This window comes from Bacillus sp. F2HM, assembly GCF_019266135.1.
Taxonomy (GTDB): domain Bacteria; phylum Bacillota; class Bacilli; order Bacillales; family Bacillaceae; genus Bacillus; species Bacillus safensis.
Genome location: NZ_LRMO01000030.1, coordinates 1 through 41,231, shown reverse-complemented (window position 1 = coordinate 41,231; position 41,231 = coordinate 1). Strand labels below are relative to the sequence as shown.

The following is a 41,231-nucleotide window of genomic DNA, read 5'->3' as shown; positions in this document are numbered from 1 at the left end:
GTTTGTCTACACGCTGAAAGGACTGATTTCTCAGTCCTTTGATTATTTTTGCATATATAGTTGAAATAATTTCGTTTCTTCATCAATGGAACGCGCTCGATCAAATGCCGCTCTCACTGTCTTTGTATTGTTCATGAGCTCGTACATCATGGTCAGCACAAAGATAAAAGCTGCATTCCCATCAATGTAATCGTCCGGCGCCGAATAAGATGTAGCTCCTGCCTCTAAAAAAGCATCTGCTAGATTTTTCTCTCCTAGTGTGCAGCCTGTAGATATGACATGAACTCCTTCTAAGGAAGCATACCGCTTGATTTCATCCGCTCCAAAAGCAGTATCCCTAGGCTCTTCATCTTCGTATACATCTTCCCCTAATTCAGGCATGATAAATGCTCCTTCTTCACCATGAAACGATAAAAGAAGGTAATCTATTTCTCCTCTATTTCTACCAGATAACACATGAATCAGGTCATTTGGTCTTCCGATCCAATGCATATCGACTTTCGCACCGAAGTTTTCAAGTGCTGCACGCAGTGCAAAAGATTCCAGCTCACTATTGGGTCCTGCTGCTAACGTAATGCGCATGGCCTGTTGATTCACTTCTATCTCCTCCAGTCTATGATAAAAATAAAACCATTTTTTCCTCATCTGCATATGTATCAGCCCATTTTAACGCTTTTTCTTCGACAGCGTACGACTCAAATCCAACGGAGCGATAGAGGCGCTTTGCTGAGTGATTAGTTGTCACCACTGATAAATACACTTGCTCGATGTCCTGCTGTTCTTGCGCAAAGGAAAGAGCTTTCGTCATTAAAGCATTGCCTACTCCCATTCCGCGGGCATCAGCTGTTACATACATCGCAGTCAAATTCGCTTGGTGCTTTAACTTCTGCAAGGTTTCTTGGATGAGCGTGACTGCTCCCACAAGCTGCCCTTGATGAAAAGCGCCAAAAGTCCACATAGATTGAGTCGAAGCAAAACGCGCTTTATATTTGTCCTTTGTATTGATTTGCTCTTCCTCATAGCTCATCGCAAAACCTTCTGGATTTAATCGCAGCGCTTCTAGTCTGAGTGCTGCATATTCTTCAGCATCATCTGGGGTTAATAATCGAGTATTCAGAAAATCGCCTCCAAAGAATGATGGATAATTCCAATTTTATCTTGAATGGAGATTTTGATCAAAGAATATTGGGCTCTCTGAATCGCTTCCCCACCTGTAAAACAAGGTATTTCCGATCATCTTTACGTGTTTTATTCTAGCAAAAACGATTCTTTTTTCACTTATCTTCTCACTTTTTTTATATTAATCTATAACTAATTCATGAAAAAAATGAAAAAAAAGGATTGCGATGAACTAAAAGATACCTTAAGATATAATAGTAATAAAAATACAAAAAAGGGAGGAATTTGATATGACGGAAACAAAAAACGAAATCAAACTACATGTTCTTTTTGGTGCTTTAGCAGTAGGATTCCTTATGCTAGCTCTTTTTTCCTTCTCGCTACAAATGCTGCCCGTTGCTGATCTAGCAAAAGAATTTGGTATTCCGGGCAGTGTTGCAGCTGTTGTTCTGAACGTGGTTGAAGCGGGCGGTGCTGTTACAACAATTGTCTCCATTTTAACTGCTGTTGGATCGGGTGGTCTTTCTCTCATTGCAGCGGCTGGTAAAGAGACAATTCGTCAGTACCTTAAAAACGAAATTAAGAAAAAAGGCCGTAAAGCTGTTATTGCTTGGTAATTCAATTTTATGACCCAATAGAAGGAGACTTTGTTCTCCTTCTATTTAAATTTTTATGCAGGTGAGAAGATGTTATATCCATTATTATCACTACTTCTATCAATTAGAATGAAACAACAATATTCAAATCTAGCTCAGTTTATCATACGCAGGGTTCCATTTTTCAAATCGTTTTCTTCTACACAATACATATTATTTTCTTGCATTCTTGATACTTTATTAGGATGCCTGATTGTATTCGTTATTTCTTCATATCTTTACTCCCCGGTCTATCAAATAGAATGGGAAAGTGCTTTTGTGATATTTTTGTTCCTTTTCTCTATTGTCAAAGGAATTGAATCTTATAGAAGAACGCATATTCTTCCTTTTGAAGAGTTGATACAGCTTGCACCTGTTTCCGCAAGACACCTTTTTCAAACGCTTTTGTTTTCTGAGTTGGTATGGCTTCTATTTACGAGCTTGAGCACTTATTTGATCTATTTTCTCTTTCAATATTTCATTGCTCAAACACATGACTGGATATTCTGGTTGAAGCATCTCAATGTTATATTGACAGGCTTCTTACTTTTTATGGTCAGCAATAAGATATTTGGTGCTTACATCTATAACATTGTCGTAAAAAAAATTGGGATCATTCGTGTTCTTTTTTTCGCAAGCATCTCTTTACTTTCCTTCTTATTTGGAAGAGTTCTAATATCGAACATCATTTTCCCTTTTTATCACACCTTCCGACAACTTTTTCAATCAATTTCTTCGCTTGCAGAAGATGCGTTTTGGATTACACTTTCAAACAACTTGATGTCTTTATATCAGAATAATCTTCAGCAAATCCATCATGCTTTATTTTCACAGGATTCGGTATTTCTACAATTTCTAGCGCTTTTTACTTCACCTGTCACATTTTTCGTGGTGATATTAGCGGCAACACTCGTCATGAAGACCCCTGTTCGCTGGATTCCGACTGGAAAAGAGCATGATCAAAGCTCAAAACATTTTAGAGATTTATTTTATTGGTACTTTCAAGCACTTGATAAAATTCAAGGCTCGCTGTTTCAAAAGAATATGTTGATTCAAAAAGATCTTAAGGTGCTAAAAGAAAAAAGATGGCTGCTGTCTAAAGAGTTTTTTAATTATATGTTCATGTCATATGAAGCCTTCTTCTATGTCGGGGTTATGACCGCTTTGATCTCGATTATTGATCATCATACCTTGCAAGTTCAGCTATTATTCACATTAAATGTGATGATTTTAGCTAATCAAACATATGAAATGAGAATGCTGACCCCTTCTATATTTTCTTTAAGTGCTGAAAAAAAGAATATTTGGCTTTATGGACTTTCTCAAACATCTCTTATGCAGTTTTTCTTATCAAAAATCCAGTTATTTTATTGTTTATTTTCCATACCATCACTCTTTCTATTGTTCATTAATCTAACAATCATTAGTGTATATCAACTTTTTGATGTTCAGATGCTTATTCAATTGGTGGCATTGGGAGTTGGCTTTTTCATTTTTCCATTGATTCAGCTGTATTTGTTTCCATTCATAACAAAATTTAATTTTATTCACGAGCATGAAATAGGGACAACCAATGAAGAAATAGATGTTATTGATAAAGGACAGGCCTTTGCTAGGAATTTTCTCGTGTTGCCTTTCATGTACTATATGATTTTGACCTCTTTTCTACCTATTTTGCAGCATTCTACAAGTCTCGTTAGCGTTCTGTTTGCTTTATATTTTGTGATCGTTTCAGTGATTTGCTGGGTGTTATGCCGCAAGACCATCTATAAAGGGATTGAATATGTTGAAAAAAATAAAATATTTTTTATCGGAGAATAGACTGATTCTACGCCTCGGTTACCTCTACGCTGCTATCTTTATTGCAGCAGTGCTAATTGGAAGCCTTCTTCCTTATGATCAGATTCCTTATCTTAAAAAGGATGAAGAGATGTTTTTTCTATCTATTTTCTTAAACAATTTACAAGTTGGAATGGCGATATTAGGCATCGGAGCTTTTACAGGTGGGATCATGTCTGCAGGCATTCTTTTTTACAACGGCTACATTATTGGCAAACTCGTTCAGTATCTGATTGTCAATCACGAAGCGCAGCAGCTATTCACAGGACTCCTGCCTCATGCTTTTGTAGAAGTTCTTGGATTAATTCTGTTTTCAATCGTCAGCTCTTTTCCTTTTATTTATCTTTATCGATTTATAAAAGGAGAAGCAATTGAATTAAAAAAACTGATCCTAACTGTGCTTCAATTGATTTTTGCAGCAGCCGTTCTTTTATTCATAGCATCTCTTTTAGAGCAATACGTTAGCCATGTACATCTACCATAGAAGAAAGGGGAATGTGGTTCCATGGAGCTACTTCTACGACCTAAGCAATTTTTCAATCAGAATCAATCGATTAAAACCATTATAGGTCTTGTCTTACTATCATTATTTGTGTCGACTGTCTTTTTAACATTTTTTATTATTGATTTGTTAGTAGATGAACCTTTATCCACTGGGAAACAACTTGCCAGCATTGTTTTTATCTTTTTACTGACAATTCCGCTTTATTTCATTTTAAATTTTCTCAGTACTGTTCTAACTTCTATTTATATGTATTTTTTTCATAAAGCTTTTATTTTACGCAAAATGTATCTTGTTATTTTGGTTTATAATGCATTTCTTTTATTAGTGAATAGTGCAGCGATCTATTGTGTGATGGTGTTACAATTAGATCACTATTTTCTCTTGATTCAAATAGTTTCCTTCTTATTCAACTTATATCTTTTACGCATCCTTTATGATGGAATTATTTACTATGCTGAAGGATCAAAAAAAGCTGCCTTAGCAACTGTGATCTTGTATATGCTGGTGACGACTGCGTTTGTTATTGGAGGATTCATCAATGGCTAATCTTCAAGTGTCTCAGCTATCTTTTCACTATGAAACAACAGAAAAGACTTCTCCCCTTCTCGATCATGTGTCATTTGATCTGAAAGAAAGTGATCGAGCTTGTATTATTGGAAAGAACGGCAGCGGTAAATCGACACTTTTAAAGATCATCGCAGGTCTGCTTCCTTCAGCATCCGAAACGATTTTACTTAACGGGCAGCATCACCCTGGAACCGCTCAATATAAAAGTCTGGTAGCGTACATTCCAGATAAACCTTTAGTCTATGATGCGCTCACTGGTTTGGAGCATATGGAGCTTATCCAGTCTTTATGGAATATGAAAAAGTCGGAAAAGGTTTTATACAAAGAGACCTTTCTATCGCTTTGTGATGCATTTGATTTAACTCATGCCCTAAAAATGCCTGTCAAACAGTATTCATTGGGCATGAGATATAAACTTTTTTTTAATAGTATGGTGGCAAGATCACCAGAGCTGATTATTCTTGATGAGCCTTTTACCTCTCTTGATGAAGCCTCTCAAATACAATCGATTTCTTTATTAAAAAAAGAATTCTCACATCGATGTGTTTTATTTACAAGTCATCAGCGCTACCTTTATTCAGAATTAGGAAATCGTTTCTTCCAGCTCGATCAAGGACAATTAAATGAAATGGAACGTTAGACATACAAAAGGCATCCCATAAAAGGATGCCCCTTCATTACCACTTACAGCGCTTCACCGGACGGCAGCAAGGGTTTTTGATATCACTGCCGCAATCGTATTCTTCTACAATATACTCGTTGTGAGTCGATTCAGTGACAGGATAGTAGTTTTCTATTCTTTTAATGTTTTTATTGACGTTTGTGATATGCGTTGGATGAATTTTTCTGATCGTTTGTTCATTCGTTCTTGTGTTGACAATTTGACGTGTAGGGAAAACAACCGTTTCTTCTCGGCGAGGTCCAAAGAAGAAATCATCTAATCGATTTCGGCTCATCTTAACACCCCTTCAAGTTGTCTTTCACTTACACTCTATCGTATGTTAGAGTTATCTTTCGTGATTAGATGCATGTCTATTCTTAAAGAAATCCACTTTCTATCTAGTTTTCTCTTTATTTACAAAAGGACAATTTTAACATATTATACAAATGATATATTGAGAAGATAGGACATCCATGAAAACAAAACATCAGCTCTTTTTATTCAATGCATTTTTTCCACTCATTATCAAATAAGAGGTGAACGATATGATCAACACGACACAGCCATTCGAACGAAACAAGCTAGACATTGCACTTGAACTAACTCAATTGCATCTGAATCAATATCAAACAAATCATCCTGATCAGCTGAGTGAAATCTATGCGAAATATTACGCGCTGCTTGAAGTGCTGGATTTGTCTTCCTATGATCAATTGATTGATTTACTGCCAAATGAGCTCAAACAGACGCTTGAGTAAAAAAACCATCTACCCACATGGGATAGATGGTTTTCTTTATTTATACACGTGCAGCCATATCGGTTTCGATTTGCTCTAAGCTTCTTCCCTTTGTCTCGACTAGCACAAATCGGGTGAATAACAGCCCGATTAAGCAGATGACTCCGAATGAGGAGAAAATGACCCCAAAGCTGAATTGATCAGCCAGAATAGGGAAAACGAGTCCAACTGCTAACGATCCGGTCCAGTTAAAGGCAGAAGAGATACCTGCTCCGATACCTCTGACAGAAAGCGGGAAGATTTCGCCGATGATGATCCAGGTGATCGGTGCCCACGAGAAGGCATAGCACAAAATAAAGCAGCAAAGTGAAATCAATGTTACCCAGTTTAAAATTCCTTCACTGACGCCAAGTGCCCCTAATGCGGCGGGAGCAAAGAAAGAAAGGGCCATGCCCGATCCTCCTACGGTGAGAATCGTTCGGCGGTCGAAGCGGTCAACAAATTGTAAAAAGATCACGGTCGTGACGACAAAAATGACACCGACAATGACGGTAAAGCCTGCGGCGACCTGCGGCGCAAGGCCTACATTCCGAGCGATACTCGTTGCATAATAGACAATGGAGTTTGCGCCTTGAATTTGCTGAAGGGTTGCCATTCCAACCCCAATGAAAAGAGCCATTCTGAATTTCTTTTGAAACAATTCACGAATACCCGAGCGTTCTTCTTTGGCGACTTCTAAAATTTCCTGCATTTCTGATTCGATTTCTTCACGAGAAGAACGCAGTGATCCTAATACTTCCCGTGCTTTATGAGCCATTCCGTGTTTAATCAAATATCTCGGAGATTCAGGAAGCTTCAGCATACCAATATAAAGCACGATCGCAAATAAAGCGGCACTTCCCAGCATCCAGCGCCAGCTGTCCGGGATGGGCTCAAACACAAACGCGACAATATAGCTGAGCAATAGTCCAGTTACAATCATGAGCTGATTGAGCCCAGATAATTTCCCGCGGATTTTAGCAGGAGCGATTTCAGACATGTAAGCCGGAACCAAAGATGAAGCTGTTCCTACTGCTGTCCCTAAAAAGATTCGAGCGATGGTGAGTGAAATCTCTTCTGGTGCGACAGCTGATCCGATCGCCCCGACAAAAAAGATCACGGATGAGACCAAAATGAGTTTTCTGCGGCCAAATTTATCCCCTAAGAGACCGCTTAAGATGGAGCCAATAATGGCCCCTCCCATTAATGAAGAGACAACGATTCCAAGCCATAATGGGCTGAGCTGAAATTCTTCCTGAATATGTCCTTCTGCCCCTGCAATAATACCAATATCATATCCAAATAAGATGCCTGCAAAGGACCCGAAAAAGAAGATAAATTTGCTTGACACTTTTTTCTCCAAGTGGATGACCCCCTCACTTAATTAACCGCTTTCATTTCACCCAGTGCTTCTACTGTTGTAACCAGTAGAAGACCTTTCCCCATTCTATAAAACCACATATTCTGCATCGACAAGCTTTGCAAAATGAACAATTTGATCAACCGTTAAATTGAGAGACACGACTGTATGATGCCCCCCGCCTTCTTTAATCCATGCTTTGACGCCATCCTGAAAATTCGGTTTGATTTTCCACAATACACGCGCAACTGGTAAATGAGGTGCTGCTTCCTTTGGCTCAAAGGCTTCGACTTCTTGTATCAGCCATTTGAAATGAGTTCCAAAATCTGCTATGGAGACAACGACACCATCGCCTGCTTTTCCATCGAACACAAGACGCGCTGGATCTTCCCGGTTTCCGATCCCAAGTGGAGACACGACAATGACAGGTTTTGTATGGGCGAGCGCTGGATCTACTTCCAGCATATGAGATTGCAGCACTGCTTCCTCTCCAGACGTCATTTCATACGTGTAGTCCTCCATAAATCCAGTGGATTGATGATGACTCATCACCTTTAATAAGCGGTCCAGTGCGGCCGTTTTCCAATCACCTTCCCCAGCAAAGCCGTATCCCTTTGCCATCAGCCGCTGTACCGCAAGTCCAGGCAGCTGCTTCATCCCATGTAAGTCTTCAAAGTTTGTTGTAAAGGCATTATAGCCGCCTTCATCTAAGAAACGTTTGATGGCGATCTCATATCGCGCCTGCACCTTGACACTTTTTTCCCACTCTTCAACTGAATACGTTCCATAATTCACATCATATTGCGTTAAATACTCAGCAAATAATGCATCTACCTCTTCGTCTTCTACTGCATTTACATATTCGACGAGATCGCCTATTCCAAAGTAGTCAACGGTCCATCCTAATTGAATCTGCGCTTCGATTTTATCGCCTTCTGTCACAGCCACATGCCGCATGTTGTCACCAAACCGGGCTACTTTGATGTGAAAGCTCTCATGATAGGCAGCCGCAACGTCCATCCAATCAGCAATTTGCTGCTGCACTTCCGGCTTAGACCAATGACCGGTCACAATTTGGTTTTGTTTATTTAAACGTGCATTGATATAGCCATATTCTCTGTCTCCATGTGCGGATTGATGGAGATTCATATAGTCCATGTCGATCGTGTCCCACGGAATCTTTTCATAATATTGTGTAACAAGATGCAAAAGAGGCTTTTGCAAAAGACTAGTGCCGCGTATCCACATTTTTGCTGGAGAAAATGTATGCATCCACGTCATCACACCGACAACTTCATCGCGATAATTGACCTCTTTCATAAGCTTTGTGATTTGATCGGCACTGACAGCCAGTTTCTGCAAGATCACTGGATAAGGAAGCAAACCGCTCTCATTTAAAGCATCCGTCATCTTTTGTGCATCTGCTTTTACTTTTTTCAGTGCTTCATCACCATATAAATGTTGTGACCCAACGATAAACCAAAACTCTTTTTTCAGGCTTGTTAACATAGATATCCCTCGTTTCTTTATGTTGAAGGTTTTTGTCCGTAATACGCATGCTTTCCATGTTTTCTTAAGTAATGTTTATCTAAAATTCGCTGCGGCAATGGCTCAGCAAATTCGTTCAATTGCTTGGCAAAAAGGTTCATTTTGGCAACTTCATCTAAAATCACACTGTTTGTGACCGCACTTTTTGCATCCTTCCCCCATGTAAACGGACCATGCCCTTGAAGCAATACACCCGGCACCGCCATGACATCTAGGTTTCTTTTCTCAAACGTTTCGATGATCAGCCGGCCGGTCTCTACCTCATAACCGCGATTGACTTCTTCTTCTGTAAGAAAACGAGCGCACGGAACGGCGCCGTAAAATGTATCGGCATGTGTTGTGCCCATTGCTGGTAAATCAAGACCTGCCTGCGCCCAAACGGTTGCCCACATAGAATGGCTATGTGAAATGCCCCCTATTTCCTCAAAGTGTTTGTAAAGAACTGCATGTGTAGCTGTATCTGACGAAGGACTGAATTCTCCTTCCACCACTTCACCGTCAAAGTTCACCACGACCATATCTTTTGCTGATAGCTGGTCATACGCTATGCCGCTCGGCTTAATCACAAACAAACCACTGTCACGATCACATGCACTGACATTGCCCCATGTAAATTTCACAAGTCCGTATTTTGGCAAATCTAAATTTGCTTGATACACTTCTTCTTTTAAGCGATCTAGCATACCGTCGTCACTCCTTTCTTTGGCAGCAGATGCGCTACTGCCGCTTCTTCAATCGGAAGCCCCTTTTGATAGCGCTTTAAAAATTCATCAAAGCCTTTGACATCGAGTGGATCGGGCTCCATGAGTTCTTCTGATGTATGGGCAAATACTCGTTGGGTAAGAAATTCAGCCAATGTTTGCTGCTGATGATGGACCATATATGAAGCAAGGACCGCCATCCCAAACGCACCACCTTCTCCCGCTGTTGAAACGACTGATACAGGTGTATTTAGCGCTGCGGCAACCATTTTTTGTCCAACGAGCGGTGTTTTAAATAATCCCCCATGTCCTAGTAAGCGGTCAATCACTACATGTTCCTGTTCCTTTAACCGGTCCATGCCTATTTTCATAGCACCAAAAGCGGAGAACAAATGGGTGCGCATGAAATTAGCGAGGTTAAAGCGGCTTTCAGGAGACCTGACAAAAAGAGGTCTTCCTTCTGGCAGTCTCGTAATATTTTCACCAGAGTAATAGCCATAGCTTAAGAGACCGCCGCCATCTCGATCTGCTTCTAAAGATTGCTGCAATAACGATTCGTATAACCTTTCTGACTCCACTTGCATGCCTAGTGCTTCAAATGCCTCTCTGAATATATTCATCCAAGCGTTTAGGTCACTTGTACAGTTATTCGCATGAACCATGGCAACTGGCAGTCCATCCGGTGTCGTGACAAGATCCACTTCTGGATACATACCTTTTAGATCCTGCTCCAGGACAATCATGGCAAAAACCGATGTCCCAACAGAAATATTCCCGGTCCGTCTTTCTACACTGTTTGTTGCCACCATTCCCGTTCCAGCGTCACCTTCCGGCGGGCAAAATGGAATGCCTGGCTGCAAATGTTTTCCTTGATCCAAAATGGCTGCTCCTGCTGCCGTTAACACGCCAGCTTCTTCGCCTGCTAAATAGACACGCGGCAGAAGGTGGCGAAGCTTCCACGGATAGCCTTTTTCTGCAATCAATGTTTCAAATTGCTGGAGCATTTCTTCATTGTAGTCCTTCGTTTGTTCATCAATCGGAAACATCCCTGACGCATCGCCAATACCAATGGCCTGCTTACCGGTTAACAGCCAGTGAATATATCCAGACAAAGTGGTCATATATTCTAATCGGGATAGATGTTTTTCATCTTCTAATACCGCTTGATACAAATGGGCAATGCTCCATCTTTCTGGAATATGAAATTGAAATACGTCTGTCAGCTTTTGACTCGCCTCGATGGTCGTTCCGTTCCGCCATGTTCGGAACGGAACGAGAACCTCTCCTGTATAATCACATGCTACATAGCCATGCATCATCGCTGATACCCCGATTGAGCCTATCGTTTGAATGGTCACATCATACTTTTGCTCGGCCTGTTCTTTCATCTCTCGATAAGCCACTTGCAGACCTGTAATGATATCAATTAAGTTGTACGTCCATATTCCATCCTGGAGAAAACTTTCCCATTCATATGCACCTTGTGCAATTGGCTGAAATTCCTCATCTATTAAAATCGCTTTAATTCGTGTTGAACCAAATTCAATGCCTAAAGATGTCCGTCCTTCTTTCAAGGCTTTAGCCGTCTCTTTGTGATTCACTCTACGTTCACCCCCATTTTTGATAGCGGTTTCAATTTTCTTTTTCGAGATTCATTGATTCTCTGGTACAATCACAATATAATATTTGTACGTACATATGTCAATAATAAATATAGTTGTACATACACAAAGCGACAAAAATCTTCATTTTTCTGAAGGGGTCATGACAGAAAAGGAAAGCGCCTGTTTTTGATCCGACAACCATGTTAAAATATGTCCATACAATTTCTTCTCAATCCGAGTAGATGATCAACTGAGAAAGAAGTGAAACGATGAAAAAGAAGTACCAGATCATTATTGATGATATAAAAAGCAAAATACTCACAGGGGATTATCGGATCGGGGAGCGTATTCCAACCGAATCAAGCCTGCAAGACATGTATCAAGTAAGCAGACATACAGTTCGAAAAGCCATTTTGGAATTGTCCAGCGAAGGATTTTTGCGCAGCGAAAAAGGTTCAGGCACATTTGTGACCAATCAATATCAAACAAAACCTGCGGGACATGCACATATGAAAACAATTGGGGTCATTACAACATACATATCCGATTACATTTTTCCTTCTATCATTCGAGGCATTGAAAGCCGATTAAACGAAGAGAACTATTCCTTGTTACTGGCAAGTACAAATAACGATGTTGAGCAGGAGAAAAAAGCGCTGGAAATGATGCTGTCGTTTGGTGTGGACGGACTTATTGTCGAGCCGACGAAAAGCAATTTATATAATCCAAACATTTCGTACTACTTATCCTTTAAAGAACAGGATGTACCGCTCATTATGATCAATGCCTATTATGAGCAGCTAGAGGTTCCTTTTCTCTGTTTAGATGATGTGAAGTCCAGCTATTTAGCCACAAAAGAGCTGATCACCTCGGGCCATCAACAAATTGGACTTATTTCAAAAACAGATGATTTACAAGGAAAATATCGGATGAAGGGCTATATTCAAGCGCTAGGTGAAGCTAAACTTAATTTCCTGCCTGAGCATGTGCTCTTTTTCGATACAGAATCGAAGCAGCATTTGGGGGAGCAAATTCACACATTCCTGATGGCGCACCAGCATGAGCTGACGGCCCTTGTTTGCTATAACGATGAGGTGGGTTTAGAAGTAGCCAATGTATGCAGCGAAATCGGGCTGTCCATTCCAGATGATCTCTCGATTATTGGACAGGATAATTCGTATATCGCCCAGAAAAATGCCCATGTGAAGCTGACAACACTGACCCATCCTCAGGAGCAAATGGGCCGTGATGCAGCAGACTGGATGATTAAAAAAGCACAAGGGAAAAAGAATCTCCCTGATCAAACGTTTTACGAGCCTGAATTGGTTCCAGGTGAAACGATCAAACGATTAAAATGAGCCCCTACTCCATGTGGCTCATTTTATTTTAGATTCCAGCATAAGGCGTGAATGGGTCGGATCGCTGAAATGAAAGACATGTCCTCATCCTTAAACAATAAAAAATCCCCATCTTATAAAAAGATAGGGAACATATCTATTATGCCTCTTCTTTAGGGGAAGGCACCGCACATACGCCATCTGCACATGCTGCTTCAAATGAATTGGCAGACGCTTTCTCTGCTTGAGCTGCTTCCTCTGTCCAAGCTGTTTCAAGTGCGCGCAGGAACGTATCGGCTGGCTGCGCACCTGCAACTGAATACTTGTCATTGATCAAGAAAAACGGAACAGCATTGATACCAAGCTGTCTCGCTTCTTGTTCGTCTTTTCGGACATGATCGGCAAATGCTTCGCCGCCCAAAACTTGCTGTACTTCCTTTTCATCAAGACCTGCTTTTTCTGCAATTTGTAAAAGGGTTTGACGATCACCAACATGCTTTCCATCTGTAAAATATGCTTGAAACAGCTCTCCCATAACGAAATCGCCTTTCCCCATTTGACCAGCATATTGCGCCAATCGATGGGCATCAAAGGTGTTTGTCAACACGAGCGGATCGAATTGAAAATCGATTCCTTTCTCTTTACCAGCCTGCTTCACCTGCTCATTCATTGCCATGGCCTGGCTGCGGCTCATGCCATATTTTTTGACGAGCATATCGTGAACGTCATGATCGACATCAACAGGTGCATGTGGATCAAGCTCAAAGCTTTTAAACTCTATCTCTACCTGTTCCTTCTCTGGGAATTGTTCTAGCGCTGTTTCCAGCTGTTTTTTTCCTATATAACAAAAAGGACAGGCGATATCTGACCAAATTTGTACTTTCATGTTCATCTTCCTTCCGTGCTTGCACTTTTTCTTTAACGATGTAACAATTATAGTTACATCAAATAGATGATGTCAAGATTCTGATCTTGTTTTAAATGAAAAAGCCTCTCCTTTTAAGAAAGGAAAGGCTTTGAAAATACCTATTCTAAATTTGCATGGTGACCGTACATTGTATGTGTGTCGAGCTCTTTTATTTCCATTAACCTTAAAATGACCGCATCGTATGTCAGAAGAAGCGACTGCTCAAATAGTGAGCCCATTGGCTGAATGGTATGATGGTTTCCTTCCTGTTGATCCTTCGGTGCACCTGACAATAAGATGACTTCATCCGATAGATCAGCTAAAGGTGACTCAGCAGAAAGCGTGAACGCTGCCACTTTTCCGCCAATTGCTTTTGCCTTTTTTGCAAGGACAAGCAAAGACTCTGTGCGGCCAGAGCCGCTCCCGACAATCAATAGATCCTCTTCTGTAAAGGAAGGCGTATTCGTTTCTCCAATTACATATGCCTTGACGCCAATATGCGTAAGTCTCATCGCAAACGATTTTCCCATCAAGCCAGACCTGCCTGCACCTGTCACAAAGACTTTTTGTGCGGATAAAATACTTGTAACCAGATGCTCTGCTTGTTCGTCTTGAATGTCTGACGAATGCTCAGAAAGTTCATTTAAAATGACTTTCACATAGTCGCTGGTCTTCATGATTGTGCGATCAGCTGCTTCATTTGTGCAGCCACTTCTGCTTTATTGTCCTGACTTGCGATACCGCCGCCGACAATGATTAAATCAGGGTTTAATTTCACGACTTCAGGTAACGTATCAAGCTTAATTCCTCCTGCAATCGCTGTTTTCGCCTGTTTGACAACTTGTTTAATCGTCATAAGGTCAGCAAATGAGTTTTGACCAACCGCTTGCAGATCATAGCCTGTATGCACACAAATATAATCGACCCCAAGCGCATCCAGCTCTTTTGCACGGGCTTCAATATCTTTGATACCAATCATATCAACTAGAATTTGTTTTCCTCTTGCTTTCGCTTCTTTCACCGCTCCTTGAATAGACATATCTTCTGCCGCTGCAAGAATGGTGACGATATCTGCTCCTGCTTCGGAGGCCTGCTGCACTTCATAGCCGGCAGCATCCATAATTTTCAGATCAGCGAGTACACGTAAATTCGGAAAAGCCTGCTTGACTTCTTTTACAGCACGAAGCCCTTCGTTAATTACAACAGGTGTCCCGATTTCGACCACATCAATGGATGCTTCTACTTCTTTGATCAGTTCAATCGCTTCTGGTATATTCACTAAATCTAATGCTAATTGTAATTTCATCAACTTTCACTCCCGTTTTTCATTTCATCTTCAAGAGCTCCGCGGTTGATGCATCTTGAACGATGAAATGAGTATAACAACAGGGTGGACGCAATCCAAGTACGCACTTTTTTTTTACATACTATACTTTTTCGCATATGGTTACAAAAAAGATACTGTCCTTTGGCCAGTATGTCAGTGTGATTGAAAAGAAGACAAAGGGCTAAAATAAAGTAATTTTAGCCCTTTGTCTACAATCGGTGATATGACTATTTATCGTCCTTTAAAAAATTGCTGTCGAGATATTGTTTTCCCCAATCATACATCGCCTCTAAAATCGGCATTAAGCTTTCTCCTAATTCTGTGAGAGAATACTCAACCTTTGGCGGAACGACAGGATAAACCTCCCGGTGCACAATGTGATCTTCCTCTAATTCTCTTAGCTGATTGACGAGCATTCTTTGCGTAATCCCAGGCATTAACGACTTTAACTCACCAAAACGTTTTGTCCCTTCTCTGCCAAGGTGCCATAAAATCAGCATTTTCCACTTACCGCCGATAATATTCAGCGTCAGCTCTTTTTCGCAGTTGAACACTTTATTTTCCATTCGTGATGACAACAACATACACTCCTTTAATATCAAACCACTTTATCATTATACTGCGGCAAAAAGAATTGCCCGAGCATACGGTCTTCGTTATTGATTTTGTTTTTTGACAAAAGCCATCACAGCCTCTGTCATTTTTTGTGCTTCTTTTGGCGCTCTGTCTGATCCAAACCATTTGTTCAGGTCACTATGGCTTAGCGTATGAACCCGAAAAACAAACCGAGAGCCTTTATCATGATTTAGTTTTTCTGCAAATCGGTACACCTCAGGATTTTCCCAGCCCGTCACCAAATAGACAGGCGGTACATTCGCTTGATTCATATAAGTGACAGGTGATGCCTTTGTCCAGTTCTTCTCTTGTTTGCCAAAGACTTTTTTGTACGATGGGATGGCTTGTATAAATTGATTGAGGTTTAACGGCCCATCTAAAATCACGATGGAATTGATCGCTTTTGGCGACAGCCCCACACGTTTTAAGTAGGTCGAATCTGTGGCAACCAGCGCCGTCAAATGACCGCCCGCTGAGTGACCCATGACATTGATTTTTGATGAATCGATTTGATATTCATCCGCATGATCCTTCACCCATTTAATGGCATTTGCCGTATCATCTGCCATCTGCTCGTAGTTAGCATCAGGGTGAAGCCTGTAATTCATCGAAACAAACACATACCCTTGACCTGTAAAATAATCAGCCTTTGAAGCGACTCTATTCTTATCGCCGCCTGTCCAGCCTCCGCCATGGAGATAGATCATGACTGGATGCTTTTTCTTTTTGTCTTCACCTTTGCCCTTTGGCATGTACATATCGAGTGTTTGCTGTTTGTTTTGTGTGTCTGCATAATGGATATTGGTAGTCGGCTTAGGCTGGTTGAAACGGAACACAAAGAATGCGCATACCAATAAACCAGTGATGACCGCCGCAAATAAGAGCCATTTCATGATTCGATTCAATGTCATTGCACCTTTCTATGTTGGGATGGGGAAGTATGTTTAGCAGATATGGTTAGCAGATATGTAGATAAACTAGCACGATTCAATCAATACTTCTTGTATGACTTAAACCGCTTGGCAATAAAATGGAAAATACTGTTATTCAAAGTCTTCGTCAAAGTAATTGATGTTTTTCCAGCCTCTATCCAAGAGCCAAATGTCCAAGTGAAGACTAGAATCATCTGTTAAATCCAAATCTTTATTTGAACAGATGATACATTGGTGAATTTTAGATGTATCTTTACTTGATATGCCTTAGATTCATATGAGGATGTGCAGAGCAATACATTTAATCAAGTCGTAATGTTCATTATACTCTTTAAAGTAGTGAAATACATTTAATTGCTTAAGATGATAAATTAAATCAATTTAAATAAATAATAAACAAAAGCTGTCAAGTATCCTTGACAGCTTGGCATTCATTGAAATGTTCAAATTGACGTTTCTATATAATTTTTAAACGAGGTAAAGTTAGCTTTCTTTTGAAAACCTGTTAGAGTCTGTTTATCTCCGGTAAAAATAATATCTGAAGAATCAAAGAAACCTATTTCAAATTCTGCTTGAGGAATAGTAGGTACATAATTCTCACTCCAATAGTCTTCATTGTCATAAATCTCAGGAACGTCAAATATTTCAAAATGATTTATTTTAGGAGGCAAAGCAGTAAAAACAGCAAATGTAAATGACATGTCAAATTCCTCCAATAAATTTTTGAGTTTATCACCTTTAATCAACAAACATTCAATACTATGCGTCAAAGATGTATGCTCAACATATTCATTATCATTAAAAATTTGGGTATCTGTCATATCACTTAATAACCAGTTATAATTTTCCACATTCAATTCTATCTTTTTGAAAAGATTATTAATTATAAACAGTTCATTTTCTTTTTCCAAAACAATTCTCACTTTTCATCACCTCTATTACTTGACTCTTTCCCAATGGCCCCTTTTAGACTTTCCATTTGTATGTGTCCACCTATGTTTATGGGGAACAACTGGATGCTGTTTCGCATTACCATGATTGGAATAATCAATATCATAAATTGCACGACCTTTACTATCATATTTTCTTTTCTGGTGAATTTTTTTATTTTTAATGTAATATACGCTGCTATTCTTTTTACCATTTTTAGGACCAGGTGGTTTACTAAATGTAACATGTATTTTACTTTTCTTTATTTTCCCTTTATATCTTTTTCCTTTAGATTTTTTTACTAATTTGTAGCTTTTAACTGCTTTATAAACTCTGTTTGCACCTTTAAATATCTTCCCAGGTCCAAAATTAGATGCTGCTGCTAAAGCTGCACCTTTCCAGCCTTTACCCGATTTATAAGCTTTGTATCCATCATATACCGCAAATCCTGCATTGACAACAAACCATACCCAATGGCCGTCTGGGTCCACATTCATGACTGGGTTGTTGTTTCCATAGGTATATCCGTTTTGATCTAGTGCATCTCCATCGCTTCCTGGGTCTGTATCTAGTGAAAGGAATACGCCGTTTCTCGGTTCATAGTAGCGGGCGATTAAATAGTAAAGTCCTGTTTCTTCGTCGAAGCGGTAACCTGCATAGCGATATGGGTTGCCTTTTACTTCTTCATCTTCTTTTACCTTTGTTGGGACGCCCCATGTATCGTATTCGTACTCAGCAACGATTTTTCCTGCACTGTTTGTGATGGCTATGACATCACCGTGTGCATTGTAGTGATAGAAATATTTTTTCCCGTTTTGTGTGAAAGCAAGGAGTTGTCCACTGTCACTTGTCACTGTATGTGTATGCTTTTTTGACTGCGTTCATCGGTTTCGTATAAAATAGTCATGCTGTCCGCGTCATAAAAATAAATTGTGTCTTTACCAAATTAATTAAAACAGCTATCAAATATACTTGACAGCTGTTTTTGTTTATTATTTTAGTTTAAAGATTCATACTCCTTTTATAAGCTTATTAATCAAAATCCTAATTTTTTCATGAAAGTCTAAGCATTCACTTAATTCTTGATATTTTAAAATTTCACTTTTATAATTACTAAAATGTGGATAATGTTCATAGAACGTTTTTTTTAACATTTCTCTTTGATACCTAGGTATTTTTTTATCTTCAATTATATAATTTAAACTTCCAGTTATTAAAGCGAAAAATTCATAAAATTCATCTAAAGAAGTATTTGTTTCTTCTTCAAAATCGTACATATCATTTGGAAACGGACCATGTAATAATACATAATATTTTTTGATTTCATCTAATGTTTTTTGATCAATATTATATCTTTTAAAAAATTTCATCCATATTCAGGCCCTTCTATATTGTAGAAATTAAAATTAACGCCGTTTCTTTTTCTTCCAATTATTATTCCAAAATGTAACTACCTTTCCACTCCTTGTATAATAACCACCCTTTTTTCCATTCTTAATCCTGTATCCTTTTTTTCCAGTAGATAGTATTACTTTTTCGCGTAAATGCTTATTAGATCGATAAAATGCTCTAGCAACTTTTGTATATCTTTTTTTACTGTAAGATTTACCATTTCTCACAATATGTTTATTATGATGATAGTCCAACGACTTTCTTTTGGATTTAAATGTTCCTTTATACCAATGTCTTGAGGTAGCCCATTTTCCGATTTTTTTTGTTAATTTTAACTTTCCACCACCTACAAATCCTGATGCGGCTGCAACTGCTGCACCTTTCCAGCCCTTGCCTGATTTATAAGCTTTGTATCCATCATATACCGCAAATCCTGCATTGACAACAAACCATACCCAATGGCCGTCTGGGTCCACATTCATGACTGGGTTGTTGTTGCCATAAGTATAGCCGTTTTGATCTAGTGCATCTCCATCGCTTCCTGGGTCTGGGTCAAGTGATAGGAATACGCCGTTTCTCGGTTCATAGTAGCGGGCGATTAAATAGTAAAGTCCTGTTTCTTCATCGAAGCGGTAACCAGCATAGCGATATGGGTTTCCTTTTACTTCTTCATCTTCTTTTACTTTAGTTGGAACTCCCCATGTATCGTATTCGTACTCAGCAACGATTTTTCCTGCACTATTTGTGATGGCAATGACATCACCGTGTGCATTGTAGTGATAGAAATATTTTTTCTCGTTTTGTGTGAATGCAAGGAGTTGTCCACTCTCACCGTATGTGTATGTTTTTGTGACTTCGTTGTCTCCATCTGTTTCGTATAAAACATTCAGGCTGTCGCCGTCATAAAAGTAATTGGTGACTTTTCCATTCACTGTTTTTTGAATTCTATATCCACGCTCATCATATTTGTAAGTGACAAATGGCTTGTCTTCGCCTTTTTTCTTGATGGCCGTTATGTTATCTTCTGCATCCCATTCATAAAGGAATTGTCCGTCAGACGTTCGGTTGCCATTTTTGTCATAAGTTAAAGTCTCATCATTTACCTTTGTCAGTTGGTTCATGATGTTGAATGATGCGTTGATTGTTTTTTTAGTGCCATTTTTTTCAGTCGTGACGGTTTTTCTGTTTCCAAACCCATCATATGTGTACTCAATGACCGTGCCATCTGGATGAGTTTCTTTGATCAATTGATCTAATTTTCCATATTCATAACGAATCTTCCCGTTGCTTCCTTGATCAATCGTTATTCTGTTTCCATTTTGATCATATTCGTAAGCTTCGTTTAAGATCGTTGTGCCTTGGTTTGTTCCAATATGCAAATCATTAATTAAATTGCGCTCATCATAAGCAAAGCTAGCACCACTGCCGTTACCTGTAATAAAGGACTGAACATTTCCATTTTCATCATAATCAAACGAATACGTAGAACTCGAATCCTTCATTTGCGTCATTTGATCAAGCTTATTATAACTGAATTGGTTCGTCCCTTTTTGATTTCCGTGTGTCCATTCAAAGGATTTCAGTTTATCTGAATCGATTGGATACGTCCAAGTTTGGCTGCTGCCTCGCTCTGTTAACTTTGTGATGCGGTTTTGTTGGTCGAACGTTCTGTTTTTGGTTGTGTTTTGTTCTTTGTTGACAACCGTTGTTTCGTTTCCGTTTTTATCATAGCTAAAGTGATATTTTTCTGTTCCATTGTATGACTTTGATTTCACTCGGTCTGTTCCATCATACGTGAGAGACACTTCATGTCCATTTGCAGAAATGGTTTTAATTAAGTTGCTATTCGCATCATATTCACTTTTCAACACATTCCCTAATGGATCAATGGTTTTTGTCAATTTACCCATCAGATCGTATTCAAACTGATACGTCTGATCTGACTCTGCACGAATGGTTTTCGACTGTTCATTGCCCTCTTTATCGTAGGTTCTCACAATGGATGTCCCGTTAGATAAAGTGATTTTCTTCAGCTGATCAGCCTGGTCATATTCGAATGTTGTTTTTTCGCCTTTCGCATCGGTTTCAGAAAGTTTTTTGCCTGTTTCATCGAAGGCAGATTGAGATGAGTAACCAAGCTCATCCTCTTCTTTAACAGCATAATTTCCTTTCTCGTCGTAAGTGGTTTTCGTTAACAAGCTACCTTCTACTAGACGGATATCATCAAACCAAACCGTTCCAGTCGCGCTTTTTTGGAATACAATCTGAACGTCGACTTTTTTCAATGGTTTTGTTTTTGGTATGACAACCGCAGCTCGGTTCCATTCTTGTGTACCAGTTGGGAATTTCGCATTAAACGTTCCTGTTGTGCCATCTGTATACGTAACGGACGCTTGAAGTGAGTAATCATTTTCATTTGAAGCTTTGACATTTTCAGCCTTAGACATCCCAGTCAATGTGACATACACAGATTGATCATTCGCACTTTGTTCAATCGGTACAGATTGTTTATAGATGGCATTCGCTTGAGTTGAAGAGGTTCTTATCATTTTTAACGAAACGTCATCGTTAAAGCCTTCTTCATTATCTAATGAACCACCTGTTCCTATCCAACTTGTTGTTTTATCCGTAAAGGAATTATTTTTGACTGGATTATAACTTGATGAAACTTCGCCTTTTTCCAGCTGAATCTCATCAAACCAGGCTTTTCCTTTTCCAGTTTTATCTCGATGATCCACTTCCATATAGATCACAGCTTTGCCTGCATGAGATGGCGTCGTAAACGAAACTTGGCGTTTTGTCCAATCGTTTTTGCCTGATAATGTGCTGTAGCCGTTGCTGATCCATTGAATTCGTTTATTGTTTGTATCTCTTAAATCAATGTTAAAAAATGCTCTTGCTTTCGTTAGTTCTGTCTTTATTTTCCCACTCAGTGTATACGTCGTATTTGGCTCTAGTGTTACTTCTTGTGTAGCCGAAGAATAGCCAAGTTCTGTTCCTTCAGTTGTCGACTGTGAACTGACCTCTAATACTCGCCTCCCCGATAACGCACCACTTTTCCCAGCTGTTTGCGCTAATTTCCCGTCATCCTTAGATGCTGTAAGCTTCCAGTCAGTTAGCGTATCTTCAAAACTGCCATTTTTCAAAATACTCGCGCCTGCAGCAAGTTCTTTACTCGTTTGTATCAAATTCCCGTAAGAATCATAAATACTTGCTGAAGACATATTTCCACTTTGATCTGTCTCAGATACAGCATCTAATCCATCGTAGGCGATATCTGTAATATCCCCTTCTGTATCTTTCACTTTAGTGACATCATTGTTTTTGTTATACTCGTAGGTTTCTGTGCCATAAGCATCTTTTGCTTGAATAACATTGCCGTTCTTATCATACGAATAACTTTCTGAAGCTTTCCCTTTTTCTACATCATTCGGATCAGCTTCTTCAACGATTTGATTTCCTTCATATTTGGTTTTGGTCGTAATCTTCAAACCTTCCGCATCATCTACAACTTGAATTGGATTGGCTGCTTCGTTATACGTATACTGTATTTTCCGACCGTTTGGCTGCGTCAGCATGAGTGTCTTTTTAGACATATCATATGCATACTCAAAGGTTTCTTTTTTGGCATTGATTGCCTTAACTAAACGGTGATTTTCATATTGGTATTCTGTAAAAACAGGCTGATCTTCTGTGCTGTTTTGAGAGAATTGTTTAATCAATCTGCCTTCTTTATCGTATTCATATGAGATACTTGTTCCATCTGAATCTATGACTTTCGTTAGTAAACCTGCATCATACTCATATGAAAGCTTTTTCCCTTTAGGTCCTTGAACCGAAATGATATGACCATCTTCATCATAATCCATTGTTATTTTTCGGCCAGATGCATCTTCCATTGAAGTGAGCTGATTGTTTTCATTATATTTATATGTCGTTGTATTTTTATGTCCATCTACAACCTTGGTGATTTTCCCACCGTTTTTACTAAAGTGCGCAAAGGTTTGATCCTTCGTTTTTAACATGTATTCATCTTTTGATTCCGTTAATTCAAGGAAAATACCTGTTGGTGGTTGATACGTGCCATCTGCTTTTTTTGTAAAAACATGAGTTGTGGCATCCTCATCAAGATAGATAGCACCTTCTTTTGTTGGGGTGATACTCGTTTCTACATCTGCGTACCATCCTTGACCAAACAGGTGGTCAGCTGCATCTAAACTGTTGTACGTTCGACCAATTCCAAGCCCCGGTCCTCTTCCATCAATCGACATTTCTTCTTCACTGACAATGACATTCCCAGTTGCACCATTAAGCTGACCGTCTGGTATATCAATAATCGACCAGTAATCCTCTGTTCCAAGGAATTCGGCCCCTTCATGGAATGTCGGGTTAAAGGCTGGTGTTGGAATGGTTTCTCCATTTGCATCGTAGGCAGAAAGGGTAAAGGAGTAGTTCTTACGTCCTTTATAATTTCCATTCGCATTTTCATATACTGGTGATGGGTCTAGCGCTAATTCCCCACCCTTACTATCTGTATGAAGCACATATTTCCCACTTTTAATTTCATCAGGAGTTGGCCAAATATTCTTGTTTTGTGTTGTCCAATGATCGACATCACCCACATCAAATGATTGATATGCCTTACCATTATAAATGTTAATTTTATACCCTTTTGCATTTTTCACTTTGTCCCAATGTAAATTGATATAACCTGTTTGGCTCTCTTTTGTATTGGTATAAGCATATCCAGATAAAGCTTTCGGTCTAGATAAATCAGGTAAAGTTGGTCCAGCTGGGGGTGAAGCAATGGCTTCTCCATCTTTATTGTAGGCAATCACTCTGAAGGAATAGTGTTTTTGAGCCGCATCTCCTCCAGCATTTTTATAAGTCGGACCAGGATGAATTGGAAGCTCAGCACCTTTTCCATCTTGCAGGTGCAATGCATATTTACCTGCTTTAATCTCAGCCGTTGTCGGCCATACTTTTTTCCCTTTTGTTGACCATGATGTCTGATTCCCGATATCCAATGTCTCATAGCTTTTCCCATTAAACATTTGTATTTTATAACCAGTTGCACCGGAAACTGAAGTCCAAGAAAGATCAAAGTAACCTGTTGCGTTATTATTATTGAAACCTTTTGTACTAGGTGCTTTCGCTCTAGCAACATTCGGCACGACAGGTTTTACCTTTGCTGACATTGCGCCTTCACCTTGGTCAAAAATCGCACTTACAGCTACCCAGTAATTTTTACTTGTCGCATACTTACCGCCTGAGTTTTTGTAAACCGGGGAAGGATCAACCGCTAATTCTGTCCCTCCTTTTCCATCTAAATGAAGTTTATATTTTTTAGCTGCAATCTCGCTCGCTGTCGGCCAAATATTCTTTCCTTTTGTACTCCATGATGCCACATTCCCAACTGAAATGGCTTCATACTCTTTTCCGTTGTACAGCCATACTTTATAGCCTTTTGCACCAGACACCTTTTTCCAACTTAAATTGAAGTAACCTGTTCCATTTCCATTACTAAAACCTTTTACAGTTGGTGCATTTGCTTGTGGAATGGTATACGTTACTTCAATGACTGGTTTATTGGTTGAGTTTGTTGATGAGATTATTTTTTTCCAATGGTCTTGTCCATTTCCATTTGCATGTAATTTAAAGCCATAGTTAGCTGTTCCACTATTCCAAGCTTTGATGGTTGATGTCACATCATAGCTCGCCCATTGTCCTTTATATACATTGGCTTTACCGATGTTTTTAGAACTTGGTTTATTGTTCCATGTTAGCTTTGTATGATCATAGTTGGCATTCACTGTATCCAACCAAAGACCAGTTGCTTTCGTTCCGTAATATGAATGAGCAACATACGTTTTGAACGTCGCTTTTGTTACATTCATATTTTGAATCGGTTTGAATGAATTAAACTTCATGAAAGCGTAGTTTGTACCAGTTGTTTTATCATAATAACCGGTTTTCAGTACATAACTTTTCAGATTAGCATCCCATTTTTGCGTAGAGGATGAATAGTTTGTTGTTGGGTATTTACTCATGATGAATGTGTCTGCTGACACAGATAAAGAAGTCGATGGATCGATAGACACAGGATAAACTCGTTCAGGATCCTTAAGCCATTTCTCATCAGCAGTCACACGAAGTAAATAGCCATCGTCTTCTTTTTCTAGTTTAAAGGTCACATCTTCTGAGCGAGCCACTTCACCTGACTTTTCATCTAAATTAGAATCAGTCATAAATGGTTTAGGGACTTGAAAAATGGTCCGCTTTTTCTGATCATAAAATGTAATAGAACCGTCTTCCTCAATTTCCCCAGTTAGATCTGTTTTTATTTTAAATGTAAAAGAATTGTAGCCATCATAATGATTGAGTACAATATCTTCTTTGATGTTTTCATTAAAGGTAAATGATCGTAAATCTATATTTGGAAATACCTCTTCATATGTAAGCTCATTGGTGTTCTCTTTAAATTGTGCTGAGGTATCCTTGGAATTGATTTCTGATTTGTTTTTACCTGAAGCTTTTAAAATTGAAAATTCAATTTGACGCTTCTTGTGTTCAAATGTAGCATATAGTCCTTGCTTCATTTGCTTTTGAAAAGTTGATTCTAATCTCGCATTTTCTGTCTCTATTTCTTTTTGCGAGATCGTCTTTAATTCAGGAGAGATGTCCTCCCACTCAGCGTCTGAGGCCTCTTTTATATGAATAGGGTCAGGATATACCTCTTGTGTAAATACACCCTCTCCTTCATAAAAAAGCTTGCTGTTTTCTGTTCTTTCTGAAAGAACTTCTCCGTCTTTTCCAATTTCGTCTTCGTCAATCCCTGCCATTTCAATGGCTTTTGAATCATCTAATTCTTCTAAGCGATTATGACTTGATTTTGTATTTTCGTCATGTTCTTCTGCAAAAATATCAGAAGGAACCATTGATAAAAGCATCACAAAGGCTAATAGTGCTGCGATATTCCTTTTCCATTTTACTTTTCTTTTTAGTTTCATATTAATCTCCTTATCATATATTTGTAACATTTGTAACATTACGCCATATATAATAATATATTTGAAATAATACTTCAATATATTTCAATAAATATATCATTCTTTCAAACTAACCCATATATCATCAACTTATCAATATATCCCCTTTTTCATATAAAAAAGCATCCTAAACGGATGCTTCAATCAAATGATATTTTTTCAAAATACGATAGGTGATTTCTTTTGCTTCTAGCCCGGTGCCTTCGATATTTGTGGCGAAGATGTAGGTTTTGTTTTCATGTTTGATGAAGCCTGCGTACCAGCCGATGCCTGAGCCGGAGCCTGTTTTTCCGTATAGGGTGGCGTGTTTCTCTTCTTTTTGGATCATCATTCGTTTGACGGTTCTCATGACAGATAGGTCAAATGGGAGGCTTTCTTCATATAGCTGTTTGAGGAAATGGACTTGTTCTACTGGAGAAATTTTCAACGAACTGCTTAACCAAAATTGATCGATTCCGCCTGATATGTCTTCGTTCCCATAATGAATGGCTTTCACCCAATGGCTCATGCGTTCTTCTCCGATGTCACGCGCCATGGCTTGATAGTACCAGACGACTGAATCTCTCATCCCAGATCCTAATGTATGATCCCTATTCCAGTTATCAATCTCTCTTTTCACTCCGTCCCAATATTTGATGTCGTATTCATCTCTCACTGCGCCTGTTTGGAGTCCAATGAGGGCATTGGCCACTTTAAATGTCGATTGGGGAGCAAAGCGCTCGTTCGCTCTTTTTTTGTTATACACCCATGGCGATTTTTCTTTTACTTCTTGTATCACAAATGTGCCTTCTCGGTCTTTCAAGAATTCATCTACTGACCATGCTGGTGATGTTCCCTCACTTGATGAAGGCTGACCGATACAAAGTGCCATTAGTATGATGGCGGAAACCAGCCATTTCATATGCTTTTTCTTCAAAAAAACCGCTCCTTTTCCCATGATTTGTATCAATTGTAGCATGCCTGAGCGTTGGGACATAAGGTACGCTTGTCCTCTTTTCTGCCAAATAAAAAAAGCCGGTTTCATCCGGCTTTTTGATCAGATTAGCTTTCTTTTTTCTCTTCAATGGCCTGCTTCGCGATTTTTGAAATCGTCATATCATCCATTGGCGGGTTATGGAGCCCAGCCCGGATATCTCGATAGTAACGCTGAAGCGGACAGCCGAGACTTAAGCTTTTTGCACCGACTAAACGCATGGCTTTATCGACCACTTGCAGACTATGATTAACGACTGTATGCTTCACAGCACCGAATTCATTGATTAACAGCTTTCTTTTCTCAGGCTTTTCATACAATCTTGTCGTTGAATAGATGACGTGGCGTGCTTGCTTTAATAGTAAATCAATTTCGCCAATCAGTGTTTGGACATTTGGCAGTTCGCTAATCGTTCCGCTGATACTGTTCGGTGAATGTGTGATGGCATACTGAACTGCATAATCTCTTGCCGCTTGCGCAATCCCCAAATAACAGGAAGGAATATGTGCGATCCAAGGGTTTAACGTACCGCCCCGAGGTCCTTTTTGCACTTCAACAAGCATATCCTCTGAAACCACAACTTGATCTAAGATTAAATCATGGCTTTCTGTTCCTCTCATGCCAACAACATCCCAAGTTTCTTCTATAAAAACACCTTCTGTATCACGGTGAATTAAGAAGAAGCCCATCGCCTCTTTTTCTTCAATCCATACGCCGACTAAAAAGTATGTGAGAGCTGGAGACATCGTAGTAAAAATTTTACGTCCATTGATCACCCAGCGATCACCTGATTTCATCGCTGTTGTCCCAGGCTTGCCGCCTCTTGTTGGACTGCCTGTCTGCGCCTCACTTACAGCGCGGTTGACAAGGGCGCCCTTCTTCACTTCTTCCGCAAAGAATTGCAGCTGCTTCTCATTCCATAGTTTCTTTTCATAAATTTCACCAACAACTCCTTGGTGCCAGCCAATCGATAAGGCAGTCGCTCCGTCCATGCTGCCTAGGGTTTCTTGAAATAGAACCATATCCGTTACAGATTGACCCCCGCCTCCATATTCAGCGGGAAGAGACAGGGCTGTATATCCCATGTTTACTAATGATTCGATATTCTGTTTAGGAAAATAAGCGCCTTCATCATGTTTTTTTGCGTTTTGTTCGATCGTTTCACGAAGAGATTCCAGCTGATTAAGCCATGTTTTTTGAAAATCGGTATCGACAAATAATGCTTTAGACAAAACGTATCCAACTCCTCTGTTTCTCACAATCTATGATATCTCATTTTTCCAATCGGAATGAATAAAACACACTTTACTTATAGGATTTAATGTGTTAAATTTTATCAATATTAAGTACATCTGTCAAAGGAACGTGATGCTTTTATGATCTCAGCTACTCATCTACATAAATCTTATGGGCAGACCCATGTGTTAAAAGGCATTGATTTCACGGTACAAGAAGGTGAAGTGGTCGCAATTATTGGACCGAGCGGATCAGGAAAAACAACACTTCTCCGCAGTTTAAACAGCCTCGATATTCCAGACAAAGGAGAGCTGACTGTTGGAGAAGCCACGATTCAATTTGAACGATATCATAAAAAAGATCTTTTAAAACTAAGGCAGCAATCTTCCATGGTATTTCAGCATTATCACTTGTTTCAAAATAAACGCGCACTTGAAAATATTACAGAGGGATTGATTGTGTCCCAAAACATGTCTAAAAAAAAAGCAGAAAAGGTTGGAGAGCAATTTTTAGAGCGGATTGGACTGCTTCATAAAAAGGATGCATTTCCAAGTGAATTATCTGGCGGTCAGCAGCAGCGGATTGGAATTGCCCGCGCTCTTGCGATGAATCCTGCGGTGCTTTTGTTTGATGAACCAACGTCCGCATTGGACCCAGAGATGGTCGGAGAAATCCTTGAAATGATCAAAGATATTGCGAGCCAAGGGATGACGATGGTCATTGTGACGCATGAAATTTCGTTTGCAAAGGACGTAGCGGATACGGTGATCTTTATGGCAGATGGGGAAATCGTTGAAAAAGGCTCACCAGAAGACGTCCTCATGAAGCCTCAGCATGAACGAACAAAACAATTTTTATCCAGGATTCATCGCGGAATGTGGCAAGGATCGGAGGAAGACATATGAAGCAAAAGACAGCATTCATGACAGCTGGTGTCCTTCTGATTCTCCTCTCTCTGATTGGCTGCAGCAGTGTGAAAACAACAACAGATGATGGAAAACAAATTGTGAAAGTCGCACTGAGTGCAGAGGTCAATCCACCCTTTTTAGCCACAAATGACCGAAACGAACCGATTGGCTATAACATTGATTATTTAAATGAAGTGGAAAAAAGACTTCCACACATACATTTTGATTACATATTTGGCGAGGAAGAATCCAATTTAATTGGTGTTGGCGCGGGGAAGTTTGAAATGGCAGCTAATTGGTTTTTCAGTAACCCTGAACGTGAAAAACGGTTTCTTTACCCTAAAGTTCCGTACGGCTATTCGATGACAGGATTAATTGTGAATGAATCAAACCGGGATATTCAATCGCTTGACGATATGACATCAAAAAAGCTCGCTCCTGTCAGTCCCAGCGGCGGATTGCGTTCAATATTAAATCAATATAATGAAGAACATGATCCAGATATTTCGCTGACAACCATTGAAAGCCCTTCAAATGAACTCAACTTAAAGCGTGTTGAAAGCGGAAGGTCCGATGCGGCCTTTATGAATATTTCGACCTTCGATACCATTCAAAAGCATCTGAATCTGAAGGTCAAAGTGGGCGGGATCGTGTCAAAAGAGCCGATCTATCTTGTCTTACAGCCAAGTGAGAAGCAGCTTGCAGCAGACTTGGACCAGGTCACACAAGAGATGATTGATGACGGAACACTGCCTAAGCTTGCGAAAAAGTGGTTTGGGGTTGATTTCTTCCAAGATATTGACTACATCTCAGAGCAAGGCTATCAATATGAAGAAAGGAAGGAAGCGTCATGACGTTTACAGCTGGAGATTGGCTGCGAATTTTTTTACAGGTGCTTGAACGCCTGCCACTCACTTTTCTCATTATTGCGGTGTCATTGTTTTTCGCCATCATAATAGGGCTCTTATTTGCATGCATTCGTATAAAACAAATCCCAGTGCTGAAGCAATTGGCTGTTATCTATTTATCTTTTACACGAAGTACGCCATTAATTGTTCAGTTATTCTTAATTTATTTTGGACTTCCTCAGCTTTTACTTGTGGCAGGAATTCAAATCAATCATTGGGATCGTGTGTTATTTGTGATGATGACGTTCTCTTTACATACGGGGGCTTATTTATCTGAAGTTTTTCGCAGTGCGTATTCGTCTGTTGGGAAGGATCAGCTGGAAGCCGCCTACATTGTGGGAATGACAGATACACAGGCCTTGATCAGGATCATTATCCCGCAGGCCTTTCTCATTGCCCTGCCAAACCTCGGAAATTACACCATTGATCTTGTGAAAGACACGGCGATTGCCTTTACGATCGGACTCATCGATATTATGGGACAGGTGAAGATCATCTTAGGAAATAACTATGGAATCGGCATGTTTGAAGTGTATGTGATCATCGCGCTTGTGTACTGGCTCATTTGTATGAGCATTGAACTAGTCACCATGCTGCTTGAAAAGAAATTTGTAAAAGGCCGTACCAGTCTGTCACGTTAAGGAGGCGATTTGATGCAAACCATTGATATTCCATTTGCGATTGACCAAGTACCACATATTCTAAAAGGTGTTCCTTTCACCTTATTAATTGCTCTTGTTTCCATGGCTGTGAGTCTTGTGATCGGATCTGTTTTTGCTTTCATTCGCCTCTTTCGCATCCCTGTACTCAGACAGCTCGTTACGCTCTACGTCTCCTTTTTTAGAGGAACGCCGCTTATTGTTCAACTGTTCGCTTTCTTTTATGGGCTCCCTTTTCTTCTAACCAGTATGAACGGCACATTCGGACTGACCTTTCATCCGGATATGGTCTCCCCTTTAGCTGTGGCTCTTATTACCTTCAGCCTGCATTCAGCCGCTCATTTAACAGAGGTGGTCCGAAGTGCACTTCTGGCAGTAGACAAAGGGCAGCTTGAAGCGGCAAAAATTGTAGGCATGACCACACGTCAGGCGATGATACGCATTATTTTGCCGCAGGCATTTGTTGTGGCCTTACCAAACCTAGGCAATCAGCTCGTTCAGTTATTAAAAGCGACATCTCTTGCGTTTACAATTGGGGTACTCGAAATCATGGGTATTTCCCGGATCATTGCAAATGACGGCTATCAGTTTTTAGAAACTTATCTCGTCTCTGCTTTGATCTATTGGCTGCTGAGCATTGTCTTTGAATTAGCCTTTGCATTATTAGAGAAACGTGTCAGCGTATACGGAAGAACTCTCGGACGTTAAAAAGTCGATCAGGCACAAAAACCTGATCGACTTTTTTATTCACCCTTTTTTGGTGTGTTAAACAGTTCTTTTGGTGCGGGTTTAAGCTTTGGTGCAGAGCCGAACACGACAGGTGCAGAAATATATCTGAACTCTCCTTTTCCATCCATGCTGCGGCCATGTGCCCATCTGCCTTGCTTACTTTCTTCCCCTCTTGAGAAGTTAAACAAGTCATAGGATACTTGCTGTTTTTCTAGTGAACGAGGGAAGGTGGTTGGTACGACGACATCCCCTTCTCGCTCTTCTAATTCTTTAATTGCAGCAAGCCACATATTTTGATGATATGTATCACGAGCAATGAGGAAGGAGAGCATATCTTTGACGCCGCGGTCATCTGTCATTTCGTAAAGTCTTGTGACCTGGAGTCTCCCTTGTGATTCTGCATTTAAATTGGCTCTGAAATCCGCCATTAAATTTCCGCTTGAAATGATGTATTTGGCATTCCACGGGTATCCTTGACTATCCGCTGCCATTGCCCCTAAACCGGCAACAATTGCATGCTGCGGGTTCATTCCGCCCATAACAGCCGCAAGTGCTGGATCACTTTGATACGCCTGTTCTTGGTCTTTGACGGGTGCATTATCTAATAAACGTGCGATCATCGTTGCCAGCATTTCGACATGACCAATTTCCTCGGTTCCAACATCAAATAACAGATCTCTATATTTTTGGTCTGCCCGGCAATTAAAGCCTTGAAATAAATATTGCATCATTACACTGATTTCACCATATTGACCGCCTAATACTTCTTGTAATTTCTTTGCATACACCGGATCAGGCTTTGAGGGCTTTGCTTCATATTGCAATTCTTTGATGTGATAAAACATGATGTCATCTCCCTTATCAAAAACATCTTTTCACTTATCACTATTCGACCGCAGCTCCCTTTATGAAAAAGATCTGAATACATAAAAAAAGAGAACGGCTTATGCCATCCTCTTTGTTATCTTACTTATTCAGCACTGACTAAAATTTTCACTTGATCTTTTTCATTGATTAATGCATGGAAGCCATCCTCGATCACATCGTCCAGCTTGATTTTTTTCGTGACGAGTGTGTCTGCAGAGAAATAGCCTTTTCTCATTAAGTTTAATACAGATGGGAATACGTCTCTGTAGCCGATAATTCCTTTTACTGTACGTTCTTTAATGACAATGTCATTCGGCATAATTTCAGCACCTTTTTCCCAAATGCTTACAATGACTGTTTCGCCTGAAATTCTAGTTGATTGGATTGCTTGCTTCAATACAACAGGTACACCTGTCACTTCAAAAGAAACATCGACGCCACCGTTTGTGCGGCTAGCAATTTCTTGAACAACATCTTCATACTGAGAAGGATCTACAATGATCGCTCCAAGCTCTTTTGCTTTCTCTTGACGTTCTTTTGATAATTCAACTGCATAAATATCAGTAGCACCAGCTGCTTTTAATGCTTCAATGACAAGTAAACCAATTGGTCCGCAGCCAAACACAGCCGCTGTATCCCCAGCTTGTACTTTACTAGAACGAACCGCATATAAAGCAACCGCAGAAGGCTCGACAAGCGCGCCTTGCTCATATGAGATTTCGTCTGGTAATAAATGAAGTAATTCTTCATCGACTGATACATATTCAGAGAATCCACCGCCGCCTCCGGCAAGCCCTAAAAAGCCCATGTTTTCATCTAAGTTATAAGCACCTTGATGGCCGTGAGTTGCAAAAATAGGTTCAACAACCACTCGATCGCCTACTTTATAATTGCTCACGCCTTCTCCTACTTCAACAACTTCACCAGAGAACTCGTGTCCCAGTGTAATTGGTGCTTTTTCTTTTGTAAGTGGATGAGGTTCATTCACAGGAATGAAGATCGGTCCGCCTAAATATTCATGTAAATCACTACCGCAAATGCCACACCATTTTACTTTCAGTTTCACTTTTCCTGGAGCAACTGTTGGTTCATCAATTTCCTCTAGTCGAATGTCCTTTTGATCGTGCCAGCGTAGTGCTTTCATTTGTAAGACTCCTTTTCTCATCAATTTAATTAACTTACTTAAATAATGATAACATAATTTTTTTAATTTTCTAAGTAGGATGCACTATTTTTTTGACAGTCAATGGACGAAAGATGACAAAACATAACAATAGACAGATTAGAAGCATACATATACACCCAATGATGACGGAGATTCTGATCGATAAAATATGAGCGAGTCCGCCAAATATTCCTGTCATGGCCATCGTCAGAATGGCTTCAACCAAAGCATAAAAGCTGGCTACCCTCCCCATCACCTCTACAGGAATATTCGTTTGATAGAACGTCATAAAGCCTGTGTTCGCAAATGCTAAAAAGAAGGCTAATATAAAAAATCCACCGGCGGCTGCAACTAGGCTGTTGGAAAATGCATAAATAAGATAGCCAAACGCCACAAACAAACTGCCGATTCCAAGCATCAGCGAAACTGACAGCCTTTCAACAATGACCGAATTAAGACTTGCTCCTGCGATAATACCCGCTCCAGCTATACTGACAAGAAGGCCATATTGTGTATCAGTCAGCATCAATACTTCTTTTGCAAAGGCTGTTTCAAGTGAGTCTATGGCCGTAGGAAGGACCGTTATCGCCGCACTAAATAATAAATATACCGTCATGATCTGGCGTGACGTCAGACTAAATCGCAGAACAAGCTTTGCATCCTCTTTTAACATTGAAAGGGAAAACCGCTTTTGGGCAGCATCTGTTTTGAGCAAATTCGGTAAACACATCGATAACAGAGCAGATATCAACAGACAGATTGCATTTACATAAATTGAAAGAACAGGAGTCCCGATGAGAAAGAGCAGACCTGCTGCTGCGGGCCCAAGTAAAAATCCACCGGATTGTAATAAAGAGCGAATGGCATTAAACCGTTTTCGGTTATCCGCCGGGATTAGTCCTGTCATATACACCATCGACGCTGGATGAAACATCGCTTGTGCCATCTGTATGCAAAACACCATGACATACAGAATGAGCAGATGTCCTGAAAATAAGGCAAAAGGGATACATGCAATGAGCAGAGCACGGGTAATATCTAAACTGATCATCACATTCCGCTGATTCAGCCTGTCAATCAAACTGCCGGACCAGCTATTGGTCAAAAGAGCAGCAGCCGGTCTTAACAAATAAACTGCTGTTACAGCAAGTACAGAGCCCGTTTCTTGAAAAATAAGCAGATGGAGGGCAATCATATAAATCCATTCTCCTATGTTCGCGATCCCGATGGCTCCAAGCAAAATACTCATATCCCGCCAATGTTTTTTCATCATTGTCCCCCCTATTTGTCATAAAAAAAATCCCGCCCCCAAGACATGTCTGTCTTGAGGACGGGATTTACTCCGCGTTGCCACCTCAGTTCATTCATCTGTTGCCAGATGAACCTTAGCGGGTGATCATTCACCCTTCTCTGTAACGGGAGAAGTTCGCTGCACCACCATCCGAGGGAATCCGGTGCAGAGCTAAGAGGCTTGGTTCCATCATGCTTCCCAGCTCCTTCTCAGCTTCACGGAGTTCTCTGTGTGGGGCAGCTATGATGTACTCTTCTCTATTTGCGCTGTGTCTTTTTTTCATCACGATCTTCAGCTGAATTGTTACATATTGTACTGCGCCTCGATCAAAGCGTCAATGTTTTTTTCATGTTAATCCGCATAAATCATTTTCCTAGTCATGCCGCCATCAACAACCAAATCTGTACCGGTCACAAATTGATTGTCTTCATCTGTTAAATAAAAACAGGCTTTCACAATATCCTTTGGCGTGCCAACTCGATTGGAAGGATGCTGCTGATGGTCAATTTCTCGAAGACTTTTCTCATCTTTCGTTTCAATCCATCCAGGGGAAATGCTATTTACCGTAATGTGATCCTGACTAAAAGAAACTGCCAAGGCATGAGTAAGCGCTGAAATCCCGCCTTTTGATGCAGCATATGCCTCTGTATAGGGCTCTGACATGGTCGCACGGGTAGATGAAATGTTCACAATGGAACCTCCTTTTGGATTCTCTTTGATATAACGTGCTGCTTCTCTCGCACATAAAAAAGTTCCTCTTACATTTGTATGCAGCACATGATCCCACTCATCGACGGTTAACTCATAAGGCGATGCTGTGCACATGACGCCGGCATTGTTGATGAGAATATCAATTGTTTTGCAGTGCTTCACCGCAAACGACATTAAGCGCTGAATATCCTTCTCCTGTTTCACATCTGTTTTAATGAAATAAACTTCAAAGGACTCTTTTCTCAACTGCTCCTCCAAACGCTTCCCCTTCTCTTCATCTATATCCGCAAGCACCACACGTGCCCCTTCTTTTGCATAACCGCAGGCGATCGCTTCACCAATACCATTGGCTGCGCCTGTGATGATGACGGTTTTATGTTGAAAATTCATCATTCATCCAATCCTTTCTCCATGAGATGTTGTCGTCTATCATATCATTTTGAGGAATCTCGGCACAAAGCTGAATTTGTATGACTAGATCAACTGGTCAAAGAGGATCACCTGCTTCGTAAAATTGAGCAGTACATTGATTTTTCATTTATCGTAGATAAAGTAAAAGCGTATTATAGCGAAATCAAAGGTCGTCCATCTCTTGATTTGTTGTTATTTAGAATCTAATTGAATATATAAAATGATTAAGATTTAGGAAGTAGGATGTTGTTTTGTCCCATTTCCATTTCATTCGTTTTTTTAACGTCTTTACTTTCAAAGAATACACGAAAGCAACTGACTCGTATTTGTATTTCATCGTCTAATCTTCAGTTAAACGACCATTTTGCCAAAGCTGTTGATAATACGGATGTGTTTTTTGTAATTCTTCATGTGTGCCTTGACCTGACAAGCGTCCATCTTCAAAGACAAGGATTTGGTCTGCACTTGTAATCGTGGATAACCGATGGGCGATGATGATGGTCATCCGGTTTTTCGTTAACGCTTGAAGAGCAAGCTGCACTTCACGCTCTGATTCGTTATCTAAGTTCGATGTCGCCTCATCAAGTAATAAGATTCTCGGATTTCGTAAAATCGCACGAGCAATCGCAATACGCTGTTTTTGACCACCCGAAAGCTTAATACCTCCTTCACCAACCTCTGTATCGAGGCGTTTGTCCAGCTGCATGACAAAATCATAGGCATAGGCTGCTTTTAATGCGGCAAGTACCTCTTGTTCACTTGCTCCATTCGTCCCGTACATGACGTTGTCACGAATCGTCCCGTTTAATAACGGTGCATTTTGACTTACATAGCCAAACAACCCACGCCACTCTGTTAAGTTAAATTGCTCAATGTTTTCTTTGCCATACAGTATCGCACCTGATGACACGTCATAAAAACGTTCAATAAGGGAGAACATGGTCGTTTTCCCGCCACCACTTCGGCTGACAAAGGCCGTTGTTTCATTTGGCTTTAACGTAAACGTCATACCTTTTAACACGTACTTTTCGTTGTACTTAAACGACACATTTTCAAAATGAATCGGCTGTGACGCAGCAGTTACCGGTTTACCGTCTTGGACTTCACGCTTCTCATCTAAAGCCTCGACAATACGCTCTGTTGCGCCAAGTGTTTTTTGTAAATCAGTAAAGAATGTCGCCATTTGTGTAAATGGCATAATAATTTGTACTAAATAAATCATGATTGCCACAAGCTCGCCAGAACTAATGGCACCTGAAGCAACCTGTGAACCGCCATACCCAAAAATCGCAATGATCACAACCATCATGAGCAGCGTCATAAGTGGTGAAAGAATCGCAACAATTTTTGCTTCTTTTAATCCATACTTGTACAGCTGCTGAATTTGCTTTTCTCCGCCTGCTAGCTCTTGCTGCTCTGTTTGTGAAGCTTTCACAAGGCGAATGTTTGTTAAAATTCTCCCTAATCGTCCGCCAAATCCTGCCAACTCATCTTGATTGGCTTTCGAAATCGCGTACATTTTTTCCCCTAGCGGATACGTCACAAAAATTGTGAGTGGTACGGCGATCAGTAGCAGTAGCGTCATTTTCCAGTCAATCCACAATAAAACAACGATTGCACCAAGTATCGCAAAAAGCCCCGATACAAACGATACGAGCTTTTCCGTTACAAACTCCTTTACGACGTTTGTATCCTGCGTAATTCGACTCATCGTTTCGCCAGATTCATGTGCATCGTAATATGTTAATCGTAAATGTAGCATATGCTCCCATACTTCTGTTCGTAAATTCGCGACAACTCCTTCACCTAAACGACGCATCATATAAAATGTAACGGCACTAAGCATCGCCTGTACAATTAAAACACCAATGACTGGTAAGAGTGATGTTAATGCAAAACCAGTATCTGAAATTTGGTTAATAAGCTTCATTGTGAGTAGTGGCACAGCAAGTCCAGCTGCCACCTCTACGATACTTATAAAAAATAAAAGAACTAATTGACTATTCGCCATTTGACTGCGCTTCATCAAAATCCAAAGCTGTGAGATTTTCCCTTGCATTATGATTCACTGCTCACTTTCGTCATGACCTTTTCAAAACGGAAAAACTCATACTCTTCATCCGATTCCGGCTCTTTGCCTTCAACATTAGGTCCTGGGTTGCCTTGGTGATAAAACTCAACAATTTTAAAGCCACATTTATTCACGTAAAAATGAATATTACGCTTTTCAAAATATGGTGTGTGCAGCTCCCAAACCTTCGTCTCTGGGAACGCTGCTTCTATCGCTTCCCACATTTTAGTGCCAAGACCCTTGCCATGTGCATTTGCCCTTGTATACAGGAAGTCCACTTCGTTTCGCTGGGTTTCGTTATTCATTTTCAATACGACACCACCAACTCTTTCGGCGTTTAGTAAAAGTTGACGTACAACCGATTCTTTAGCAGTAAGTGAATGATTGAAATCTTCCTCAGACGGGATTGGTCCCATTTCTGCCGGATCTTCCGCATCTGTAAAACGATCTTGTAACCCTTTCATAAATGCCTCTTGTAATTCTGCCTTAAATGCTGCTAGCTCGTCCTGCGGTACAGGTGCTAACGTCATTTGTTGATTTAGTTTTGTCATTTCTAAAAAACCCTTTCTTTTAAACTGATTAAAATATTCGACCGACTGGTAAAAATAGATGACTATAATGGCCTAGACTCCGTATTTTCGAATTCAACCTTCCGCCTTATTACTCCATTTCATTGAGAAACCCAACCATTTACCAAGCCAAGTTCGTAGTGGTCGAATGTTAGGTCATGTTAAGTTCACAAGAAATAGTGTAAGGTATGGAGTAACTCTAGAGTAAAGAAAGAAATGAAAAATATATCGAGACTATTTATCATCAAGGACCTTATGAAGAAACCTTAGAAAGTATCTCTTTCGTTGATATGTATTGTATATTCAATGGAATTCCACAATAAAGAGCCGTCCTATTTATGGAGCGGCTCTTTATTGTTAAACATTTATCGAGAAACCAATACCATTGGCTGCGCCTGTGATGATGAGGGTTTTCCCTTTAAAATGTAGCATATGATTAATTCCTTTCTATGACTGGATGAATGATTTACTTTTACCCTTTCCTGAAAAGAGCAATCCAGTCATCCACCTCTATTGATTCTATTTGATCCTCTGTCATGTTCAATCTATAATATTGCTTTATTTTTTCGTTAGCATCTAACATGTATTTTGTAACGATCTCTTCTTCCTTTAAAGTTTTCGTTGTTCGCTTGACCCATTCTTGAAAAGGGTAACGTTTTTTTCGTTCCATTGATCTTACTTCTTTTATTCCCTCTTTATAAAACAATTCCCGCCATTGTTCTGTAGATAGACAGGACACATGACTTGGGTCTCTTAATCTTTCCAGCTCATTGATAAATAGTGCAAGCTCTTCATCATTTGGCGAAACATTATCAATAAAGAAAAACAGACCATTTGACTTTAATACGCGAGATGCCTCTTTGGCAAACTGTTCAGGGTGCGGGAAATGGTGTGCTGCAATTCGGCATGTGACCATATCAAATGTGCCATCTAAAAAAGGAAGGCTTTCTGCATCCGCTACTACATAAAAAATTTGTGAATACGCTTTTAAATGAAGTGATGTATGAGAAAGCATCTCTTTCGTTAAATCCGTCGCAAATACTTGATTCACATATGGAGCCAATGCTTTTGCGGTATGCCCGCCACCAGTGGCTATATCGAGTACGATCCAGCTTTCTTCTGGAGCTGTCCATTCAACAATTAGATCCAGGTCTGCACCCTTTGCATGAGTTTGACTCGTCACATACTTTTCTGCATTTCTCCCAAATTGTTCTACAACCCTTCTTTTGGCTTGATCTGAATTCATCTGATTCCTCCCCCTTAAAATGGATTTGTATATTCTATGTGATTTTCCACAATAAAGAGCCGTCTCCTTTTATTGAGCGGCTCCTTTCATGTTAAAAATTATCGAGAAAGCATCCCGTGCGGGTCAATGACAAATTTCTTCGCCACACCGGAATCAAAGTCACTATATCCTTTAGGGGCTTGATCAAGGTCAATGACGGTCGCATTAACGGCTTTGGCGATCTGTGCTCTGCCGCTTAAAATGGATTTCATTAGACTGCGATGATATTGCATAACAGGGGTTTGACCTGTCACAAAGGTATGAGCTTTCGCCCAGCCAAGTCCAATTCGCACTTTCAGAGAACCGACTTTTGCATCGGCATCCACTGCTCCTGGATCTTCTGTGACATAAAGCCCAGGAATTCCAAGCTTGCCGCCAACTTTGGTAATATCCATAATCGTATTTAAAACAGTTGCTGGTGCTTCTCCCTGGTCTCCATGACCCGAAGCTTCAAAGCCGACACAATCGACGGCACAATCAACTTCTGGCTCCCCTAAAATATTCGTAATTTGTTCGCCGATTCGATCATGTTTTCGTAGATTGATCGTCTCACAGCCGAAGCTTCTTGCCTGTTCCAGTCTTTGCTCATTCAGATCTCCAACAATCACAGCAGATGCGCCAAGAAGCTGAGCTGAATGTGCTGCTGCAAGACCTACTGGCCCAGCACCTGCAATATATACGGTCGAACCAGGCTTTACTCCAGCCGTATAAGCACCATGAAAACCTGTCGGGAAAATATCGGAAAGCATCGTGAGATCAAGTATTTTTTCCATCGCTTGATCTTTGTCTGGAAATTTGAGCAGTTGAAAATCTGCATATGGAACCATGACATACTCGGATTGGCCGCCAACCCATCCGCCCATATCTACATATCCATAGGCAGAGCCTGGGCGGTCCGGGTTTACATTTAAGCACACATGGGTTTTTTGTTCCTTACACATGACGCAGCGTCCGCATGCAATATTAAACGGAACGGACACGAGATCTCCTTTTTGAATAAACTCCACATCTCGCCCAACTTCAACGACTTCACCTGTAATTTCATGACCAAGGACAAGTCCTTCAGGTGCAGTCGTACGCCCTCTCACCATGTGCTGATCACTTCCGCAAATATTCGTCGTCACTACTTTTAAAATGACGCCATGCTCACATTTGCGCCCCACATTGGCTTTAGGTACACCCGGGCCGTCTTTTAAGACCAAATCAGGGTATCCAATATCCTCAACTGCTACTTTTCCTGCTCCTTTATAAACGACACCTTTGTTTCCCGACATGATTTCATTCCTCCCTTTTGTTTAAAAATGAAGTCTCTACAATTTTCTCTATTTCTTAAGCAATTTCCTTCTTCAAACAGCACATTATGTGAAAAAGAGGGAGGCACATGTCTATGTGAGAAAGAAAAATGTGTCTTCCAGTGAAATAAAAAAGAAAAAATTGAAAAAAAAGCTAAACTTTTGCAGAGCGGTGTCGATATAAGAAATAAGCCAGACAGGTATCCTTAATCGACAAACAAATTCCTTATATATACTATCATTCCTTACACACCTGGCTGGCGCCTATATTACATACAAAAGGCTCTTCTGATGAAGAGCCTCAGGCTGTCGAGAAAATCTCGACAGCCTTATTTTTTCCTTAAAGTTTCCA

At 40.1% G+C, this 41,231-nt stretch carries 36 protein-coding genes and 2 pseudogenes; 12 read left to right on the top strand and 26 right to left on the bottom strand.

The genetic code is table 11. The features are described 5' to 3' along the window. Nucleotides 1-42: 42 nt before the first annotated feature. Nucleotides 43-597: a hypothetical protein gene (locus AWT60_RS17225; protein ID WP_041086306.1), complete on the bottom strand. Its 555-nt coding sequence runs from the start codon at nt 595-597 to the stop codon at nt 43-45. A gap of 16 nt (nt 598-613) precedes the next feature. Continuing rightward, nucleotides 614-1,117 carry a GNAT family N-acetyltransferase gene (locus tag AWT60_RS17220; RefSeq protein WP_218677555.1) on the bottom strand — a complete coding sequence of 168 codons (504 nt, stop codon included), beginning with the start codon at nt 1,115-1,117 and terminating at the stop codon, nt 614-616. Nucleotides 1,118-1,409: 292 nt separating this feature from the next. Here AWT60_RS17220 and AWT60_RS17215 point away from each other — a divergent pair, with 292 nt between their 5' ends. From AWT60_RS17215 to AWT60_RS17195, 5 genes are all read left to right on the top strand, one after another. Next, nucleotides 1,410-1,736 (top strand): uberolysin/carnocyclin family circular bacteriocin, encoded by a 327-nt coding sequence (locus tag AWT60_RS17215; protein ID WP_024423066.1) that lies wholly within the window; start codon nt 1,410-1,412, stop codon nt 1,734-1,736. A gap of 933 nt (nt 1,737-2,669) precedes the next feature. Beyond that, complete coding sequence (locus AWT60_RS18605) at nt 2,670-3,575, top strand: hypothetical protein (protein ID WP_256928554.1); 906 nt, start codon at nt 2,670-2,672, stop codon at nt 3,573-3,575. Next, a complete protein-coding gene (locus AWT60_RS17205; protein WP_241768909.1) occupies nt 3,538-4,077 on the top strand; it encodes a stage II sporulation protein M in 540 nt (179 codons plus the stop codon). The genes AWT60_RS18605 and AWT60_RS17205 overlap by 38 nt, the downstream gene beginning before the upstream one ends. A gap of 21 nt (nt 4,078-4,098) precedes the next feature. After that, nucleotides 4,099-4,644, top strand: coding sequence for a hypothetical protein (locus AWT60_RS17200; RefSeq protein WP_041086311.1), 546 nt, complete (start codon nt 4,099-4,101; stop codon nt 4,642-4,644). Beyond that, nucleotides 4,637-5,305, top strand: coding sequence for an ATP-binding cassette domain-containing protein (locus tag AWT60_RS17195; RefSeq protein ID WP_073979765.1), 669 nt, complete (start codon nt 4,637-4,639; stop codon nt 5,303-5,305). The genes AWT60_RS17200 and AWT60_RS17195 overlap by 8 nt, the downstream gene beginning before the upstream one ends. A gap of 37 nt (nt 5,306-5,342) precedes the next feature. On the opposite strand, the gene AWT60_RS17190 is transcribed toward AWT60_RS17195, so the two are convergent. Next, the gene (locus tag AWT60_RS17190; protein ID WP_039180101.1) at nt 5,343-5,621 is read right to left on the bottom strand and encodes a spore coat protein; all 279 of its coding nucleotides are present in this window, start codon (nt 5,619-5,621) and stop codon (nt 5,343-5,345) included. Between the two features lie 250 nt (nt 5,622-5,871). Here AWT60_RS17190 and AWT60_RS17185 point away from each other — a divergent pair, with 250 nt between their 5' ends. After that, nucleotides 5,872-6,084, top strand: a complete 213-nt coding sequence (locus AWT60_RS17185; protein ID WP_024427922.1) for a hypothetical protein — start codon at nt 5,872-5,874, stop codon at nt 6,082-6,084. Nucleotides 6,085-6,124: 40 nt separating this feature from the next. On the opposite strand, the gene AWT60_RS17180 is transcribed toward AWT60_RS17185, so the two are convergent. From AWT60_RS17180 to AWT60_RS17165, 4 genes are all read right to left on the bottom strand, one after another. Next, the gene (locus AWT60_RS17180) at nt 6,125-7,465 is read right to left on the bottom strand and encodes a sugar porter family MFS transporter (RefSeq protein WP_034280034.1); all 1,341 of its coding nucleotides are present in this window, start codon (nt 7,463-7,465) and stop codon (nt 6,125-6,127) included. 84 nt (nt 7,466-7,549) lie between these two features. Further along, nucleotides 7,550-8,971: an L-arabinose isomerase gene (araA, locus tag AWT60_RS17175; RefSeq protein WP_218677552.1), complete on the bottom strand. Its 1,422-nt coding sequence runs from the start codon at nt 8,969-8,971 to the stop codon at nt 7,550-7,552. A gap of 17 nt (nt 8,972-8,988) precedes the next feature. Beyond that, nucleotides 8,989-9,693 carry an L-ribulose-5-phosphate 4-epimerase gene (locus tag AWT60_RS17170; RefSeq protein WP_218677551.1) on the bottom strand — a complete coding sequence of 235 codons (705 nt, stop codon included), beginning with the start codon at nt 9,691-9,693 and terminating at the stop codon, nt 8,989-8,991. Continuing rightward, on the bottom strand, nt 9,687-11,312 hold the full coding sequence (locus tag AWT60_RS17165) for a xylulokinase (protein WP_218677550.1): 1,626 nt from the start codon (nt 11,310-11,312) through the stop codon (nt 9,687-9,689). Before AWT60_RS17165 ends, AWT60_RS17170 begins: the two co-directional genes overlap by 7 nt. Nucleotides 11,313-11,584: 272 nt before the next feature. Here AWT60_RS17165 and AWT60_RS17160 point away from each other — a divergent pair, with 272 nt between their 5' ends. After that, nucleotides 11,585-12,673, top strand: coding sequence for a GntR family transcriptional regulator (locus AWT60_RS17160; protein ID WP_218677549.1), 1,089 nt, complete (start codon nt 11,585-11,587; stop codon nt 12,671-12,673). Nucleotides 12,674-12,812: 139 nt separating this feature from the next. Here the strand turns inward: AWT60_RS17160 and AWT60_RS17155 are convergent, their stop codons facing one another. The 11 genes and pseudogenes from AWT60_RS17155 to AWT60_RS17105 form a co-directional block, all read right to left on the bottom strand. Continuing rightward, complete coding sequence (locus tag AWT60_RS17155) at nt 12,813-13,538, bottom strand: DsbA family oxidoreductase (protein WP_218677548.1); 726 nt, start codon at nt 13,536-13,538, stop codon at nt 12,813-12,815. A 140-nt stretch (nt 13,539-13,678) separates the two neighbouring features. After that, a complete protein-coding gene (hxlB, locus tag AWT60_RS17150) occupies nt 13,679-14,236 on the bottom strand; it encodes a 6-phospho-3-hexuloisomerase (protein ID WP_218677547.1) in 558 nt (185 codons plus the stop codon). Beyond that, complete coding sequence (gene hxlA / locus AWT60_RS17145) at nt 14,233-14,865, bottom strand: 3-hexulose-6-phosphate synthase (RefSeq protein WP_024427914.1); 633 nt, start codon at nt 14,863-14,865, stop codon at nt 14,233-14,235. Before hxlA ends, hxlB begins: the two co-directional genes overlap by 4 nt. 248 nt (nt 14,866-15,113) lie before the next feature. Beyond that, a complete protein-coding gene (gene hxlR, locus AWT60_RS17140) occupies nt 15,114-15,470 on the bottom strand; it encodes a transcriptional activator HxlR (protein WP_029708013.1) in 357 nt (118 codons plus the stop codon). Nucleotides 15,471-15,542: 72 nt separating this feature from the next. Beyond that, the gene (locus AWT60_RS17135) at nt 15,543-16,412 is read right to left on the bottom strand and encodes an alpha/beta hydrolase (protein WP_218677546.1); all 870 of its coding nucleotides are present in this window, start codon (nt 16,410-16,412) and stop codon (nt 15,543-15,545) included. A 464-nt stretch (nt 16,413-16,876) separates the two neighbouring features. Next, nucleotides 16,877-17,356, bottom strand: a complete 480-nt coding sequence (locus AWT60_RS17130; protein WP_218677545.1) for a hypothetical protein — start codon at nt 17,354-17,356, stop codon at nt 16,877-16,879. 15 nt (nt 17,357-17,371) lie between these two features. Continuing rightward, nucleotides 17,372-18,306, bottom strand: a pseudogene (locus AWT60_RS17125) (RHS repeat domain-containing protein); the annotation flags it as partial. A 67-nt stretch (nt 18,307-18,373) separates the two neighbouring features. After that, nucleotides 18,374-18,733, bottom strand: a complete 360-nt coding sequence (locus tag AWT60_RS17120; protein ID WP_076840422.1) for a YxiJ family protein — start codon at nt 18,731-18,733, stop codon at nt 18,374-18,376. A 36-nt stretch (nt 18,734-18,769) separates the two neighbouring features. Further along, entirely contained in the window at nt 18,770-25,765 is a 6,996-nt protein-coding gene (locus AWT60_RS17115; protein ID WP_218677544.1) for a DNRLRE domain-containing protein, read from the bottom strand. A gap of 166 nt (nt 25,766-25,931) precedes the next feature. Then, nucleotides 25,932-26,741, bottom strand: a complete 810-nt coding sequence (gene blaBPU / locus AWT60_RS17110) for a BPU family class D beta-lactamase (protein ID WP_218677554.1) — start codon at nt 26,739-26,741, stop codon at nt 25,932-25,934. A 104-nt stretch (nt 26,742-26,845) separates the two neighbouring features. Then, a complete protein-coding gene (locus AWT60_RS17105) occupies nt 26,846-28,009 on the bottom strand; it encodes an acyl-CoA dehydrogenase family protein (RefSeq protein WP_218677543.1) in 1,164 nt (387 codons plus the stop codon). 144 nt (nt 28,010-28,153) lie between these two features. Here AWT60_RS17105 and AWT60_RS17100 point away from each other — a divergent pair, with 144 nt between their 5' ends. From AWT60_RS17100 to AWT60_RS17085, 4 genes are read left to right on the top strand one after another with little or no spacing between them, the layout of a single operon-like run. Further along, entirely contained in the window at nt 28,154-28,918 is a 765-nt protein-coding gene (locus AWT60_RS17100) for an amino acid ABC transporter ATP-binding protein (RefSeq protein WP_218677542.1), read from the top strand. After that, complete coding sequence (locus AWT60_RS17095; protein WP_034622805.1) at nt 28,915-29,775, top strand: amino acid ABC transporter substrate-binding protein; 861 nt, start codon at nt 28,915-28,917, stop codon at nt 29,773-29,775. Before AWT60_RS17100 ends, AWT60_RS17095 begins: the two co-directional genes overlap by 4 nt. Further along, on the top strand, nt 29,772-30,470 hold the full coding sequence (locus tag AWT60_RS17090) for an amino acid ABC transporter permease (protein ID WP_024423088.1): 699 nt from the start codon (nt 29,772-29,774) through the stop codon (nt 30,468-30,470). The genes AWT60_RS17095 and AWT60_RS17090 overlap by 4 nt, the downstream gene beginning before the upstream one ends. A gap of 12 nt (nt 30,471-30,482) precedes the next feature. Then, the gene (locus AWT60_RS17085; protein WP_025092843.1) at nt 30,483-31,196 is read left to right on the top strand and encodes an amino acid ABC transporter permease; all 714 of its coding nucleotides are present in this window, start codon (nt 30,483-30,485) and stop codon (nt 31,194-31,196) included. 35 nt (nt 31,197-31,231) lie between these two features. Here AWT60_RS17085 and AWT60_RS17080 read toward each other — a convergent pair whose 3' ends face one another. The 4 genes from AWT60_RS17080 to AWT60_RS17065 all read right to left on the bottom strand — a co-directional run bounded on the left by AWT60_RS17080 (nt 31,232) and on the right by AWT60_RS17065 (nt 35,641). Further along, on the bottom strand, nt 31,232-32,062 hold the full coding sequence (locus AWT60_RS17080) for a manganese catalase (protein WP_025092842.1): 831 nt from the start codon (nt 32,060-32,062) through the stop codon (nt 31,232-31,234). A gap of 125 nt (nt 32,063-32,187) precedes the next feature. After that, nucleotides 32,188-33,228, bottom strand: a complete 1,041-nt coding sequence (locus tag AWT60_RS17075) for a 2,3-butanediol dehydrogenase (protein ID WP_025092841.1) — start codon at nt 33,226-33,228, stop codon at nt 32,188-32,190. 70 nt (nt 33,229-33,298) lie between these two features. Continuing rightward, nucleotides 33,299-34,519 (bottom strand): MFS transporter, encoded by a 1,221-nt coding sequence (locus tag AWT60_RS17070; protein WP_218677541.1) that lies wholly within the window; start codon nt 34,517-34,519, stop codon nt 33,299-33,301. A 372-nt stretch (nt 34,520-34,891) separates the two neighbouring features. After that, complete coding sequence (locus tag AWT60_RS17065; RefSeq protein WP_218677540.1) at nt 34,892-35,641, bottom strand: SDR family oxidoreductase; 750 nt, start codon at nt 35,639-35,641, stop codon at nt 34,892-34,894. A 93-nt stretch (nt 35,642-35,734) separates the two neighbouring features. Between AWT60_RS17065 and AWT60_RS18840 the strand changes: the two are divergent. After that, nucleotides 35,735-35,848: pseudogene (locus AWT60_RS18840) on the top strand (transposase); the annotation flags it as partial. A gap of 154 nt (nt 35,849-36,002) precedes the next feature. On the opposite strand, the gene AWT60_RS17060 reads toward AWT60_RS18840, so the two are convergent. From AWT60_RS17060 to fdhA, 4 genes are all read right to left on the bottom strand, one after another. Beyond that, entirely contained in the window at nt 36,003-37,721 is a 1,719-nt protein-coding gene (locus AWT60_RS17060) for an ABC transporter ATP-binding protein (protein ID WP_218677539.1), read from the bottom strand. Then, nucleotides 37,721-38,284, bottom strand: coding sequence for a GNAT family N-acetyltransferase (locus AWT60_RS17055; protein ID WP_024427899.1), 564 nt, complete (start codon nt 38,282-38,284; stop codon nt 37,721-37,723). The genes AWT60_RS17060 and AWT60_RS17055 overlap by 1 nt, the downstream gene beginning before the upstream one ends. Nucleotides 38,285-38,774: 490 nt before the next feature. After that, on the bottom strand, nt 38,775-39,548 hold the full coding sequence (locus tag AWT60_RS17050; RefSeq protein ID WP_218677538.1) for a class I SAM-dependent methyltransferase: 774 nt from the start codon (nt 39,546-39,548) through the stop codon (nt 38,775-38,777). A gap of 98 nt (nt 39,549-39,646) precedes the next feature. Continuing rightward, nucleotides 39,647-40,861: a formaldehyde dehydrogenase, glutathione-independent gene (gene fdhA / locus AWT60_RS17045; RefSeq protein WP_024423097.1), complete on the bottom strand. Its 1,215-nt coding sequence runs from the start codon at nt 40,859-40,861 to the stop codon at nt 39,647-39,649. Nucleotides 40,862-41,231: the final 370 nt, after the last annotated feature.

Excerpts from the sequence above, each read along its gene's own strand:
- AWT60_RS17215 (WP_024423066.1), top strand. The coding sequence starts at position 1,410 with ATGACGGAAACAAAAAACGAAATCAAACTACATGTTCTTTTTGGTGCT.
- AWT60_RS18605 (WP_256928554.1), top strand. The coding sequence starts at position 2,670 with ATGAAGACCCCTGTTCGCTGGATTCCGACTGGAAAAGAGCATGATCAA.
- AWT60_RS17205 (WP_241768909.1), top strand. The coding sequence starts at position 3,538 with ATGTTGAAAAAAATAAAATATTTTTTATCGGAGAATAGACTGATTCTA.
- AWT60_RS17200 (WP_041086311.1), top strand. The coding sequence starts at position 4,099 with ATGGAGCTACTTCTACGACCTAAGCAATTTTTCAATCAGAATCAATCG.
- AWT60_RS17195 (WP_073979765.1), top strand. The coding sequence starts at position 4,637 with ATGGCTAATCTTCAAGTGTCTCAGCTATCTTTTCACTATGAAACAACA.
- AWT60_RS17190 (WP_039180101.1), bottom strand. The coding sequence starts at position 5,621 with ATGAGCCGAAATCGATTAGATGATTTCTTCTTTGGACCTCGCCGAGAA.
- AWT60_RS17185 (WP_024427922.1), top strand. The coding sequence starts at position 5,872 with ATGATCAACACGACACAGCCATTCGAACGAAACAAGCTAGACATTGCA.
- araA (WP_218677552.1), bottom strand. The coding sequence starts at position 8,971 with ATGTTAACAAGCCTGAAAAAAGAGTTTTGGTTTATCGTTGGGTCACAA.
- AWT60_RS17170 (WP_218677551.1), bottom strand. The coding sequence starts at position 9,693 with ATGCTAGATCGCTTAAAAGAAGAAGTGTATCAAGCAAATTTAGATTTG.
- AWT60_RS17160 (WP_218677549.1), top strand. The coding sequence starts at position 11,585 with ATGAAAAAGAAGTACCAGATCATTATTGATGATATAAAAAGCAAAATA.
- AWT60_RS17155 (WP_218677548.1), bottom strand. The coding sequence starts at position 13,538 with ATGAAAGTACAAATTTGGTCAGATATCGCCTGTCCTTTTTGTTATATA.
- hxlB (WP_218677547.1), bottom strand. The coding sequence starts at position 14,236 with ATGAAGACCAGCGACTATGTGAAAGTCATTTTAAATGAACTTTCTGAG.
- hxlA (WP_024427914.1), bottom strand. The coding sequence starts at position 14,865 with ATGAAATTACAATTAGCATTAGATTTAGTGAATATACCAGAAGCGATT.
- hxlR (WP_029708013.1), bottom strand. The coding sequence starts at position 15,470 with ATGTTGTTGTCATCACGAATGGAAAATAAAGTGTTCAACTGCGAAAAA.
- AWT60_RS17135 (WP_218677546.1), bottom strand. The coding sequence starts at position 16,412 with ATGACATTGAATCGAATCATGAAATGGCTCTTATTTGCGGCGGTCATC.
- AWT60_RS17120 (WP_076840422.1), bottom strand. The coding sequence starts at position 18,733 with ATGAAATTTTTTAAAAGATATAATATTGATCAAAAAACATTAGATGAA.
- AWT60_RS17115 (WP_218677544.1), bottom strand. The coding sequence starts at position 25,765 with ATGAAACTAAAAAGAAAAGTAAAATGGAAAAGGAATATCGCAGCACTA.
- blaBPU (WP_218677554.1), bottom strand. The coding sequence starts at position 26,741 with ATGGGAAAAGGAGCGGTTTTTTTGAAGAAAAAGCATATGAAATGGCTG.
- AWT60_RS17100 (WP_218677542.1), top strand. The coding sequence starts at position 28,154 with ATGATCTCAGCTACTCATCTACATAAATCTTATGGGCAGACCCATGTG.
- AWT60_RS17095 (WP_034622805.1), top strand. The coding sequence starts at position 28,915 with ATGAAGCAAAAGACAGCATTCATGACAGCTGGTGTCCTTCTGATTCTC.
- AWT60_RS17090 (WP_024423088.1), top strand. The coding sequence starts at position 29,772 with ATGACGTTTACAGCTGGAGATTGGCTGCGAATTTTTTTACAGGTGCTT.
- AWT60_RS17085 (WP_025092843.1), top strand. The coding sequence starts at position 30,483 with ATGCAAACCATTGATATTCCATTTGCGATTGACCAAGTACCACATATT.
- AWT60_RS17080 (WP_025092842.1), bottom strand. The coding sequence starts at position 32,062 with ATGTTTTATCACATCAAAGAATTGCAATATGAAGCAAAGCCCTCAAAG.
- AWT60_RS17075 (WP_025092841.1), bottom strand. The coding sequence starts at position 33,228 with ATGAAAGCACTACGCTGGCACGATCAAAAGGACATTCGACTAGAGGAA.
- AWT60_RS17070 (WP_218677541.1), bottom strand. The coding sequence starts at position 34,519 with ATGAAAAAACATTGGCGGGATATGAGTATTTTGCTTGGAGCCATCGGG.
- AWT60_RS17065 (WP_218677540.1), bottom strand. The coding sequence starts at position 35,641 with ATGAATTTTCAACATAAAACCGTCATCATCACAGGCGCAGCCAATGGT.
- AWT60_RS17060 (WP_218677539.1), bottom strand. The coding sequence starts at position 37,721 with ATGCAAGGGAAAATCTCACAGCTTTGGATTTTGATGAAGCGCAGTCAA.
- AWT60_RS17055 (WP_024427899.1), bottom strand. The coding sequence starts at position 38,284 with ATGACAAAACTAAATCAACAAATGACGTTAGCACCTGTACCGCAGGAC.
- AWT60_RS17050 (WP_218677538.1), bottom strand. The coding sequence starts at position 39,548 with ATGAATTCAGATCAAGCCAAAAGAAGGGTTGTAGAACAATTTGGGAGA.
- fdhA (WP_024423097.1), bottom strand. The coding sequence starts at position 40,861 with ATGTCGGGAAACAAAGGTGTCGTTTATAAAGGAGCAGGAAAAGTAGCA.